This is a genomic window from Streptomyces sp. NPDC055099 (genome assembly GCF_053607685.1).
In genome coordinates this window covers 90,059-130,497 of record NZ_JBSGUA010000019.1, presented here as the reverse complement: position 1 = coordinate 130,497, position 40,439 = coordinate 90,059, and the positions used below count along the sequence as shown (strand labels likewise).

34 protein-coding genes are annotated in these 40,439 nt (G+C 71.7%); 15 read left to right on the top strand and 19 right to left on the bottom strand.

All coding sequences use genetic code 11. The annotated features are described in order from the left end of the window. Positions 1-143: 143 nt before the first annotated feature. The 7 genes from ACWFRU_RS35710 to ACWFRU_RS35680 form a co-directional block, all read right to left on the bottom strand. Positions 144-1,103 (bottom strand): cation diffusion facilitator family transporter, encoded by a 960-nt coding sequence (locus ACWFRU_RS35710; RefSeq protein ID WP_453692251.1) that lies wholly within the window; start codon positions 1,101-1,103, stop codon positions 144-146. Positions 1,104-1,219: 116 nt separating this feature from the next. Then, entirely contained in the window at positions 1,220-2,374 is a 1,155-nt protein-coding gene (gene manA / locus ACWFRU_RS35705; protein ID WP_453692250.1) for a mannose-6-phosphate isomerase, class I, read from the bottom strand. Between the two features lie 90 nt (positions 2,375-2,464). After that, positions 2,465-3,667 carry an SIS domain-containing protein gene (locus tag ACWFRU_RS35700; protein WP_453692249.1) on the bottom strand — a complete coding sequence of 401 codons (1,203 nt, stop codon included), beginning with the start codon at positions 3,665-3,667 and terminating at the stop codon, positions 2,465-2,467. A gap of 122 nt (positions 3,668-3,789) precedes the next feature. Further along, positions 3,790-3,966, bottom strand: coding sequence for a Trm112 family protein (locus ACWFRU_RS35695; protein WP_363211587.1), 177 nt, complete (start codon positions 3,964-3,966; stop codon positions 3,790-3,792). A gap of 204 nt (positions 3,967-4,170) precedes the next feature. Continuing rightward, the gene (locus ACWFRU_RS35690) at positions 4,171-5,535 is read right to left on the bottom strand and encodes a phosphomannomutase/phosphoglucomutase (protein ID WP_453692248.1); all 1,365 of its coding nucleotides are present in this window, start codon (positions 5,533-5,535) and stop codon (positions 4,171-4,173) included. A gap of 147 nt (positions 5,536-5,682) precedes the next feature. After that, on the bottom strand, positions 5,683-7,299 hold the full coding sequence (locus ACWFRU_RS35685; RefSeq protein ID WP_453692247.1) for an L-lactate permease: 1,617 nt from the start codon (positions 7,297-7,299) through the stop codon (positions 5,683-5,685). A gap of 188 nt (positions 7,300-7,487) precedes the next feature. Next, entirely contained in the window at positions 7,488-7,961 is a 474-nt protein-coding gene (locus ACWFRU_RS35680) for a DUF3499 domain-containing protein (protein ID WP_453692246.1), read from the bottom strand. Between the two features lie 299 nt (positions 7,962-8,260). Here ACWFRU_RS35680 and ACWFRU_RS35675 point away from each other — a divergent pair, with 299 nt between their 5' ends. Beyond that, the gene (locus tag ACWFRU_RS35675) at positions 8,261-8,725 is read left to right on the top strand and encodes a metallopeptidase family protein (RefSeq protein WP_453692245.1); all 465 of its coding nucleotides are present in this window, start codon (positions 8,261-8,263) and stop codon (positions 8,723-8,725) included. A gap of 44 nt (positions 8,726-8,769) precedes the next feature. Here ACWFRU_RS35675 and ACWFRU_RS35670 read toward each other — a convergent pair whose 3' ends face one another. The 3 genes from ACWFRU_RS35670 to ACWFRU_RS35660 form a co-directional block, all read right to left on the bottom strand. Then, positions 8,770-10,278 (bottom strand): DUF5719 family protein, encoded by a 1,509-nt coding sequence (locus ACWFRU_RS35670; protein ID WP_453692244.1) that lies wholly within the window; start codon positions 10,276-10,278, stop codon positions 8,770-8,772. Continuing rightward, positions 10,275-13,958 carry a glycosyltransferase family 2 protein gene (locus tag ACWFRU_RS35665; protein WP_453692243.1) on the bottom strand — a complete coding sequence of 1,228 codons (3,684 nt, stop codon included), beginning with the start codon at positions 13,956-13,958 and terminating at the stop codon, positions 10,275-10,277. The genes ACWFRU_RS35670 and ACWFRU_RS35665 overlap by 4 nt, the downstream gene beginning before the upstream one ends. Positions 13,959-14,150: 192 nt before the next feature. After that, positions 14,151-14,414 (bottom strand): WhiB family transcriptional regulator, encoded by a 264-nt coding sequence (locus tag ACWFRU_RS35660; RefSeq protein ID WP_016642094.1) that lies wholly within the window; start codon positions 14,412-14,414, stop codon positions 14,151-14,153. A 709-nt stretch (positions 14,415-15,123) separates the two neighbouring features. Here ACWFRU_RS35660 and ACWFRU_RS35655 point away from each other — a divergent pair. Genes ACWFRU_RS35655 through ACWFRU_RS35645 form a run of 3 tightly spaced genes read left to right on the top strand, consistent with a single transcriptional unit; the run spans position 15,124 to position 17,964 of the window. Beyond that, entirely contained in the window at positions 15,124-15,639 is a 516-nt protein-coding gene (locus ACWFRU_RS35655; protein WP_453692242.1) for a cysteine dioxygenase, read from the top strand. Between the two features lie 34 nt (positions 15,640-15,673). After that, entirely contained in the window at positions 15,674-16,630 is a 957-nt protein-coding gene (gene cofD / locus ACWFRU_RS35650) for a 2-phospho-L-lactate transferase (RefSeq protein WP_453692241.1), read from the top strand. Further along, a complete protein-coding gene (locus ACWFRU_RS35645; RefSeq protein WP_453692240.1) occupies positions 16,627-17,964 on the top strand; it encodes a coenzyme F420-0:L-glutamate ligase in 1,338 nt (445 codons plus the stop codon). The genes cofD and ACWFRU_RS35645 overlap by 4 nt, the downstream gene beginning before the upstream one ends. A 181-nt stretch (positions 17,965-18,145) precedes the next feature. Here ACWFRU_RS35645 and ACWFRU_RS35640 read toward each other — a convergent pair whose 3' ends face one another. The 3 genes from ACWFRU_RS35640 to ACWFRU_RS35630 form a co-directional block, all read right to left on the bottom strand. Further along, entirely contained in the window at positions 18,146-19,165 is a 1,020-nt protein-coding gene (locus tag ACWFRU_RS35640; protein WP_453692239.1) for a DNA-3-methyladenine glycosylase family protein, read from the bottom strand. A 129-nt stretch (positions 19,166-19,294) separates the two neighbouring features. Then, entirely contained in the window at positions 19,295-20,377 is a 1,083-nt protein-coding gene (locus tag ACWFRU_RS35635; RefSeq protein WP_453692238.1) for a sugar phosphate nucleotidyltransferase, read from the bottom strand. Positions 20,378-20,508: 131 nt separating this feature from the next. Then, positions 20,509-21,885: a peptidoglycan recognition protein family protein gene (locus ACWFRU_RS35630; protein WP_453692237.1), complete on the bottom strand. Its 1,377-nt coding sequence runs from the start codon at positions 21,883-21,885 to the stop codon at positions 20,509-20,511. Positions 21,886-22,023: 138 nt separating this feature from the next. Here ACWFRU_RS35630 and ACWFRU_RS35625 point away from each other — a divergent pair, with 138 nt between their 5' ends. The 4 genes from ACWFRU_RS35625 to ACWFRU_RS35610 all read left to right on the top strand — a co-directional run bounded on the left by ACWFRU_RS35625 (position 22,024) and on the right by ACWFRU_RS35610 (position 27,834). Continuing rightward, complete coding sequence (locus ACWFRU_RS35625; RefSeq protein ID WP_453692236.1) at positions 22,024-22,779, top strand: TIGR03089 family protein; 756 nt, start codon at positions 22,024-22,026, stop codon at positions 22,777-22,779. Positions 22,780-22,917: 138 nt separating this feature from the next. Continuing rightward, positions 22,918-24,150: an LCP family protein gene (locus tag ACWFRU_RS35620; RefSeq protein WP_453692235.1), complete on the top strand. Its 1,233-nt coding sequence runs from the start codon at positions 22,918-22,920 to the stop codon at positions 24,148-24,150. Between the two features lie 226 nt (positions 24,151-24,376). After that, on the top strand, positions 24,377-26,107 hold the full coding sequence (locus ACWFRU_RS35615; protein ID WP_453692234.1) for an LCP family protein: 1,731 nt from the start codon (positions 24,377-24,379) through the stop codon (positions 26,105-26,107). Positions 26,108-26,181: 74 nt separating this feature from the next. Beyond that, a complete protein-coding gene (locus ACWFRU_RS35610; protein WP_453692233.1) occupies positions 26,182-27,834 on the top strand; it encodes an LCP family protein in 1,653 nt (550 codons plus the stop codon). Positions 27,835-27,873: 39 nt separating this feature from the next. Here the strand turns inward: ACWFRU_RS35610 and ACWFRU_RS35605 are convergent, their stop codons facing one another. Further along, positions 27,874-28,914 (bottom strand): glycosyltransferase family 2 protein, encoded by a 1,041-nt coding sequence (locus tag ACWFRU_RS35605; RefSeq protein WP_453692232.1) that lies wholly within the window; start codon positions 28,912-28,914, stop codon positions 27,874-27,876. Positions 28,915-29,078: 164 nt separating this feature from the next. Between ACWFRU_RS35605 and ACWFRU_RS35600 the strand changes: the two genes are divergently transcribed. Next, positions 29,079-30,581, top strand: a complete 1,503-nt coding sequence (locus ACWFRU_RS35600) for an LCP family protein (protein WP_453692231.1) — start codon at positions 29,079-29,081, stop codon at positions 30,579-30,581. Positions 30,582-30,620: 39 nt separating this feature from the next. Here ACWFRU_RS35600 and ACWFRU_RS35595 read toward each other — a convergent pair whose 3' ends face one another. Beyond that, on the bottom strand, positions 30,621-31,169 hold the full coding sequence (locus ACWFRU_RS35595) for an acyl-CoA thioesterase (protein ID WP_453692230.1): 549 nt from the start codon (positions 31,167-31,169) through the stop codon (positions 30,621-30,623). Positions 31,170-31,298: 129 nt separating this feature from the next. Between ACWFRU_RS35595 and ACWFRU_RS35590 the strand changes: the two genes are divergently transcribed. Both ACWFRU_RS35590 and ACWFRU_RS35585 read left to right on the top strand, forming a co-directional pair. Further along, positions 31,299-32,627: an LCP family protein gene (locus tag ACWFRU_RS35590; protein WP_453692229.1), complete on the top strand. Its 1,329-nt coding sequence runs from the start codon at positions 31,299-31,301 to the stop codon at positions 32,625-32,627. 160 nt (positions 32,628-32,787) lie between these two features. Then, the gene (locus ACWFRU_RS35585) at positions 32,788-33,942 is read left to right on the top strand and encodes a dipeptidase (protein WP_453692228.1); all 1,155 of its coding nucleotides are present in this window, start codon (positions 32,788-32,790) and stop codon (positions 33,940-33,942) included. Positions 33,943-33,962: 20 nt separating this feature from the next. Here the strand turns inward: ACWFRU_RS35585 and ACWFRU_RS35580 are convergent, their stop codons facing one another. Then, positions 33,963-34,364: a VOC family protein gene (locus tag ACWFRU_RS35580; RefSeq protein WP_453692227.1), complete on the bottom strand. Its 402-nt coding sequence runs from the start codon at positions 34,362-34,364 to the stop codon at positions 33,963-33,965. Positions 34,365-34,387: 23 nt separating this feature from the next. Continuing rightward, on the bottom strand, positions 34,388-34,756 hold the full coding sequence (locus tag ACWFRU_RS35575) for a VOC family protein (RefSeq protein ID WP_453692226.1): 369 nt from the start codon (positions 34,754-34,756) through the stop codon (positions 34,388-34,390). A gap of 87 nt (positions 34,757-34,843) precedes the next feature. On the opposite strand from ACWFRU_RS35575, the gene ACWFRU_RS35570 reads away from it, so the two are divergent. Further along, a complete protein-coding gene (locus ACWFRU_RS35570; RefSeq protein ID WP_453692225.1) occupies positions 34,844-35,368 on the top strand; it encodes a CGNR zinc finger domain-containing protein in 525 nt (174 codons plus the stop codon). A gap of 124 nt (positions 35,369-35,492) precedes the next feature. Here ACWFRU_RS35570 and ACWFRU_RS35565 read toward each other — a convergent pair whose 3' ends face one another. Beyond that, positions 35,493-36,836, bottom strand: coding sequence for a UDP-glucose dehydrogenase family protein (locus tag ACWFRU_RS35565; protein WP_453692224.1), 1,344 nt, complete (start codon positions 36,834-36,836; stop codon positions 35,493-35,495). Positions 36,837-37,025: 189 nt separating this feature from the next. Between ACWFRU_RS35565 and ACWFRU_RS35560 the strand changes: the two genes are divergently transcribed. Next, positions 37,026-38,183: an acyl-CoA dehydrogenase gene (locus tag ACWFRU_RS35560; protein WP_453692223.1), complete on the top strand. Its 1,158-nt coding sequence runs from the start codon at positions 37,026-37,028 to the stop codon at positions 38,181-38,183. 100 nt (positions 38,184-38,283) lie between these two features. Here ACWFRU_RS35560 and ACWFRU_RS35555 read toward each other — a convergent pair whose 3' ends face one another. Continuing rightward, the gene (locus tag ACWFRU_RS35555) at positions 38,284-38,736 is read right to left on the bottom strand and encodes a MarR family winged helix-turn-helix transcriptional regulator (protein ID WP_453692222.1); all 453 of its coding nucleotides are present in this window, start codon (positions 38,734-38,736) and stop codon (positions 38,284-38,286) included. A gap of 140 nt (positions 38,737-38,876) precedes the next feature. On the opposite strand from ACWFRU_RS35555, the gene ACWFRU_RS35550 reads away from it, so the two are divergent. Further along, positions 38,877-39,434, top strand: coding sequence for a quercetin 2,3-dioxygenase (locus tag ACWFRU_RS35550; RefSeq protein ID WP_453692221.1), 558 nt, complete (start codon positions 38,877-38,879; stop codon positions 39,432-39,434). Next, a complete protein-coding gene (locus ACWFRU_RS35545) occupies positions 39,431-40,303 on the top strand; it encodes an alpha/beta hydrolase fold domain-containing protein (protein ID WP_453692220.1) in 873 nt (290 codons plus the stop codon). The genes ACWFRU_RS35550 and ACWFRU_RS35545 overlap by 4 nt, the downstream gene beginning before the upstream one ends. The last annotated feature ends 136 nt before the right edge of the window (positions 40,304-40,439 follow it).

Here is a 40,439-nt window from a genome sequence, read left to right as displayed (position 1 = left end):
GGGGCGGGCGCCGGCGCCGGCGGGGGGGTGGCGCGGGGTGGTGTTGCGGGTGGGGGGGCCCCCCGCGGCGGTTCTGGCCCGGGGGGGGGCGCCCCGCACCTGCACGGTGCGGGGCCCCGACTGCGTACGGGAGTGGCGGTAGGTCAGTGGGCACCCGGCGACTTCGCCGGGTTGGTGCCCTCTGCGGCCGCCGTCTCGCTGTAGATGTCCGGCTCCAGGTAGATCACGCGGGCGATCGGGACCGCCGCGCGGATGCGCTCCTCGGCCGCGTTGATGGCGGCGGCCACCTCGGCGGCCGTCTCGTTCTGCTGGACGGCGATCTTGGCGGCGACGAGCAGCTCCTCGGGGCCGAGGTGCAGCGTGCGCATGTGGATGACGCGGGTGACCGTGTCGCCGTCGACCAGGGCCTTCTCGATCTTCTCGACCTCTTCCGTGCCCGCGGCCTCACCCAGGAGCAGGGACTTGGTCTCCGCGGCGAGGATGATCGCGATCAGGATGAGCAGGACGCCGATGCAGAGCGTGCCGATGCCGTCCCAGACGCCGTCGCCCGTCGCGAGCGCGAGGCTGACGCCGACCAGCGCCAGGATCAGACCGACCAGGGCTCCGAGGTCCTCCAGGAGCACGACCGGCAGCTCGGGGGCCTTCGCGCGGCGCACGAACTGCGTCCACGTGAGGTTGCCGCGGGTGAGGTTCGACTCCTTGATCGCCGTACGGAACGAGAAGGCCTCGGCGATGATCGCGAACACCAGGACGCCGACCGGCCAGTACCAGTGCTCGATCTCGTGCGGGTGCTTGATCTTCTCGTAGCCCTCGTAGATCGCGAACATGCCGCCGACCGAGAAGAGCACGATGGAGACCAGGAACGCGTAGATGTAGCGCTCGCGCCCGTACCCGAAGGGGTGTTGGGGGGTCGCTTCACGTTGTGCCTTCTTGCCGCCGAGGAGCAGCAGCCCCTGGTTGCCCGAGTCCGCGAGCGAGTGCACGCTCTCGGCCAGCATCGACGACGAACCACTGAAGATGAACGCGACGAACTTCGCCACCGCGATCGCGAGGTTCGCGGCGAGTGCCGCGACAATCGCCTTTGTTCCGCCTGACGCGCTCATGTGTGCCCGTTGTCCCTTCGCCTGCGTACGTTTCGCCTGCGTACGTTCTTGTCCACTGCCGCTTTGCCCGGCCTTTGCGGTGGGTCATTGTTGCAGCACGAGGCGCTGGTGGTGAGTCAGGCCACCACAGTGGCACGGAAGACCGTGCCCACTCCGGACACTTCGGCCTTTTCGTCCGCGGGTACGAACACGGACTGGCCGGGCGTGAGTTCGCCGGCGTCGCCCACGCTCACGGAGCCCGCGACGCAGAGCAGGATCTGCGGGGTGGCGGCGGTGAGGTCGTGCGGCGCTCCGCCCTCGGGCAGGACGAAGCGGGAGAGGCGGAACTCGTCGATCGGGGTTTCGTAGACCTCCTCGCCGTCGGGCGACGCCTCGGGGCGCAGGATGCCCGGAGCGGTCGGCTCGAAGCGGACGATACGCAGGAGTTCGGGGACGTCGACGTGCTTGGGGGTCAGGCCGCAGCGCAGCACGTTGTCCGAGTTGGCCATGATCTCGACGCCGAGTCCGTCGAGGTAGGCGTGCGGGACTCCGGCGCCGAGGAACAGGGCCTCGCCGGGCTGCAGTCGGACGTGGTTGAGGAGCATCGCCGCGATGACGCCGGGGTCGCCGGGGTAGTGCCGGGCGATGCCCGCGTACGGGGCGTAGGCGCCGCCGAGCCGCTGGGCCGCGTCGGTGACCTCGGTGACGGTCGCCGCCATCTCGTCGGGGTCCGCGGTCAGGACGGCCGTCAGGACCTCGCGCAGCGCGCCGTCCTCGGGCTTGGCGTGCAGCAGGTCGACGTACGGCTTCAGGGAGTCGACGCCCAGACCGGCCAGCAGGTCGGCGGCCTCGACGGGGTCGCGGAAGCCGCAGAGGCCGTCGAACTCCGTGAGGGCGCAGATCAGTTCGGGCTTGTGGTTGGCGTCCTTGTAGTTGCGGTGCGGGGCGTCGATCGGGACGCCCCGCTCCTCCTCGTCCTCGTAGCCCTCCCTCGCCTGCTCCAGGTCGGGGTGGACCTGGAGGGAGAGCGGGGCGCCCGCGGCGAGGAGCTTGAGGAGGAAGGGCAGGCGCGGGCCGAACCTGGCGACGGCCGCCCGGCCGAGCTCCTGCCCCGGGTTCTCGTCGATCACCTCGTCGAGCGGACCGCGCCCGGTGCGCGAGGGCGCGCCGGGGTGGGCGCCCATCCACATCTCGGCCTGCGGTTCACCGGTCGGCTCGACGCCGAGGAGCTCCGCGATGGCGGTGGTGGAACCCCAGGCGTAGGGGCGGATGGTGTTGGTGAGGCGGTCCACGGAGGGGTTCTCCCTTACGTACGTACGCGGTGCGGGCGAGGCGGGGCCATGCGGGGCGGTGCTGCGTGCCAGGTCATGACCGGGCCGTGGTCATGATCGGTCCCTCGGGGCGAGCGCCAGGTAAACGGCGGCGAAATCCGTGACGGCGATCAGCTCCGCGAGCATCTCCAGGTCGTCGCCGTCCTCCGGTTCGAGCTCGCTGATCGCGATGTCGTGGCCGTGGGCGAGCTCGCGGGCCGTGGGCGCCGCGGTGAGGCCTCCGGCGTCCACCGGGCGGTCGCGGAGCAGGACGACGCGGGCCCGCAGGCGCTGGGCTTCCTCGACGCGGTCGCGGAAGAAGTCGTCGCCGTCGTCCTCGCCGCCCGACGCGAGGTTGCCCGAGAGCAGGGCGCCGTGCGCGGGCAGGGACTCCGGCAGCTCGCCCGCGACCGCGGGGTGCCCGGCGAGCTCGGCGAGGCCCGCGGCGAAACGGCGGCCCACGGGGCCCGCGAGCCCGCCCTCGGTCCAGATCACCGGGAGGGTCTCGTCGAGCTCCGCTGCGAGCGTCTTGGCGGGGTTGCCGTATGTCGCGACGACCGGGCCGCAGCGTTCGGCGACGTGGTCGAGGCGGTCGGCGATCTTCTCCAGGGTCTCGGCCGGCGCGGTGATCAGGCCGGTGCGGTCCAGGAGGATGAGGAGCGGGGTGAGCAGGGCCCAGAGGGTGGCGGGGGCGGAGGCCGCGGCCTCGTCGTCCACGCGGCGTGCCTCGTACGCCTCGGAGGCGCGCTCGCCGTCGTGCGGGGTCTCGTACTCCCCGTACGGGGAGGTGGCCATCGGGACCGTGAGGCCGTGCGAGCCCTCCACGCCCTCCGCGAGCGGGGAGCGGGCGGGGGCGACGGCCACGACGGTGCAGCCGCGGCGGTAGGCCTGGCCCGCGAGGAGTTCGAGGCCCGGTTCCGTGCCGTCCGGAGTGGCGACGAGCAGCAGGTCCAGGGGGCCCGCCCAGCCGGGGAGCGCCCAGCGCAGGGCGCCCGCGGCGGGGGCCACGCCGGTGGGGGCGAGGCGGATCACGGGGCAGCCGGCGCCCGCGAGGGTGCCGAGCAGATCGGCCACGCAGGTGGCGGCCGTGCCGGGGCCCGCGATCAGGATGGCGCGGGGGCGGCCGTCCGGCTTGAGCTGGGTGAGCCCGGCCTCCGTCGCGTGCCGCACCGCCGTGCGGACGCGGGCACCTGCCTCCGCGGCGCCGCGGAGGAGGCCGCGGCGGTCGGCCACGGCGAGGGCCTCGGGCGCGTCAAGGAGCGATTCGTCCAGCATGGGGTCGGGCCTCCGATTCGCCGGGCGACGGGGCGGGGGCGCCGCCGCTCGCACTGCTTGTCGTTACGCGGGGCCTGGCGGGGCGTTGCGGGGCCGCTGCCCCGGAACGGCCTTGCGGGGCCTTACGCGGGGCGGCGGGCCTCGTCGACGAGGAGTACGGGGATGCCGTCGCGGACGGGGTAGGCGAGGCCGCAGTCCTTCGCGGGCGCCGTGCAGACCAGCTCCGTGTCCGCCTCCTTGAGGGGGGCGTGGCAGGCCGGGCAGGCGAGGATCTCCAGGAGGCCGGCTTCGAGCGGCATGGGGTGGGTCCCTTCGAGCGGTGGGGCGAGGAATGTCGCCTGGTCAGCCTACCGCTGGCCCCTGGGCCTTGCGTGTGTGCCGCCGGGGCTTCGCCCCAGGCCCCCTGGGTGGGGCTTCCGTCGCTTCCGCCCTGCGGAACGCCTGCCCACAAACGGGGGGCGCCGGGGGGAAACGGCACGGGAACGCCTCCCCCCTCTACGTCCTCAGCCCCGGATGATTGCCAAAGCCTCGTCGCGGGTTCGGGTCATCGTCGCCTCGTCGCGGGCCTCCACGTTCAGGCGCAGGAGCGGCTCCGTGTTGGAGGCGCGGACGTTGAACCACCAGTCCGTGGACGTCACCGTGAGGCCGTCCAGCTCGTCGAGGGTGACGCCCTCCTGGCCGGCGTACCTCTCCTTGATGGCGGCGAGGCGGGCCGTCTGGTCGTCGACCGTGGAGTTGATCTCGCCGGAGCCCGCATAGCGGTCGTACTGCGCGACGAGCGCCGACAGGGGGCCTTCCTGGCCGCCGAGCGCCGCGAGGACGTGGAGCGCGGCCAGCATGCCCGTGTCCGCGTTCCAGAAGTCGCGGAAGTAGTAGTGCGCCGAGTGCTCGCCGCCGAAGATGGCGCCCGTCTTGGCCATCTCCTCCTTGATGAAGGAGTGGCCCACGCGGGTGCGGACCGGCGTGCCGCCGTTCTCCTTGACGACCTCGGGGACCGACCAGGAGGTGATGAGGTTGTGGATGACCGTGCCCTTGCCGCCGTTGCGCGCGAGCTCGCGCGAGGCGACCAGGGCGGTGATCGCCGACGGGGAGACCGGGGCGCCGTCCTGGTCGACGACGAAGCAGCGGTCCGCGTCGCCGTCGAAGGCGATGCCGAGGTCGGCGCCCTCCTCGCGCACCCGCTGCTGCAGGTCCACGATGTTCTTCGGGTCGAGGGGGTTGGCCTCGTGGTTCGGGAAGGTGCCGTCCAGCTCGAAGTACATCGGTACGAGGGTGAGGGGCAGGCCCTCGAAGACCGTGGGGACGGTGTGCCCGCCCATGCCGTTGCCCGCGTCGACGACGACCTTCAGGGGGCGGATGGACGTCAGGTCCACCAGGCCGCGCAGGTGCGCCGCGTAGTCCTTGAGGGTGTCCCGCTGGGTGAGCGTGCCGGGCGTGGCCGCCGGCTCCGGGGCGCCGGTCTCCGACCAGTCCTCCACGAGGGCGCGGATGTCGGCGAGGCCGGTGTCCTGGCCGACCGGTGCGGCGCCCGCACGGCACATCTTGATGCCGTTGTACTGCGCGGGGTTGTGCGAGGCCGTGAACATCGCGCCCGGCAGGTTCAGCGCGCCCGACGCGTAGTAGAGCTGATCCGTCGAGCAGAGGCCGATCTCCGTGACGTCGACGCCGAGCGCCGCGGCGCCGCGCGCGAAGGCGTGGGAGAGGCCGGGCGACGACGGCCGCATGTCGTGCCCGGTCACGATCGCGTCCGCGCCCGTCACCTTCGCGAAGGCGGCGCCGAACAGCTCGGCGAGCGACTCGTCCCACTGGTCCGGGACCACCCCGCGCACGTCGTACGCCTTGACGATCTGGGACAGATCAGCAGTCACGGCCAACCCTCTCTGCAGGTTCTGCGAGTTCAGCGGTTTCGGAAAGCACTCGGGCGAGTGCTCGCCGGTCACCCCAAACTACCCGCATCAACCGACAACCGGCTGTGAGCGGCGTCAAGGCTCCGTCAGCCGGACGTCAGGCTCTCGTCACGGCAGCATCCAGCCGAGGACCACCGTGCTCTGTCCCACGACGATCAGACACATCACCAGGAGCAGGGCGAGGCTCCAGGGCAGCACCTTGCGCAGCAGATCGCCCTCCTTGCCCGCGAGTCCGACCGCCGCGCACGCGATCGTCAGATTCTGCGGGGAGATCATCTTGCCGAGCACGCCGCCGGAACTGTTGGCGGCCGCGAGCAGTTCGGGCGAGAGCCCGGACTGCTGAGCCGCCGTCACCTGGAGCGCGCCGAAGAGCGCGTTGGCCGAGGTATCCGAGCCGGAGACCGCGACGCCGAACCAGCCGAGCACCGGCGAGAGGAAGGCGAGCCCCGCGCCCGCCGCCGCCACGAAGTGGCCGATGGTGGCGGCCTGCCCGGACAGGTTCATCACGTACGCGAGGGCGAGCACGGACGTCACCGTAAGGATCGCGAACCGCAGTTCGTGCACGGTCGCGAGCCACTCCCGCGCCGCCACGCGCGCGTGCACCCCGAGGACGGCGGCCGTGCCCACTCCGGCAAGCAGCACGAGCGTCCCGCCCGTCGCCACGAGCGGCAGCGAGAAGAGGTTGCCGCTCACCGGGTCCCCGTCGGGTCCTGCGACGTTCAGGAAGGGCCAGTCGAAGGTCTGCGTCGCCTTGGCGAGCAGGTCCTTGACCGGCGGGATCTGGGCGACCGAGAAGATGGCGACGATCAGGGCGTACGGGGCGTAGGCGCGCAGGATCTCGGGGCGCGGGTCGTCCTGGTCCAGGTCCTCGCTGCGTGCCCCGGTCAGGACGGCGACGCGTACGGGCTCCGCGGCGGGCTTGCGCGCGCCGGGCACCGCCATCAGGGCGCCCGCGCCGGCCAGTGCCGCCCCGATGTCGGCCAGTTGGGCCGAGACGTAGTTGGACGCGGCGAACTGCGCGGCGGCGAAGGCGAATCCGCACACCAGGGCGGGCACCCAGGTCTCGCGCAGCCCGCGCCGCCCGTCCACCAGGAAGACCAGGAGCAGCGGGACGACGAGGGCGAGCAGCGGCGTCTGGCGGCCGACGACCGTGGCGACGGTGTCCAACGGAAGCCCGGTGACCTGCGCGAGCGTCACCACGGGGGTGCCCATGGCGCCGAAGGCGACGGGCGCGGTGTTGGCCACGAGGGCGACGACGGCGGCCTTGACCGGGTCGAAGCCGAGCGCCACCAGCATCACCGCGGAGATCGCGACGGGCGCCCCGAAGCCGGCGAGCGCCTCAAGGAGCGCCCCGAAGCAGAAGGCCACGACGAGCGCCTGGATGCGCGGATCGTCCGAGAGCCGTCCGAAGGAGCGGCGCAGGATGTCGAAGTGCCGGGTGCGGACGGTCATCCGGTACACCCACAGGGCGTTGACGACGATCCACAGGATGGGGAAAAGCCCGAAGAGGGCACCCTGCGCGGCGCCGGACGCGGTCTGGCCGAGCGGCATCCCGTACGCGGTCCAGGCGACGAGGGCGGCGACGCCGAGGCCGATGAGGCCCGCGTGGTGGGCCTTCATGCGGACGGCGCCGAGCAGGACGAGGACGGTCAGGAGGGGCAGGGTCGCGACGAGGGCGGACAGGCCGAGCGAATCGGCCACGGGCTCCAGCTGCTGCACGTACACGGGCGGCTCCCCGGTTCCATTTCCGTATTCCGCGATGCGGAACGTGATCTCTCACGGCTGGGGGAATGGTCGAGTCGCCGACATGGGCACGTCAATGGGTCGCACAGGAGAACTTGTTCATCGATGAACGACAGGGGTCTCCGGAGAGGGGCCGTTCCCATAGGGGGGGCAGCAAGAAGAGGGGCGGTTCAGGAATCCGGTGAGCGCAGCACCCGCAGATGGCCGCGGCGCGCGACCTCCATCGGGTCCGCCCTGCGCGCGCCGCCACCGGCCTCCGCTGCACGCTCCTGCGGGCGGGCCGCCTCGCGCACCGCGTTGGCGAGCGCTTCGAGGTCGTCACCGCTGGGGCGGGCCGGACCGGAGGAGTCGGCGAGCCGGACGACCTCCCAGCCGCGGGGCGCTGTGAGGCGCTCGGAGTGCTCGGCACAGAGGTCGTAGCAGTGGGGTTCGGCGTAGGTGGCGAGGGGGCCGAGGACCGCGGTCGAGTCGGCGTAGACGTACGTCAGCGTCGCGACGGCGGGACGGCCGCAAGCGGTGCGCGAACAGCGACGTACAGGGCTCACGATGTTGGACGGTACCGCACTCTTGAGCGGGCCGCGACGACTCTCCGCGAGGTCACCCCACCGTGTCGTGCCGTGATCCCCACCACGGCACGCTCCCACGGCGCATCGCTGACCTGCGGTGACACAAGGGGCCCGAGTGGCCGGTGGTGTCGAATCCGGTCACTGCTTGGCGCAAATACCGTCATTCATCGCGAGGTCGGCGGTCCCGGAGAGATACGAAATCGGGCCCAACCCTGGCCGGAATGGTCATCGGGCGACATGCCGCGCGCCGGACGGAAGCAGTACGGACGCCGTGCGAAAGCAGTGCGAAAGCAGCGCGGAAGCAGTCCGGACGCCGTACGGAAGCCCGGTGGAAGCTGTGCGGAAACGCCGATTCCGAGGACTACTCTTCGTCAGTGATGGACGACCCCGTACAGCCCCGCGCCGCAGACCCGAGGCCCCGCCGCCGCGACCGCCACGGCAGGGGCATGCGCGGCCCCGTGGCGCCGCCCCAGGTGCCGCTGTCCGCCAGCCGCGCCGAGGTCTTCACCGACCTGGTGCAGGACTCCGTGGAACGCCTCGAACGGCGATGGCCGCAGCTGAGCGAGATCGACTTCCTGGTGCTCGAGGTTCCGGCGCTGGGGCGGGGCGGGGGCGCGGGCGAGGACGACTGGAGCGATGACGTGGTGCCGTTGGGCGGCACGATCGAGGCCTCCGGCGACCGTCCCGCCCGGGTGGTCATCTACCGGCGTCCGGTGGAGATCCGCACCAAGGGGCGGGACGAGCGGGCCGCGCTCGTCCACGAAGTGGTGGTCGAGCAGGTCGCCGAGCTCCTCGGACTGTCACCCGAGTCGGTCGACCCGCGCTACGGGGAAGACTCCTGAGGGGCTGAGGGACTCCCCCACCCCGGTCGACGGGCCGCCGAGGCCTACTTCTGCAGCACCTTCAGATCCTGTTCCGCGTGCGGCACCGACACCATGCCCCTGTCGTCCGGCAGGGTCTGGACGGTGAACATCGGGACGCCGTCCTCCGGGTCCTCCAGCATCCGGGAGGCATGGACGTCACCGCCCGACACCGGCTCCACCGTGAGCGCGTACGTGCCCCTGAGGCCGCTCGGGACGGGCGCCTTGACCCCCAGGGTCGTGCCGCCCTTGACCGTGTACGTCTTGGTCGTCGGCGAGCCGCCTTCGCTGCCCTCCGACGCCGTGACCTTCACCTTGCCGGTCTCACCGGGGGCCACGAGCGACAGCGTCGAGCCCTTGGCCCGGTTGTCGGCCACCGTCGCGCGCGCGGCGATCGCGTTCGTCGCGGGGATGAACGCCGTCTCCTGGTCGGCGCCCTTGCCCCGGGTGACGCGCAGCGCCGCCACCACGGGCGTCGCCTCCTCCGTCGGCGTCAGGATCAGTGAGCCCGCCTCGCCCTTGGTGACGTCGCCGAGGTCCACGGCAGTCGTCATGCCGGACTTCACGTGCAGGTTCGCGTGTCCGGCCGGGCTGATCGAACCGGTCGGCGAGGCCAACTGCACCTTCAGGTCGGCGTCGTCGGCTCCGGGGGTGAAGGCGACCAGGCGTACCGAGGTCGCGTCCTTGGGGATGCCGGGCAGGACCAGGCGGCTCGCGGGGTCGGCGGACGCGGGGAGCCAGTCGCCGCCGAGCTTGTCGTCCGACGACTGCACGGCGGCCGCGACCCGGCCGCTGCGCGCGGTCACGTGCATCGTGAGGTTGGTCTGCTCCTGGGCCGCGAGCGTGGACAGCAGGATGGGGACGCTGGAGTGGGCCTGGACCTGGATCGACTCGCCCACCTCGGTCTTGAGGGCGCCGTCCTTGCCGTACAGCTCGATGTCGACGACGGCCGCCGAGTCGTCCGGGTTGGTCAGGTGGACGTAGTCACTGCGGTCCTTGGCGGTGCTCGCGCCCGGGAACCAGAAGTCCGTGTCGGGCGCCGTGCAGTTGGTGCCCTGGAGGCCGCGGCCACTGCCCACCGCGTACTTGGTGGTCTGCTGAACGGTCCAGCCGGGGGCGAGCCGGCCGTCCGCGGTGCCCAGGAGCGAGGGCGACTCGGCCCCGGACTCCTCGCCGGTGACCGGCTTGCCCGGCGTCTTCGCGGTCAGGAAGGGCTTGTCGTCCTTCTTCGTTTCCTTTCCGGCCTCGTCCTCAGGGGTGACCTTCAACGCCCTGGTGGCGGGCATCAGTTCCGCCTTGCCCGTCTTGCCGGAGCCCGAGCCCTCGCCCTTGGGCGTGAACGCCGTGTACGAGGTCTCGGCGAGGTCGGAGACGCTGGGCACCGGGCAGAGCAGGCTGGTGCGCTCCACGGGCAGCCGCGCGGCGGCCTTCGCGCCGTCGTCTTTGCCGCCGTCGGGCGCGTTGGCCACGGCGAACCCGGTGACCGCGGCGAGCGCGGCCGCGGCGGCGATCAGGGACTGGGTCGTGCGGTTCACTGCTGGCTCCCGTCGGGGCGCTCACTGTCGGTGCCGTGCGGCGGCTGCGGGGGCTGGGGCGGCATCGGGGGCTGCTGCCCGTACGTGGCGTCGAACGCCTGGCCGTACTGCTCGGCGCCGCCCGGCCCGCCCTGTGCGCCTCCGTAGGCGTACGGGTCGTACTGGCCGCCCTGGTAGGGGTCCTGGTACGCGGGCTGGTCGTACGAACCGGCGGGGTACTGGGCGTCCTGGTACTGCTGCTCGCCCTGGTACGTGCCGTAGTCGGCGCCCGCGTGGGCGGGGGCCTGCCACTCGTCGTGCGACGGCGACTGCTGCTGGGGCACCGCGGCGTAGGCACCTTCCTCCTCCGGAGGAGGAGGCGGAGTACCGGCGTCGTCCTGCCCGGCGCCTCCTTGCGCGGCGTCCTGCTCGGCCTGCGCGGCCCGCAGCCTGCGGGCCCTGCGCCCCTCGCCCTCGACGGGCTCCGCCGGGATGACGGCCTCCTCGGGGAGGTCGTCGTCCACGTCGCGGCGGCGGCCGGGAAGGGCGAGGACCACCAGGACCACGGCGAGCGCGCCCTGGGCCCACAGCCAGCCGGTGTGCCCCACGGGAGTCGTGTGCGTGACGTCCAGGCGGCCGCCCGAGGCAGGCAGTTCGAAGCCCTGCGCCCAGCCGTCCAGCGTGGTCGGGGTCAGCGTGCGGCCGTCCAGGGTCGCGGTCCAGCCCTCGTCGACGGCGTCGGCGAGCCGCAGGGTGCGGCCCTCGTCGCCTGCCGGGATGTTCGTGTGCAGCTCCACGGGGCCCGCGGCCACCGGCAGCGGGTCGCCCGTCTCGGGGACGATCGCGGCGCGCGAGACCTGCCGGTCCACGCGCCACAGCGCGCTGCCGTCCTCCTGGCTGAGCCGGGTCAGGCCGGGGGTGGCGTCCAGGGTGCGGCTCATCTGGCGGGGCGCGCCGTCGCGTACGAGGACGTAGCGCACGGCGAAGCCGCCGAGCTGGTCGGCCTGGTCGGCGCCGGAGCCCGCGAGCAGCCGGGCGACGATCTTCTCCAGGTGCCCGTTCGAGCCGCCCGCGGCGGCGAGTTCGGCGTCACCGAGGCGGGCGCCCGAGCCGCGGACGAGGGTGTACGACACCTGGGCGGCCGACTCGCTGTCCAGGACGAGCGTGCGGGCCTGGTCCTGCGTACCGCTCTCCTCGGCGACGAACGCGGGCACCTGGACCGGGTCGCGCCGCTCCAGGGGGCCGTCGGCACCGCGGATCATCCACCCGGCGGCGACGAGCAGCGGCCCGGCGGCGGCCGCGAAGGCGATGAGGACGGCGACCGGCTGGCGCCAGCCGAAGCTCTGCTCGGCGACACGCGTGCGTGCGCCGTCGGCGCCGAGCGCGGCGGCGGCCAGGAGCGCGAGGCCGTACCCGAGGGTCGCGGGGCCCGCCCACGCCGAGCTGTTCGAGAGCGCGGCGAAGACCAGGGAGACCAGCGCGGCGATCCAGGCGGTGCGGACGGCGAGCTGCCGCTCCGTACGCAGGAGCGCGGCCAGGGCGGCGAGCACGATGCCGATGAGCAGCAGCCCGTCCACGGTGCCGGGGCCGCCGGGGCTGCCTCCGAGCAGGTCGAGCCCGGTCGCGGAGCCGGTGCCGAAGTCGAGTCCCGCCTCACCGAAGAAGCCGAAGGGCAGCAGCGAGAGCGACCAGGGCGCGAGGATCAGGAGCGGGGTGCCGAGCGCGGCGAGGAAGCGCAGGCCGTACGCGGTGATGTCGCCCCTGCGCACCACGAGGAGCGCGAGGCCGAGCACCAGGGCGATCGGCCACACGATGGGCGTGAAGGCGGTGGTGAGCGTCAGGAGCAGGGCGAACGCCCACGCGGCGCGCCAGCTTCCGCGGGTGCCCTCCGGAGAGGTCAGTCCGCTCGCCGCGATGCCCGCGCGCGCCATGAGCGGCAGCAGGATCGCCAGGACGGCGGTGCCGATGCGCCCGCCCGCGAGCGCGCCCGTGGCGGCCGGCAGGAAGGCGTACGCGACCGAGGCCCAGGCGCGCAGCAGGCGCGACTCGACGAGCGGCCGTGAGGCGAAGTAGGCGGCGAAGCCGGCCAGTGGCACCGAGCCCACCAGGAGCAGCGTGACCGCGAGCCCGGTGGACCCGAACAGCAGGCTGCTGAGCCCCGCGACGAGCGCGAGGTAGGGCGGTGCCGACTGCGTGCCGCCGGTGCCGACCGGGTGCCAGGCGTCGAGATAACGGGCCCAGAGGGCGGAGGAGTCGCCGGGGGCGGGCAGCAGCGCGCCGCCCGCGAGGGCGCCGCTGCCGAGGAGTTCGCGGCAGGCGATGAGCGAGGCGAACAGGAGCACCACGAAGAGCATCGGTCCCGGCTTGCGGGCCAGGCGCTTGAGCCGTGCGAACTGCTCGACCTGGAGGTAGTCCGCGTCGTCCCCGCCGGGTCCGGTCTCGACGGCCCCGTGCCGCCCCGCGCCGGTGACGGCCTCGGGGTCGGAGCGGCCGACGATGCTGCCCGCCACCTGTTCGACGGTGGCGCGCACGGTGGCGCCCGGCGGCGGGAAGAGCGGCCGCATCTCCGACGGTTCGAGGGCCGGCTTGCCGCGCTCCTTGCGGGCGCTGACGATCCGTCCGGGCCGCAGGAGTGTCCCCAGGAGGCCGGCGACCTCGTCGACCGCCTGGCCCGGGACCTTGCCGACCAGATACGCGACGGTGCGCAGCAGCGTGCCGAAGACGAGCCGGAAGAGCACCCAGGGCAGCACGGCCGTACGGGCGTTGACGAGCAGGGTGTAGGCGGCGCCCGCCTTGTCCACGCGGTGCGGCGACGTCGACGTACGCCCGACGCAGTCGACGGTGCGGCGCTCGCGCGAGGAGGCCTCGGCGTGCCGGACGACGGCTTCGGGGGCGATGAGTACGCGGTGGCCCGCGTTCTGGGCGCGCCAGCACAGGTCGACGTCGTCCCGCATGAGCGGCAGGCGCCGGTCGAACCCGCCGAGTTCGTCGAAGACGTCCCGGCGGATCAGCATGCCCGCGGTGGACACCGAGAGCACGGGCCGTACGTGGTCGTGCTGGCCCTGGTCCTGCTCGCGCCGGTCGATGCCGGTCCAGCGGCGGCCGCTGTTGGCGATGGAGACGCCGACCTCGAGGAGCTGGCGGCGGTCGTACCAGCCGCGCAGCTTGGGGCCGACGATCGCGACGTCCTTGCCGACCTCGCGTTCGTTCTCCACGACGCGGAGCAGTTCGGCGAGGGCGCCTGGCTCGGGCGCGCAGTCGTCGTGCAGCAGCCACAGCCACTGTTCGGGCTCGCCGTGGGGCAGTTCGGGAAGGTCGTAGGCGTCGTCGCGCCAGGTCCGGCTGACCGGGTCCCAGCCGCTGGGGCGCTTCAGGTACGGCAGCTCTTCGGGGGTCAGCACGCCGGCGGTGCGGTTCGCCTCGTCGACGGCGGTGCCGAAGCCGGAGCGCCGGGCCAGGTGCAGGACGCGGTCGGGGCCGAGTGCCTCGGTGACCAGGCGGGCGGAGTCGTCCGCGCTGCCGGTGTCCGCGGCCACGGCGTTCTGCACCGGGCGCTCCTGGCCGAGCAGGCCGGCAAGGGCGTCGGGCAGCCAGCGTGCGCCGTCGTGGGAGACGATCACGGCGGTGACTACGTGCCGCGGGAACTCAGGAGCGGCAGCGGCGTCTTGGGGACTGGCTGCCGAATGGCTGTGCACGGACATCGAGGTACGGGCCCCGGTTCGATGGACTGCGGTGGACGCCTGCGCTTCATGGGGGCGCCGGGGCGTCTCGGACGGGGCCCCACACTAACGGCTGGCATCACAACAGCCCGCCGCCTGTGGATAACCCACGGGCGACGGGCTGTTCCTTACGTAGGGGTGTGTGCCGTTTGGTCGGGCGGATCCAGCTGGTGTTCAGACGGCGGCCTTCTTCAGACGGCGGCGTTCCCGCTCCGAAAGGCCGCCCCAGATTCCGAACCGCTCGTCGTTCGCCAGTGCGTACTCAAGGCATTCCGAGCGAACCTCACAGGCGAGGCAGACCTTCTTGGCCTCTCGCGTGGAGCCGCCCTTCTCGGGGAAGAAGGACTCGGGATCGGTCTGGGCGCACAGCGCGCGCTCCTGCCAGCCGAGTTCCTCGTCCGCGTCCTCGACCAGCAGTTCCTGAACCAGCTCGGTCATGTGCGCCCCTCGTCTGTCTGTGCGTCCCCGTGGTGCTTGCCGTTACCGATTTCGGCTGAACGACACGAGTGAAATTACAAGTGTGCCGATCCGGGCCAGTCAAGCCGAGATCTGCTATTGGGCCCCTTATTCACCCTGCGGAACCAAGGTAATGCGGAAAGTGTTCAAATCGGCATAAACCCCGTCACTTGCCGGTGGCCCATCCCGAGGCACCCCGCGACCGCCTTCACCAGGGAAGGACGTCACGGGGAACGATCCCGTTGCGACCGGTCCACCGAAGCGAAGGGGATCACATTCGGGTCACGGGAGCGCGCCGGGGTTTACGCGCCGGTTGAAGCGCGATGTGACCCTGGGTGTCCCGTGAACCCCATGCACAAACCTTTCACCTGACAGAACAACCGGATGAGGTGAAACATATCCCACATAACGGACATAGAGTTGACAGAGAAGGTGTGAGCCGCTGTCCTAGTGGGCATGCTCGCAAACTTGGCACTCCCGACGACCCGCACCCGCGGGCTCCTCGGCGCTGCCCACGCGCGCTGTCTCTGTTCCTGTTCCAGCTGTTGAGCCATCCCGCTTCCAGCTGTTGAGCCCGCTCCGGCACTTCACCGCCCGAGCCGCTTTTCCCTTCTTTGCCTGTAGCCCCTTCTGTTCCCTCGCATCAGCTCCCTAGCGACTCCTGGCACTCACGTTGAGGAACCACCGCACCATGAACAGCGACAGCGACCTCCAGATCGCCGGCGACATCCTCGAAGTCACCCACCTCCTGCAGCCCGCCCGCGAGCACCCGGCCACCGTGGCCGAGTTCGTCGGCCTGGCCCGCACCATCGCGGCCGACCGCGCCCAGTGGTCCCACCTCGTCGAGTACGACGCGACGAGCCGCTGGTACCACCGCCTGCGCACAGGGCCGGGATACGAGGTCTGGCTGCTCTCCTGGGTGCCCGGCCAGGGCAGCGGGACGCACGACCACGGCCGCTCCTCCGGCGTACTGACGGTCCTGGAGGGCGAACTGACGGAGCGTACGGAACGCGGCCAGCGCGCGCTCGGCGCCGGGGCCCAACGCGTGTTCGCGCCGGGGTACGTCCACGACGTCGTCAACGACTCCCTGGAACCTGCCGTCAGCCTGCACATCTACTACCCCGGCCTGACCGACATGCCGATGCACGCGGCGCAGTGCGGCGTGCGGGCCACCGCTCCGGCGGCCGGAGATGTCGTAACCGCCTGACACGCTGTCGTACCTGCCTGACATGCTTGGTCCCATGCGCATTGTGGTCCTGGCCGGCGGTATCGGCGGCGCCCGTTTCCTCCGCGGGCTCAAGAAAGCCGCGCCTGACGCGGACATCACGGTCATCGGCAACACCGGTGACGACATCCACCTGTTCGGGCTGAAGGTCTGCCCCGACCTCGACACCGTGATGTACACGCTCGGCGGCGGCATCAACGAAGAACAGGGCTGGGGACGTACGGACGAGACGTTCAAGGTCAAGGAAGAGCTCGCGGCGTACGGGGTCGGGCCCGAGTGGTTCGGGCTCGGCGACCGGGACTTCGCCACCCACATCGTGCGGACGCAGATGCTGGCCGCCGGATTCCCCCTCAGCGCGGTGACCGAAGCGCTGTGCGAGCGGTGGCAGCCCGGCGTGCGGCTCATCCCCATGTCGGACGACCGCGTCGAGACGCATGTCGCCGTCACGGTCGACGGCGAGCAGAAGGCCATCCACTTCCAGGAGTACTGGGTGCGCCTTCGGGCGTCCGTGGACGCGCACGCCGTGGTGCCGGTCGGCGCGGACCAGGCCAAGCCCGCGCCCGGTGTCCTGGAGGCGATCGCCGAGGCTGACGTCGTGCTCTTCCCGCCGTCCAACCCCGTGGTGAGCGTCGGGACGATCCTCGCCGTGCCGGGCATCCGCGAGGCCATCGCCGACGCGGGCGTGCCCGTCGTCGGGCTCTCCCCCATCGTCGGGGACGCTCCCGTACGCGGCATGGCCGACAAGGTGCTCGCCGCGGTGGGCGTGGAGTCGAGCGCCGCCGCGGTCGCCGAGCACTACGGAAGCGGGATGCTCGACGGCTGGCTCGTCGACACCGTGGACGCCGGGGTCGTGGAACGGGTCGAGTCGGCGGGCATCCGGTGCCGGGCGATCCCGCTGATGATGAGCGACGACGTCGCGACCGCCGAGATGGCGCGTGCGGCGCTCGCCCTCGCGGAGGAGGTGCGGGCGTGAGCTCCTCCGAGGCCGGAGCCGGGGCCGGGGCCCCGCCGTCGTTCCGGGTCTGGGCCGTGCCCGGGCTGCCCGAGGTGCGGCAGGGGGACGACCTCGCCAAGCTGATCGCCGCCGCCGAACCGGGGCTCGCCGACGGGGACGTGCTCCTCGTCACCTCGAAGATCGTCAGCAAGGCCGAGGGGCGGATCGTCGCGGCGAGCGACCGCGAGGCCGCCATCGACTCCGAGACCGTACGGGTCGTGGCGCGGCGCGGGACCCTGCGCATCGTCGAGAACCGGCAGGGCCTGGTGATGGCCGCCGCCGGTGTCGACGCCTCCAACACGCCCGCCGGGACCGTCCTGTTGCTTCCCGAGGACGCCGACGCGTCCGCGCGTGCGGTGCGAGAAGGACTGCGGGACGCGCTGGGCGTGGACGTCGGCGTCGTGGTCACCGACACCTTCGGGCGCCCCTGGCGCACCGGCCTGACGGACGTCGCCATCGGGGCGGCGGGCGTGCGGGTCCTCGACGACCTGCGGGGCGGCGTCGACGCGTACGGCAATCCGCTGAGCGCGACGGTCGTCGCCACCGCGGACGAGCTGGCCGCCGCGGGCGACCTCGTCAAGGGGAAGGCCGGCGGGCTGCCGGTCGCGGTGGTCCGCGGGCTGCCGCACGTCGTCGGTGAGGCAGGCGGGGCCGACGAGGGTGCTCGCGTCATGGTGCGGAGCTCGCGTGACGACATGTTCCGGCTCGGGACGTCCGAGGCCGTGCGGGAAGCGGTGACGCAGCGGCGGACCGTGCGGGAGTTCACCGACGAGCCGGTCGACCCCGGGGCCGTGCGGCGGGCCGTGGCCGCCGCGGTGACCGCGCCCGCACCGCATCACACGACGCCGTGGCGGTTCGTCCTCCTTGAGTCCGAGGACTCAAGGGTGCGGCTGCTCGACGCGATGCGGGACGCGTGGGTCGCCGATCTGGAGCGGGACGGCAAGTCCGCCGAGTCCATCGCGAAGCGCGTACGCCGGGGAGATGTCCTGCGCAAGGCTCCCTATCTGGTGGTGCCCTGCCTCGTCATGGACGGCTCGCACACGTACGGGGACGAGCGGCGGGACGCGGCCGAGCGGGAGATGTTCGTCGTCGCGGCCGGTGCCGGGGTGCAGAACTTCCTCGTGGCCCTCGCCGGGGAGCGCCTCGGGTCCGCGTGGGTCTCGTCGACGATGTTCTGCCGGGATGTCGTACGGGACGTTCTCGGGCTTCCGGAGTCGTGGGACCCGATGGGAGCGGTGGCCGTGGGGCATCCGGCGGGGGAGCCTGCGGCTCGGGCTGCGCGGGATGCGGGGGACTTCGTCCGGGTTCTTTAGCGGTCCTGGCCTGCGGCCTCGGCTCTTGACTGCGCCTGGCCTGGCTGCGCCTTCGCTGCGGGTCGTGGGGGCTTGTCGCGCAGTTCCCCGCGCCCCTGAAACGGCCGTTCGTCGCCTGCGGGTCTGACGTGGTTGCTCGCGCCGTTCCCCGCGCCCCTTACGGGGCCCGTCTGCGGGGCGGTCAGATCTTGGCGATGTCGAACTTTGGCATGCCCGGTTTTCTGCGGGACGGTGTGCGGCCGCTCAGGAGGATGAGGCGGGCCGCTCGGTGGCGTTGGCCCTCGTAGGGGGCCAGGAGGCGCAGCATTTCCTCGTCGTCCGCCTCGCGGTTGTCCGCCAGGGCGTGGCCGACGATGCCCGGCAGGTGGAGGTCGCCGACCGTGACCGCGTCCGGGGCGCCGTTGCTTCGCTGCACGGTCTCCGCCGAGGTCCACGGGCCGATGCCCGGGATCAGTTCCAGGCGGGCCTGGGCCTTGAGCGGTTCCATCGCCGCCGCCTCCTCCAGGCGCGCGGCCACCCGCGCCGCGCGCAGGATCGTCGACGCGCGCTTGTTGTCCACGCCCGCCTTGTGCCACTCCCAGGACGGGATCAGGGTCCACGTCCTCGGGTCCGGCATGACGTACATACGGAGCTGTTCGGGGACCGGGCCGGGTGCCGGTTCGCCGTACTTGCGGACCAGGAGGCGCCAGGCGCGGTACGCCTCGTCCGTCGTGACCTTTTGTTCCAGGATCGACGGGATCAGGGACTCCATGACCAGCCCCGTGCGGATCAGGCGGAGGCCGGGGCGGCGATGCGCTGTCACCGCGAGGAGGCGGTGGCGGGGGACGAAGGCCTCCGGGGCGTCCGACTCGCCCAGGAGGTGCGGGAGTTGGTCCAGGAGCCAGGTCGCTCCAGGGCCCCAGGCCTCCGCCTCCACCGAGTCGCCGCGCAGGGCCACGCGAAGCGTGCCGGGTCCCTCCGGGGTGCGGCTCGCCCGCCAGGCCGAGCCGTCGGGGGTCACGCGGAACGTGGGGTCCGCGGGGCCCCTTCGCAGGGGGCCCACGGTCAGGCCCAGGTTCAGGGGGTAGGGCGGGGTCCAGGTGCGGGTTCCGGCCGTGGTGGCCTGGCGGGGCATGCCCGCCTGGCCCACCGCCCGGGGGATCGCCGTTTCGCCGCCGCGCACTGTGGTGCGGGTGGGGCGCGGAGCGAAACGGGATGACATCTGTACGAGGGTAAGGGCTTCTTTGGCCCCCGCCCCGCCCCTTCCTGAAAACCTGCTCCGGCGCAGGAGCCTGGTGACCGCATCACCGGCTCCGCCGAGTTCGTCCTCAAACGCTGGACGGGCTGACGATCACTGGTCCGACGAGAATCTGACCGAGCCCGCCGGCAGTCCCGCCCCGCACCACACCCGTACCCCGTCACGCAGTTCGTTGTCGGCGCCTACGTCCGCGCCGTCGCCGATCACCGCGCCCGCGAGGACCGTGCGTGCGCCCACCCTCGCGCCCGCGCCGATCAGCGAGTCCGTGACGACCGCGTTCGGTTCGATGATCGCGCCCGCGAGGACCGTGCTGCCGTCCACCCGCGCTCCCTCGCCGATCACCGCGTGCTCGCCGACCACGGTGCCGCCGGTGAGCTTCGCGTCCGGGGCGACCGTGGCGGTCGGCAGGACCAGGCGGTCGCCGCAGCGGCCCGGGATCGCCGGGGACGGGGCGCGGCCGAGCACCAGGTCGGCCGAGCCGCGTACGAAGGCCTGGGGGGTGCCCAGGTCGAGCCAGTACGTCGAGTCGACCATGCCCTGGAGGTGGGCCCCGGAGGCGAGCAGGTCGGGGAACGTCTCGCGCTCGACCGAGACGGGGCGGCCCACCGGGATGCTGTCGATGACCGAGCGGCGGAACACGTACGCGCCCGCGTTGATCTGGTCGGTGACGATCTCCTCGGGCGTCTGCGGCTTCTCCAGGAAGGCCTGCACCCTGCCCGTCCCGTCCGTCGGCACAAGGCCGTACGCGCGCGGGTCCGTGACCTTCGTGAGGTGCAGGGAGACGTCCGCCCCCGACTCCTCGTGCGTGGTGACGAGGGCGCGGATGTCCAGGCCCGTGAGGATGTCGCCGTTGAAGATCAGGACCGGCTCGTCGGGTCCCGAGCGCAGACGCGACGCCACGTTGCGGATCGCGCCGCCCGTGCCGAGCGGCTCGGTCTCCGTGACGTACTCGATGTGGAGGCCGAGGGCCGAGCCGTCGCCGAAGTACGGCTCGAAGACCTCGGCGAGGTACGAGGTCGCCAGGACGATGTGCTCCACGCCCGCCGCGCGGGCCCGCGCCAGCTGGTGGGTGAGGAACGGTACGCCCGCCGCCGGGACCATCGGTTTGGGCGTGTGCACCGTGAGCGGACGAAGCCGGGTGCCCTTGCCGCCGACCAGGAGGATCGCTTCTGTCACCTGTCGTCTCTGCTTCCTGCTGGGGCCGGCCGAACTTGAGTCGCGGCCGGCCAGTGTATGCAGATGGCTTTGCAGATCGTGCAGTGCGCTGTGCGGGTCGTGCGGTGTGCTTCGTGGTAGGGGGAGCGGACTCAGCGGCCCTGGTAGCGGGCCGAGGCGGAACGGGCCTTGCCCAGCTTCTGATACAGGCGACTTCCGGGGCATTCCGTGGCGAAACCGTCACGGTGCCCGGAGATCACATGGAGCCGGACGTTGCGGCCCTTCTTGTACAGATTCCCTCCCCCGGACCTCAGGTATGTCTTCGCGCGCGGGTTGGCGCCGTACAGGCCGAGCTTCCACGCGGTCAGCCGGGCGATGGCGTTCACCGAGGCCGCGGGCGGACGCGATGACCCGAAGCTGCCGATGACGGCGATGCCCATGCTCTTGGTGTTGAAACCGAGAGTGTGGGCCCCGAGGACGGGCTTGGCCACACCTCCGGCACGTCCTTCGTAGATGTTTCCGCACTTGTCGACCGCGAAGTTGTAGCCGATGTCACGCCAGCCACTGCTCTTGACGTGGTAGCGGTAGATGCTGCGCAGCACCGATCCGGTCTGTGAGCAGCGGTAGTTGTTGCCGGACGCGCTGTGGTGCACGAAGGCGGCCTTGACGGTCTTGGTGTACGCGAAGTTCTTCTCGCGGAGCCTCTCGTCCGCGCCCCAGCCCTTGCGCGTGGTGATCCGCGGCCGGGGCCCCACGTAGGGCCTGGCCCGGCCCGCGGCCTCCTCCGGGCCGCCGCGGGCCGCGATGAGGTCGGACTCCGTCTCCTTCTTGCCGAGCGCCGGGATGACGTCGGCGCCGAGCGGGGCGAGGTCGGCGTTGACCGCGGAGGCGGCGGCGGTCTCGGCGGTCAGGGCCGTGGAGCCGGTGCCCTTGGGCGCCGGGCCCTGCGGCGGCGGCTCGGCTCCGGGGTCGACGAGTTCGAGTCGCAGGCCCGCCGGCAGGGCCTGTCCCCCGGAGGGCCGTGCGGCGCCGCGGTCCTCGGCCGCCTCGCCCCGCACCCGGATCTCGACCCCGTCCGAGTCGCCGACCCACAGCGGTGCCGTGGAGCCGCGGACCCGGCCCGAGGCCCGCTCCGGGTCGTCCGGGTCGGCCGCGTGCTCGTGGTTGTGCGTCTCCACGGGCTGCCAGCCGGACCAGTTGCCGGTGCCGCTGGCCCGGGTGCGGACCTGGACGCTGCCGTGCAGTTCGTCGTCCGGGTCGTCCCAGATGACGCCCACCAGGGAGAAGGGGCGGACCTCGCGCTGCAGCAGGCCCTGTTCGACGGATGCTCCGCCGCCCGCCGAGCGGTCGGAGCCGAGTGGGGTGAGCGGGAGTGACTGGGTGCTGCCCGGCACCGATTCCGCGGAGGGCCCGGCGGGCGACTCAGCGGCCGGGGTCGCGGCGCGGGCGCCGGACGACGGCAGGGTCAGAGGGAGGGCCAGGGCGGCCGCGCACGTGACGCCGATCGAGGAAGCTAGAAATCCACGCATACGACTGATAGTTGACACAAAGGGGCAGATCTGTCCATTGCGGAATTGACGGTCCGTCTGTTCATGTCCGCCGAACCGGTGGCCGCCGCTCCCCCGCCGCGCCCCGGGGCGCACGGGCACGCGCGTACCCTTGCGCCCGTGAACGCCACCGACCGCACCCCTGCCGACCTGCTGCGATCCGCGCTCGCCGCGGACCCGGGCCGCCCGCTCATCACCTTCTACGACGACGCCACGGGCGAGCGCGTCGAATTGTCCGTGGCCACCTTCGCCAATTGGGTGGCCAAGACCGCCAATCTGCTCCAGGACGATCTCGCCGCGCAGCCCGGCGACCGGCTCGCCCTGCTGCTTCCCGCGCACTGGCAGACGGCGGTCTGGCTGCTCGCCTGCTCGTCCGTCGGCGTCGTCGCCGACGTGGGCGGCGACCCCGCCGGGGCCGATCTCGTCGTCAGCGGGCCCGACTCGCTGGATGTGGCGCGCACCTGCTCCGGGGAGCGGGTCGCGCTCGCGCTCCGGCCGCTCGGCGGCCGCTTCCCGCAGACCCCCGAGGGCTTCGTGGACTACGCCGTCGAGGTGCCGAGCCAGGGCGACCGCTTCGTGCCGTACGCGCCCGTGGACCCGGCGGAGCCCGCCCTCGCCGTCGGCGGAGCCGGTGAGCTGACGGGTGCGGAGCTGGTGGAGCGGGCCCGTGCCGACGCCGAGGCGCTGGGGCTCACGCCCGGCTCGCGGCTCCTGTCCGGGCTGTCGTACGCCACCTGGGAGGGCCTCAGCTCCGGTCTGTACGCCCCGCTGGCGGCGGGCGGCTCCGTGGTGCTCTGCCGCCACCTCGACCAGCTCGCGGAGGCGGGTCTGGCGAAGCGGATCGAGGACGAGCGGGTCACGGCCACCGCCAAGTAGCCCGCCCCGCCGGGCGCCCCCTCCGCTCCCCCGTTCGGCCCACCAGCGGCCCTGGCCCGCAGGCCACCGGCGTCACGTCGGTCCATGGTCATAAGAGCGCACCATGCACCGACGTCGCGATGAGGGGTGGCCGTACACGTGTCCGACACCGCAGGCATGCCCGCCGGACCGGAGCGCCCGGACGCGGACGGCGGCCCGCCTGAGCCTGCGGCCACGTACGCACCCGGAGCGGGCTCCAGCCCGACGGGTGAGGGAGTCGCCCGGCGCAGGCGGCGCTGGCTGCGCTGGACGGCCGTGGGGGCCGCCGGGGTGATCCTGGCGGCCGGGGGCGCGGGATGGGCGGTCTACAAGAAGCTCGACGGCAACATCACCAAGGACACCGACGCCGCCGCGGAGCTCGCCCGCTACGAGAAGGAGCGCCCGACGGCGCTGGTGAACGGCGCGCAGAACATTCTCCTGATCGGCTCGGACACCCGCTCCGGACGCGGCAACAAGAAGTACGGCCGCGACCCGGGCACCCAGCGCTCGGACACCACGATCCTGCTGCACCTCGCGGCCGACCGGCGCAGCGCGACCGCGGTGTCGATCCCGCGGGACGTGATGGTGGACATACCCCGCTGCCGCAAGAGCGACGGTTCGCGGACGCGGGCGCAGTTCGCGCAGTTCAACTGGGCCTTCCAGTTCGGCGGGACGGCCTGCACCATTCGTACGGTCGAGAAGATGACGAAGATCCGCGTCGACCATCACATGGTGGTGGACTTCGCCGGGTTCAAGGACATGGTCGACGCGGTCGACGGCGTACAGGTCTGCCTCAAGGCGCCGATCAACGACCGCGACGCCCGTCTGAAGATCGCCGCCGGAATGCAGACCCTCGACGGCGAGCAGGCGCTCGGCTACGTGCGGGCCCGCAAGAGCATCGGAAACGGCAGCGACACCGACCGGATGGACCGCCAGCAGCAGTTCCTCGCGGCACTCGTCAACAAGGTGCAGAGCAATGACGTCCTGCTCAATCCGGCGAAGCTCTATCCGGTCCTCGACGCGGCCACTTCTTCGCTGACGACGGACCCGGGACTTGCGAGTTTGCGTGGTTTGTACGAACTGGTGCGCGGCATGCGCAACATCCCCACAGAACAGGTGCAGTTCCTCACGGTGCCCCGGCGGTCGTATGTCTACGACGCCAATCGGGATGAACTCGTCGAGCCTGCGGCGGACGAACTCTTCACCCGACTCCGAACGGACGCACCCCTCCAAGTGACGCGCGAGGAGCCGGAGACCGACCCCCGCGACGAGCAGGCGGCCGACCCTTCCGCGACTCCGAGCCCCGACCCCACTTTCCGCGGCAACACGGCAGCCGGGACGACCTGCGAGTAAACACATCCTCAAGCGCAAGACCGCCCGCACAAAGAAATGGGGCGGATTGCCCAGTTGTAGGGGAGTGGAATTTGTCACCGGCGTCGTTCGACGCTGAACTGGCCGGATAGTGTGAGCGATCCGGTGCGCCTGGCCCCTCGTGGCCCGCACCGCTGGATGACTGACCGAGCGCCTTTCTTGAGGGGGGAATGGCGCCGCGTGGCCCCGACGGAGGACGCAGACAACCGTGGACGCGCAAGGCCGTGGGCGGGCGGAGAACATCGACCCCGCAGACCAGTGGGTGCTCAACCCGAACACCGGCGATTACGAACTGCGACTGAGCCCTTCCGCTGGGCAGTCGCCAGTGCCCGGACCGCGCAGATCACCGCGGTCCGCGCCCCGCCAGGGAACGCGCGGCCGCGATGGCCGACGCGACGAGCGTCGTGACGAGCAGCGCGACGTACCGCCGCAGCGCAGAAGGCGGGCGCCGCAGCCGGAGGCCGCGGGCGGGCGGCGCAAGCAGAAGCCGAAGAAGTCCAAGGGCAAGAAGGCCCTGATGTGGACGGGCGGCTCGCTCGCCTTCGTCCTGGTCGCGGTGGGCGTCGGCGGTTACGTCTACTACCAGCACCTCAACGACAACATCAGCTCGATAAACGACGACGGCGCGAGCACCGGCGGCTTCAGCAAGGACCGCGCCATCAACATCCTGGTGATGGGCACGGACAAGCGCAGCGGCGAGGGCAACGAGAAGTACGGCGACAAGGGAAGCGTCGGCCACGCCGACACGACGATCCTGCTGCACGTCTCCAAGGACCGCACGAACGCCACCGCGTTGAGCATCCCGCGCGACATGATCACGGACATTCCGGACTGCCCGACCACGATGGAGGACGGCAGCAAGAAGACGATCCGGGGATCGCAGGGGGCCCGCTTCAACGAGAGCCTCGGTCAGAGCGAGCGCACGCCGAGCTGCACCATGCGTACGGTCACGAAGATCACCGGGATCGTGCCGGACCACTTCATGGTGGCCGACTTCAACGCGGTCAAGACGCTCTCCAGCGCGGTCGGCGGTGTCGACGTATGCCTGGCCAAGGACATCGACGACCCGGACTCGCATCTGAAGCTGCCCGCGGGCAAGCACACGATCGAGGGCGAGGAGGCGCTGGCGTTCGTCCGCACGCGCCACTCCGTGGGCACCGGCGGCGACTTGAGCCGCATCGAGCTGCAGCAGCAGTTCCTCAGCTCGCTGATGCGCAAGCTCAAGTCGAACGACACGCTGACCAGCCCGTCCAAGATGATAAAGCTGGCCGAGGCGGGCACCGAGGCGCTCACCGTCGACTCCAAGATCGCGGACATCATGAAACTCCGTGACCTGGGCATGGAGCTCGGCAAGCTCGACATGAAGAACCTCAGCTTCGCGACCGTGCCCGTGATCGACAACCCGGCGGAGAAGGTCCACACGACGGTCGTCGTGAACAAGGCCAAGGCCGACCCGCTGTTCGCCATGATGCGCGCGGACGAGTCGCTGACCGCGGTGAAGAAGAAGGAGAAGAAGGAGAAGGCAGCGGTCGCCGCCCGGCTCAAGGGCAGCAAGTCCGCCGCCTCGGATGTGCGGGTCAACATCTACAACGGCAGCGGGAAGACCGGCGCCGCTCAGGCAACTCTCACGTACTTGCAGAACACTGAGGGCATGTCCAAGGCCAGCCAGCTCGGCAACGCGCCGTCCGACCTCAAGAAGACGACGCTGGAGTACGCGCCCGACCAGGCCGATCAGGCCCGGCGGCTCGCCGACGTCATGGGGCTTTCCGGCTCCGCGATGAAGCCCGGGAAGAGCGAGAAGAACTCGCAGGGGCTCCCGGCCATCAAGCTGACGCTCGGCAGCGACTTCAAGGGGGCGGGAGTGCCGATCAGTGCCCCGTCGAAGGCGCCGGAGGGCATCCAGAAGGTCGAAGCGGACAAGACTGTGTGCGCCAAGTGACCTGAAGCGGCCGTTCTGCGTCTCACAAGACGCAGGATGGCCGTATTTCGGGGTAGCGCGGGGAGGGACAGGGGATGGGGAAAAGCAGCGTGCGTGGGGAGGGGGCGCCTCAACGCGCCCCGCACGCCAGTGATCATGGCCTGGAAGGAGGCCCGCCGCACGAGGGAGGGGAGCCCTCGGCGGACGGCGGGCACCGCGGGCGCGGCCGTGGGGGCAGCCGTGGAGGTGGTGGCGGCCGGGCTCCGCGCCCGAGACGCCGGATACTCCGCTGGTCGGCGACGATCCTTTCGGTGCTGATCCTCGGCACGGCCGGCGCCGGATACCTCTGGTACCAGCACCTGAACAACAACCTGGAGACCGACGACCTGAACCTCGGCGAGCACCGGGCTCCCGAGCCCACGCCGAACGCGGCCGGTCAGACCCCGCTGAACATCCTGCTGATCGGTTCGGACGCGCGGGACTCCAAGGAGAACCAGAAGCTCGGCGGAGCCAAGGAGACGTTCGGCGGCACCCCGCTCGCCGACGTCCAGATGCTCCTTCACCTGTCGGCCGACCGCACGAACATGTCGGTCATCAGCATGCCGCGCGACACGCTCCTGGACATCCCCAAGTGCACCGACCCGGACGACGGCAAGGTCTACGAGGCGTCGACGCAGCGGACGATGACGAACCAGACGCTCGGCCGCGGCGGGCCCGGCTGCACGGTCGCCACCTGGGAGAAGCTCACCAACATCCACATCGACCACTTCATGGAGGTCGACTTCGCGGGCGTGGTCTCCATGGCCGACGCCATCGGCGGCGTACCGGTCTGTGTGGACGCCAACATCCACTCGCGCGACAGCCAGGGCCACGGCTCCGGCCTGAAGCTGCGGAAGGGCACCACCGCCGTCAAGGGCGAGCAGGCCCTGCAGTGGCTGCGCACCCGCTACGGCTTCGACGGCGGCACCGACATCAGCCGTGCCAAGGCCCAGCACATGTACATGAACTCGCTGGTGCGCGAGTTGCGGGACAACGCCAATCTGAGCAGCCCCAACAAGCTGCGCAGGCTCGCCGAGACGGCCACCAGCGCGCTGAAGGTCGACGACGGCCTCGGCACCGTGAAGAAGCTCTACGACCTGAGCAACGAGCTCAAGAAGGTCTCGCCGGAGCGCACCACGATGACGACCATGCCGTTCGAGTACGTGGGCGCGCGCGTCATCCCCAAGCCGGGCGACGCCGAGCAGCTCTTCCGCCTCGTGCGCGACGACATCGCGCTGGACGGCAAGGGCAAGAAGAAGCCCGCCGAGGAGAAGCTGTCGGACGACCCGGCGGCGGCGGACGACGAGATCGCCGTGCAGGTGCAGAACGGCACCCGCACGGACGTCGAGCCGCCGGTCAGCGGGCGGGCCAACGCGGTGCTGCAGATCCTCGCCGGCAAGGGCTTCACCAGGGCGGCGGCCGACACGACGACGGTGCTCGCCCAGGAGAAGACCGTCGTCAAGTTCCCCAGCGCCGAGCTGGAGGGCGACGCCCAGCGGATCGCCAAGTCCCTCGGGATGAAGCTGAGTTCGGTGAAGAAGTCGACGGACGTCTCCGGGGTCACCCTGGTCGTCGGCGCCGACTGGCGGGAGGGGAACAAGCCCCCCAAGGCGAAGCAGGACGACAAGACGCCGGAGTCGGCCGACGCGCTCAACGGCTCCGACAAGAAGGCGTGCATGCACGTGGACCCGGACTTCACCTGGAAGTGAGACGCGATCCGGCCCACCGTCGGTGGGCCGGATCCGCCCTCAGGCCTCGGTGAGGACCGCCGGGCGCCGGGAGGCGATGACCTTCTTGGCGAGGGAGCGCGGGCTGGTCAGGAAGCCCCAGCCCCACGACATGTGCATGGTCGCGAGGGCCACCGGGATCTGCAGGCGCGCCTTCAGCGGCAGGCCCTTGCCGGCGGGCAGTGAGCCTGCCGTGATCGCCGCGAGGTAGCCCGCGGGGACGACGAAGCCCCAGGGCGTGACCAGGGCGCCCACCACGACGCCTGCCGCGATCGCGCAGACCGCGGTCGGCGGGGCGAGGTACCGCAGGTTGATGGAGCCCTCGTGGTACCGGGCGACGACGTGCCGCCAGCGGCCGTAGTCCTTGTACTGCTTGGCGAGCGCCTTCACGCTCGGCCGCGGGCGGTACTGCACCTTCAGCTCGGGCGAGAACCAGATGAGGCCGCCGGCCTCACGGATGCGGAAGTTCAGCTCCCAGTCCTGGGCGCGGATGAACTCCTCGTTGTAGCCGCCCTGCTGTTCCAGGGCCTCGCGGCGGAAGACCCCGAGGTAGACGGTCTCGGCCTGCTGGGCCGCACCGCCGGTGTGGAAGGCCGCGTTGCCCACGCCGATCTTCGACGTCATGGCGGCGGCGACCGCGTGCTCCCAGTCGTTCTCGCCCTCGGCGTGCATGATGCCGCCGACGTTCTGCGCGCCGGTCTCCTCCAGGAGGCGTACGGCCGTCGCGATGTAACCGGGCGAGAGGATGCCGTGGCCGTCCACGCGCACCACGACCGGGTGGCTGGAGGCCTTGATGGCGGCGTTCAGGGCCGCGGGTGTGCGTCCCGTGGGGTTCGGGACGGTCTGCACCTTCGCGCGGCTGCCCGCGGTCTCGGCGACCAGTTCGGCGGCGATCTCGTCCGTGCGGTCCGTGGAGGGACCGAGCGCGACGACGACCTCCATCTCACCGTCGTAGTCCTGCTCAAGGATCGCGGTGACGGCAGCACGCAGATGCCGTTCCTCGTTGAGCACCGGCATGATCACGGATACGGCAGGCAGCTGCTCGTCGGGCGTCGCGTTCATCGGCGCCACGTTACCGCGAATGGGGGACACGGGCGCGCGCCGCCCGGCCTGCTGCCCCGGGTCGCAGATCGTATGGGCCTACGGTTCTCGCATTCCCCGGCCCCTCACGAGTCCCTCCACCTACCCGTCCGGACCGGCCCGTCACCGCGGAGGTGTCCCCCCACGTGCCCACACCGCCCCGCCGCTACCCCACCCCGCCGCCGCGTGGCCAGCGTCCGCCCCGTGCGAGGCAGCCGGCGCAGCAGCCCGTGGGGCGGCCGGTCAAGCAGCGCAGGCGGCCGCGGTGGGTCATGAGGGTGGCGACGGGGTTCTCCGTAACGGTGCTCGCGGCGGCCGGGATCGGGCACGGCGTCGTCACCAGCCTCGACACCGAGATCGCCCGGGTCGACGCCTTCAAGGACATGAAGAACCGTCCCAAGGGCGGCAACGGCATGAACGTCCTGCTCGTCGGCACCGACGGCCGGGACAAGATCACCGATGTGGAGAAGGAGAAGTACCGCCTCGGCGGAGCGCCCTGCCACTGCACGGACACCGTCATGATCGTGCACATCTCGGAGGACCGGAACCGCGCCAGCGTGGTGAGCCTGCCCCGGGACAGTTACGCCGAGATGCCCGAGCACGTCGACCGGAACTCCGGCGACCGGCACAAGGCGCATCCGGTCAAGCTGAACGCGGCGTACGCGGAGGGCGGCCCCAACCTCACCGTGCGGACCGTCGAGAACATGACGAAGGTCAAGATCGACCACTATCTGGAGATCGACTTCACCAGCTTCATGAAGACCGTGGACGTGCTCGGCGGCGTCGACATCTGCACGACCCGCCCCCTGAAGGACTCCTACACCGGGCTCAACCTGCCCGTAGGCACCCACACGCTGAACGGCGGCGCGGCACTCCAGTACGTCCGCACACGGCACGTCGACGGCACGTCCGACCTGGGGCGGATGCAGCGCCAGCAGCGGTTCCTCGCCGCGCTGATCTCGAAGGCGACCGGCAGCGGTGTGCTGCTCAACCCGCTGAAGTTCCGGGACGTGTCCAGGACGCTGCTCGGCTCGGTCCGGGCCGACAAGGGCTTCGGCACGAACGAGATGCTCGCCCTGGGACGGGCGATGCGCGGCTTCTCGCCGAAGTCGTCGGAGTTCACCACCGTGCCGCTGCGCAGCAAGGGCGTGCTGGTGCCCGGCATCGGGTCGACGCTGAAGTGGGACCCGGTCCGGTCCGCGAAGCTCTTCCAGGCGCTGCGCGACGACCGTCCCCTCGCCCCGCACAACCTCGGGCGCAAGGCCATCGTCGACGTGTCGCCGCAGCAGATCCGGGTGCAGGTCGACAACGCCACGGGCATTCCGGGCCTGGGCAAGCGGGTCGACAACGGGCTGCGGGCCACCGGCTTCCGTACGACGCGGACCCCCGGCAACGTGGCGCCCAATGTGCCCGGCATGCCGCTGAAGCGCACGATCGTCGCGTACGACCCCCGCTGGGACCGCTCGGCGAAGTCCCTGGCCACGGCGTTGCCCGGCTGCCAGATGAAGGCGATCAACGGGCAGGGCGCGACCCTGAAGGTGCTCGCGGGCCAGGACTTCAAGATGGTCAGGCCGGTGCGGGCGGAGGACGCCTACCAGGGCGAGTTCGGCGCCGTGACCGGTGACCAGGTGGTGTGCCAGAAGAACTGACGGCCCGCGGGCCGTCCGCGCGGCGCCCGCGCCCGGCGCTCAGTCGTCCAGGCCCTCAGCGGCGCGCGAGCGGCGCAGCTCCTTGATGGCCCGGCGGCGCGCGAGGCGGTGCGTGCGCCGGATCTGCGCCTCCTGATACCGGCGGCGGTCCCGCTCGGTCTCCGGGAGCACCGGCGGCACGCCCCGCGGCTTGCCGTCCGCGTCGACGGCGGCGAAGACGAGGTAGGCCGAGCCGACCTGCTGGGCGGGCGTCGACTCGTTCCAGCGCTCGGCAAGGACCCGGACGCCGACCTCCATGGAGCTGCGGCCCGTCCAGTTCACCTGCGCCTTCACGTGGACGAGGTCACCGACCCGCACCGGCTCCAGGAAGGCCATCTCGTCCATGGACGCGGTGACCGCGGGCCCGCCCGAGTGCCGTCCCGCGACCGCCCCCGCGGCGTCGTCCACCAGTTTCATGATCACACCGCCGTGCACCGTGCCGAGGAGGTTGGTGTCGTTGTGGGTCATGATGTGGCTGAGAGTCGTGCGGGACGCCGAGGTCGGCTTGCCCGGAATCTCCGATTCCGTGCCGGGGGCCAGGTCTGTCATGGGCTCCACCCTATGTCTGACGTATGCCGGACCCGCGCCGGGCCGCTTTGCATCAGCTCTGCAACAGCCCTGAACCGAAATCACGCCTGCCCTGTGAGGCACGTGGGCGGAGACGGCACACTAAGCCACATGAGCGATTGGCCTGACGACCAGGGCAACGGCCGCGCGTACGGCCGTGGCAGCGGGAACATGCAGCCTGAGGGCGCCCGCAGGATGCGGCATGTCCAGCGCGGCGGCCCGTCCGGCCGACCGGGCCAGCAGCAGGCGGCGGGCGTGCCGCAGCAGCAGCCGTACGACGACGGGTACGGCCGGCCGTACGGCGACGCGCGCGACGAGATGTTCGAGCCCCGCAGCCCCCGCCAGGAGGGCTACGACAGCGGCTACAACACCGGCCAGGTCTACGGCTCCCCGAACGGGCAGGGCCAGGGCGGCCGGGGCGGCGACGACGGGTACGGCACCCGCGCGCCCCGTCCCGCCCCGAACTGGCGGCGCCGCATCAAGATCGGCTCGATCACCCTCGTCGTGGTGCTGCTCGCCGTCTCGATCGGCACGTACTTCTGGGCCGACTCCAAGCTCAAGCGCGAGGTCGACCTCTCCAAGGTCATCGAGCGGCCGGACGGCGGTGCCGGCACGAACTACCTGATCGTCGGCTCCGACAGCCGCGAGGGCATGTCCGACCAGGACAAGAAGGACCTCCACACGGGCTCGGCCGCGGGCAAGCGCACGGACTCGATGATGATCCTGCACGTCGCGGACGACGGCGGGAACACGATGATCTCGCTGCCCCGCGACTCGAACGTGACGATCCCCTCGTTCAAGGGCGCCGAGTCCGGCAAGCTCTACCCGAACCAGGGCCGCCAGACGAAGCTCAACGCGGCGTACGCGGAGGACGGCCCCGAGCTGCTCGTCCGCACCGTCGAGTACAACACCGGCCTGAGGATCGACCACTACGCCGAGATCGGCTTCGGCGGCTTCGCCAAGATCGTGGACGCGGTCGGCGGCGTCGAGATGGACATCCCCAAGGGCTTCAAGGACGAGAAGTCCGGCGCCGACTTCGAGGCGGGCAAGCAGACCCTCGACGGCAAGCAGGCCCTGGCCTTCGTCCGTACGCGCTACGCCCTGCCGGGCAGCGACCTGGACCGCACGAAGAACCAGCAGAAGTTCCTCGCGGCCCTGGCCAACCAGGCGGCGACGCCGGGCACGGTCATGAACCCCTTCAAGCTCTACCCCACGATGAGCGCGGGCCTGGACACGCTGATCGTCGACAAGGACATGGGCCTGTTCGACGTGGCCTCCATGTTCTGGGCGATGAAGGGCGTGACCGGCGGCGACGGCAAGTCCATGAACATGCCGCTCGCGGGCTCCACCGGGGGCAACCTCCTGTGGGACAAGGCCAAGGTCAAGCAGATGGTCGAGCAGCTAAACAACGACGAGAAGGTCACCGTCTCGGGCGGCTGAGCCGTCTGCCGGACACGACGCAGGGGCCCCGCCGGACGATCGGCGGGGCCCCTTCGCGTGCCGTCGCCGCCCCCTCGTACCCCGAACGCTTCGCCCGCCGCGAAGCCGCGGCTGAGGCGTGTCACGGTGGACCGGACCCCCCTGAAGCCGGAGCACCGCCATGGCAGATTTGCAGGTCGAATTCGACACCACCGCCGAAGCCGGAGAGCTTGACCGGCCCGTCGAGCGACGACCCCCCGCACCCCCGTCCATATCCGACCCCGGACCGGAGCCGCCCGCCTCGGAAGCACCCGTCTCGGAACAACCCGTACCGGAACCACCCGCGCCCGACCCGCTGCGGCGGGCCCGCGCGCTGCTCGCCGCGCATCCTGTCGCCGACGGCTACAGCGGACTGCCCTGGGCACTGCGTGGACTGCCCTGGTACGACCTGGAGCTGGGCGACAGCGCCGTGGACGCCGACGTGCCGCGGCTGCGGGCGGGCGGCGTCGGGGCGCAGTTCTGGTCGCTGCACGTCCCGGAGAGCATCACCGGTGAGCGTGTCCTCGGCGCGACCCTCGAACAACTCGACCTCGTCAAGCACGTCGTCGGCCGCCACTCCGAGGGGCTGCGCCTGGCCCACACCGCGTCCGAGGTGGCCGACGCCCGGCACTGCGGGCGCATCGCCGCCCTGATCGGCCCGGCACGCGCCGAGGCGATCGGTGACTCGCTCGCCACCCTGCGCGCCCTGCACACCCTCGGCCTGTGCTCGCTCACGCTCTCCGGCACGTCATGGGCGGGCCCCGAGGGGCTCACCCCGTTCGGCGAGGAAGTGGTGCGCGAGCTCAACAGGCTCGGCGTCCTCACCGAACTGACCGGCGCCTCCGAGGCCACCGCGCACCGGGTGCTCGCCATCTCCACGGCGCCCGTCCTGTTCACCCGCTCGGGAGCCCGCGCGCTTCGGGACGCCCCGGCGAACCTCCCGGACGACCTGCTGGCCGCGCTCGGCGCCGCCAAGGGCCTGTGCCTGGTGCCCCTGGCGGCCGAGCAGACGGGCAGCTCGATCAGCGAGGTCGCGGACCACCTCGACCACGTACGCCGCGTCGCGGGCCCGGAGTGCGTGGGCCTCTCGGGGACGTACGACACTCCGGCCGCGCACCCCGAGGGCCTTGCCGACACCTCGCGCTATCCGCATCTCGTCGCCGAGCTCATGGAGCGCGACTGGTCCGACGAGGACCTCGCGCGCCTGACGTGGGGCAACGTCCAACGGGTGCTGCGCGGCGTGGACTTCGCGGCACGCGCGGCGCGCGAGAGACGCCGCCGGCAAGCGGTCGACTGAGACCGCCCGGCCCGCTCAGCTCACGGGGCCACGGGGATCCGGCAGAGGCAGAAGGGATGCCCTGCCGGATCGGCGTAGACGCGGAAGTCCCTCTTGCCGTTGTCGTCATCGACGTCGAGCGGCTTGGCCCCCAGGGCGAGTACGCGCTCCTCCGCCCGCTCGACGTCCTGGACCGCCGGGCCCACGTCGATGTCGAGGTGGGCCTGCTGGGAGCCGGCGTCCGGCCAGTTCGGCGGGCGGTGGCCGGGGGCTTCCTGGAAGCAGAGACGCAGGCCGCCGGGGGTGTCGAGAGTGACCCAGTCGTCCCCCTCCTCGGCGTCGGCCTCGATCTCGCCGCCGATCAAGTGGACGTAGAACTGGGCGAGTTGGTGTGGGTCCGGGCAGTCGAGCACGACGTTGCGCAGGCGTCCGACGGGTGCCATGGGTGTTCCTTTCCCGGCTGGGTTCAGCAGGCGCAGAGACAGAACGGGTGCCCGGCCGGGTCGGCGTACACGCGGAAGCTGCGCTCGCGGTCCTCCGTGTCGAGCGCGGTGACGCCGAGCGCGAGCACCTCCTTCTCGACGGCGTCCAACTGGGCCCGCTCCACTTCGAGGTCAAGGTGGAACTGCTGCGAGCGCGTGGCCTCGGGCCACTGCGGCGGTACGTGACCGGGGGCGGCCTGGAAGGCGAGCGGTGTGCCGCCGGGGACTTCGAGGCTGACCCAGCCGCCGCCGTCGTCCTTGGGGGTGCCGCCGAGCACGGCCGCGTAGAAACCGGCGAGCGCGAGGGGGTCGGGGCAGTCGAGTACGACGACGCCGAGTTTGGCGAGGGGCATGGTGGTCTCCTCGGATCGGTTACCGGTAGGTGAGTTCTAGGAGTAACGGTTACTGCATGGTGCCCCACTGGAGGTAACGTCGCAAGCATGAATGACAGAGCACCCGCTCCCGGGGGTCTCGCGCTGATCCAGGCGCTGGTGAACACCCTGGACGTGGAGTCGGGCGCGGACGCGCTGGACACGGCTCAGGGGCGCGCACCCTTCGGTCTCGCGCCGGGCGCGGAGGTGGTGGCGGCACGGGAGCTGCGGGAGTCGCTGCGCGTTGCGTGCCTCGCCCACGCGGGGCACGGGCCGCACGCGGTCGTACCGCCGCTGGGTCAACTCCTTGCGGGCGCACCGCTGTTGGTGACCGTCTCGGCCGCTGACGGGTCGGCTTCGCTCGTCCCGGCCGATCCGTCACCGCTGGTGTCACGGGTGGCGGCAGCGATCGCCGAGGGGGCGGCCGACGGTACGTGGAACCGCCTCAAGGCGTGCGAGGCCGCGGACTGCCTCTGGGCGTACTACGACCGGAGCCCGGCCGGGCGGAGCCGGTGGTGCGACATGGGGGTGTGCGGGGCCCGCGCGAAGATGCGGGCCTATCGGGCGCGGAAAGCCCCGCGGGGCGGGGTCTGAGGTTGGGCCCCCCGCACCCGCCTCGCGCCGAACAGGCTTTCCCGCCCAGCCGCCCGCTTGCCCCGCAGCCGAATTGCCCCGCAGCACCATCGAACCCGACGGACCAGAACCGCGCCGGCGAACCTCAGGCCGAAGGACGTCCCATCGCCCGGTAGGTCCACCCGGCCGCCCGCCACACCGCCGGGTCCAGTGCGTTGCGGCCGTCCAGGATCAGCCGTTCCGCGGCCACCTCGCCCAGCGCCGCCGGGTCCAGCTCGCGGAACTCGCGCCACTCCGTGAGGTGCAGGACCACGTCCGCGCCCCGTACCGCCTCCACGGCCGACTCCGCGTACGCCAGCGTCGGGAAGAGCCTGCCCGCGTTGTCCATCCCCTTGGGGTCGTACACGGTGACCTGGCCGCCCTGGAGGTGGATCTGCCCGGCGACGTTCAGCGCGGGCGAGTCACGTACGTCGTCCGAGTCCGGCTTGAACGTGGCGCCGAGGACCGCGACCCGCTTGCCGAGGAAGGACCCGCCGCCCAGCGCCTCGCGCGCCATCTCCACCATCTGCCCGCGCCGGCGCATGTTGATGGAGTCGATCTCGCGGAGGAAGGTCAGGGCCTGGTCCGCGCCCAGCTCCCCCGCCCGTGCCATGAACGCCCGGATGTCCTTGGGCAGGCAGCCGCCGCCGAAGCCGATCCCGGCCCGCAGGAACTTCTTGCCGATCCGGTCGTCGTACCCGAGCGCCTCCGCCAGCTTCACGACGTCGCCGCCCGCGGCCTCGCACACCTCGGCCATCGCGTTGATGAACGAGATCTTCGTGGCGAGGAAGGAGTTGGCCGCGGTCTTCACCAGTTCGGCGGTCGGGAAGTCCGTCACGACGAAGGGCGAGCCCTCGCCGATCGGCCCCGCGTACACCTCGCGGAGGAGCTTCTCGGCGTGCGCGCTGCGGACGCCGACGACGATGCGGTCGGGGTGGAGGGTGTCCTTGACCGCGAAGCCCTCGCGGAGGAACTCCGGGTTCCAGGCAAGCTCGGCCTCCGCGCCCGCGGGAGCGTTCGCCGCCAGCTCGCGCGCGAGGCGGTCCGCCGAGCCGACCGGCACGGTGGACTTGCCGACGACCAGCGCGGGCTTGGTCAGATGCGGGGCGAGCTGCGCGAAGGCGCTGTCGACGTAGCTCATGTCACAGGCGTACTCGCCGTGCTTCTGCGGGGTGTTCACGCAGACGAAGTGGACGTCACCGAAGGCCGCGACCTCCGCGAAGTCCATGGTGAAGCGCAGCCGCCCGCTGGAGCCCTCGATCCCGGCGACGTGCTTGCGCAGCAGCTCCTCGAGACCGGGCTCGTACATCGGGACCTCGCCCCGCTGGAGCATCTCGATCTTCTCGGGCACGACGTCGAGGCCGAGCACCTCGAAACCGAGCTCGGCCATGGCCGCGGCGTGCGTCGCACCGAGGTAGCCGGTGCCGATCACGGTGATCTTGAGGGCCATGCGGTGCTCCAGGGGTCTACGGCCGTCAGTGCGGTGCCCGAGCATAGTCGGGCCCTTGACCGGGCACGTTTCCGCCATCGCCACCCGCCGGCAGTCCGTTGTCGGCAAGCTCACGTATCCCTCGCGTGGGCCGCCCTCTAAAATTTGGGTTACTTAACGGTAATTAGCGTCCTTGGAGCGTGAGAGACCTTGGCCGGATCGGCTGATTTCGACCTGTACCGCCCGTCCGAGGAGCACGACATGCTCCGCGACGCGATCCGTTCGCTCTCCGAGGCGAAGATCGCGCCCTTCGCCGCGGCGGTGGACGAGGAGGCCCGCTTCCCGCAGGAGGCGCTCGACGCCCTCGTCGCCTCCGACCTGCACGCGGTGCACGTACCGGAGAGCTACGGCGGCACGGGCGCCGACGCGCTCGCCACGGTCATCGTGATCGAGGAGGTGGCGCGCGTCTGCGCCTCGTCCTCGCTCATCCCGGCCGTGAACAAGCTGGGCTCGCTCCCCGTGATCCTCTCCGGGTCCGAGGAGCTGAAGAAGAAGTACATGACGCCGCTCGCCAAGGGCGACGGCATGTTCTCGTACTGCCTCTCCGAGCCGGACGCCGGTTCGGACGCGGCGGGCATGAAGACGCGGGCCGTCCGTGACGGTGACTCCTGGGTCCTCAACGGCGTGAAGCGCTGGATCACGAACGCGGGCGTCTCCGAGTACTACACGGTGATGGCCGTGACCGACCCGACCAAGCGCTCGAAGGGCATCTCCGCCTTCGTCGTCGAGAAGTCGGACGAGGGCGTCTCCTTCGGCGCCCCGGAGAAGAAGCTCGGCATCAAGGGTTCGCCCACCCGCGAGGTCTACTTCGACAACGTTCGCATCCCCGCCGACCGCATGATCGGCGAGGAGGGCACGGGCTTCGCCACGGCGATGAAGACCCTGGACCACACCCGCATCACCATCGCGGCCCAGGCGCTCGGCATCGCACAGGGCGCCCTGGACTACGCCAAGGGGTACGTCCAGGAGCGCAAGCAGTTCGGGAAGCCGATCGGCGACTTCCAGGGCGTGCAGTTCATGCTCGCGGACATGGCCATGAAGATCGAGGCCGCGCGTCAGCTGACGTACGCCGCCGCGGCCAAGTCGGAGCGCGGCGACGCGGACCTCACCTTCCAGGGCGCGGCCGCCAAGTGCTTCGCCTCGGACGTGGCGATGGAGGTCACCACGGACGCCGTCCAGCTCCTCGGCGGCTACGGCTACACCCGTGACTACCCCGTCGAGCGGATGATGCGCGACGCGAAGATCACGCAGATCTACGAGGGCACGAACCAGGTCCAGCGGATCGTGATGGCCCGCAACCTGCCGTAACCCGGAGCAGCATTCCGGATCTGCATTCCGGATCTGCATCCCGGAGCAGCATTCGCCGCCCTTCCCCTGCCACAGGGGGAGGGCGGCTGTGTTTTTCGGGTCAGCCCTTGTCCGGGGCGAGTACCGGCGGGGTGCCCCAAGGGAGTTCGAGCGCCGTCCGCAGCGTGCGTACCGACTGCTCGCCGATCCGGGCGGCCAGTTCCTGCTCCGCGCGGCGCAGGACCAGCTCGGCCCTGCGGTGTGTGCGCTCGCCCTCCGCCGTGCGCCGGATGAGCCGCTGCCGCCCCGACGTGGGGTCGGGGACCTGTTCCAGGAGGCCCGCCGCTACCAGGCCGTGCACCGCCTGGTGTGCGGTCTGCCGGGTGACGCCCATGCGGCGGGCCAGCTCGGACACCGTCGTGCCCTCCTCGTCGAGTACGGCGAAGAGGCCCGCCTGGGTCGGCGAGACGTGGATCTCCCCCGCCTCCTCCAGGGACGCGAGGAGCGCGTCCTCGAACCAGCGCCGGGCGTCGCCGAGGAGCTGGGGGAGGTTACGGCCGGTGGTGGCATGCATGGCGTGAGCCTATGGGTTCGAGGAGGCTTCGAGAGGTCTTCGAGGGGGCTTGGAGGGGGCTCCCTTGCCCGCATCGGATTTCATATGTCAGGCTACCTGACATTCCTCTCGTCCCTCAGTCCCTCAGCCCCGGAGAGCTCATGACGATCGAGTACGCCACCCGCCACCGGCCCTCCTCACGCATCCCCGCCGAACCGGGCAAGCCCTACGTCATCGAGAAGGGCGAGGGCGACCGCGCCCACCTGTTCGGCGACCTGATCACCATCTACGCGGGCGGCGAGCAGACCGAGAACGGCTTCAACTTCTTCACCGTCGAGGGCCCCAGGGGCAACGTCATCCCGGCCCACCTGCACCCCGACACGTACGAGGTCTTCTACGTCACCCAGGGCGCCGTCCGCCTCTTCGTCGAGGACCTGGAGGGCGAGCAGCTGGAGAAGCTCCTCACCCCCGGCGACTTCGGCTTCGTGCCCAAGAACTGTCCGCACGCCTACCGCATGGAGCGCCACCACAGCCAGGTCGTCGGCGTCGCCGCGGGGCCCGGAGGCACCTTCGAGCGGTTCTTCGAGACCCTCGGGGCGCCCGCCGAGGGCCTCGGCCTGCCGCGCGAGCCCGTCGTGCCCACGCCCGACAAGTTCGCCACCGTGCCCGAGCGGTACGACGTGCGTTTCCTGCCCGAGCACCAGTGGCGCACCCGGTGAGCCCGACAGGCGCTACGGCCCTCCGGGAACTGATCGCCGCGCCCCATCCGGACGTCGCGCCCCTTCCGGCGCCGCACCCGCGGGTCCTGCGCGGCGTCCCGTACGGCGAGGTCGAGGGCGGCCGTCCGCTGGAGCTCGACCTCTGGCTGCCAAAGGACGCCGGGAGTGGGCCCGCGCCTCTCGTGCTCTACGTGCACGGCGGCGCCTGGCGTCGGGGGCGCCGTGACGACATGGGGCCGCGCACCCGGGACTGGAATCCGGGGCCGCTCGCGCGCATCGCCGCCGCGGGCTTCGCGGTGGCCTGCGCCGACTACCGGCTGAGCGGCGAGGCCACCTTCCCCGCGCCGCTCGACGACCTGCGGGCCGCGCTGCGCTGGCTGGGGCTGCGGGCACCGGAGCTCGGCGTCGACACCGCGAGGACCGTGGTGTGGGGCGAGTCCGCGGGCGGGCACCTGGCCTCGCTCCTGGCGCTCGACCCCGCGGTCGCGGCCTCCGGCGCCGTGATCTGGTACGCCCCGAGCGACCTCACCGTCCCCCGCGGCCCGTTCGACCCGCACAGCGCCACGACCCCGGAGGCCTTGCTGCTCGGCGCCGCCCCGGCGGCCCTACCGGAACTGGCCCGCGAGGCGAGCCCCGTCACGCGGGTCCACCGCGCCGCCCCGCCCTTCCTCCTGGTCCACGGCGAGCGCGACTCGATGGTCCCGGCGACGCACAGCGAGGCGCTCGCGGCCCGGCTGCGGGAGGCGGGCGCCCGCGTGGAACTGCGTACGGTGCCGGGCGCCGACCACGGCTGGCACGGAGCGCCCGACGACACGGTGGAGGACGTCTTCGCCCGCTCGCTGCGGTTCGCACGGGACATGGTGGGCTGAGACACGCGTAGGGCGGGGGGGGGGGGGGGGGCGCCCCCCCCCCCCCCCCCCCCGAAAACCCCCCCCCCCCCCCCCCCCCCCCCCCCCGGTGGGTATGACCGCCCCCGGCAGCGAGGGGCCCGCGCCCGCCACGCGC

What these genes read in the sequence shown, in the direction of transcription:
- ACWFRU_RS35700 (WP_453692249.1), bottom strand. Translation starts at nt 3,667, where the DNA reads ATGCTGGACGAATCGCTCCTTGACGCGCCCGAGGCCCTCGCCGTGGCC.
- ACWFRU_RS35710 (WP_453692251.1), bottom strand. Translation starts at nt 1,103, where the DNA reads ATGAGCGCGTCAGGCGGAACAAAGGCGATTGTCGCGGCACTCGCCGCG.
- ACWFRU_RS35590 (WP_453692229.1), top strand. Translation starts at nt 31,299, where the DNA reads ATGAGCGATTGGCCTGACGACCAGGGCAACGGCCGCGCGTACGGCCGT.
- cofD (WP_453692241.1), top strand. Translation starts at nt 15,674, where the DNA reads ATGCGCATTGTGGTCCTGGCCGGCGGTATCGGCGGCGCCCGTTTCCTC.
- ACWFRU_RS35605 (WP_453692232.1), bottom strand. Translation starts at nt 28,914, where the DNA reads ATGAACGCGACGCCCGACGAGCAGCTGCCTGCCGTATCCGTGATCATG.
- ACWFRU_RS35665 (WP_453692243.1), bottom strand. Translation starts at nt 13,958, where the DNA reads ATGTCCGTGCACAGCCATTCGGCAGCCAGTCCCCAAGACGCCGCTGCC.
- ACWFRU_RS35640 (WP_453692239.1), bottom strand. Translation starts at nt 19,165, where the DNA reads ATGTCATCCCGTTTCGCTCCGCGCCCCACCCGCACCACAGTGCGCGGC.
- ACWFRU_RS35655 (WP_453692242.1), top strand. Translation starts at nt 15,124, where the DNA reads ATGAACAGCGACAGCGACCTCCAGATCGCCGGCGACATCCTCGAAGTC.
- ACWFRU_RS35675 (WP_453692245.1), top strand. Translation starts at nt 8,261, where the DNA reads ATGGACGACCCCGTACAGCCCCGCGCCGCAGACCCGAGGCCCCGCCGC.
- ACWFRU_RS35695 (WP_363211587.1), bottom strand. Translation starts at nt 3,966, where the DNA reads ATGCCGCTCGAAGCCGGCCTCCTGGAGATCCTCGCCTGCCCGGCCTGC.
- ACWFRU_RS35570 (WP_453692225.1), top strand. Translation starts at nt 34,844, where the DNA reads ATGAATGACAGAGCACCCGCTCCCGGGGGTCTCGCGCTGATCCAGGCG.
- ACWFRU_RS35550 (WP_453692221.1), top strand. Translation starts at nt 38,877, where the DNA reads ATGACGATCGAGTACGCCACCCGCCACCGGCCCTCCTCACGCATCCCC.
- ACWFRU_RS35585 (WP_453692228.1), top strand. Translation starts at nt 32,788, where the DNA reads ATGGCAGATTTGCAGGTCGAATTCGACACCACCGCCGAAGCCGGAGAG.
- ACWFRU_RS35630 (WP_453692237.1), bottom strand. Translation starts at nt 21,885, where the DNA reads ATGCGTGGATTTCTAGCTTCCTCGATCGGCGTCACGTGCGCGGCCGCC.
- ACWFRU_RS35575 (WP_453692226.1), bottom strand. Translation starts at nt 34,756, where the DNA reads ATGCCCCTCGCCAAACTCGGCGTCGTCGTACTCGACTGCCCCGACCCC.
- ACWFRU_RS35595 (WP_453692230.1), bottom strand. Translation starts at nt 31,169, where the DNA reads ATGACAGACCTGGCCCCCGGCACGGAATCGGAGATTCCGGGCAAGCCG.
- ACWFRU_RS35610 (WP_453692233.1), top strand. Translation starts at nt 26,182, where the DNA reads ATGGGGAAAAGCAGCGTGCGTGGGGAGGGGGCGCCTCAACGCGCCCCG.
- ACWFRU_RS35565 (WP_453692224.1), bottom strand. Translation starts at nt 36,836, where the DNA reads ATGGCCCTCAAGATCACCGTGATCGGCACCGGCTACCTCGGTGCGACG.
- ACWFRU_RS35580 (WP_453692227.1), bottom strand. Translation starts at nt 34,364, where the DNA reads ATGGCACCCGTCGGACGCCTGCGCAACGTCGTGCTCGACTGCCCGGAC.
- ACWFRU_RS35660 (WP_016642094.1), bottom strand. Translation starts at nt 14,414, where the DNA reads ATGACCGAGCTGGTTCAGGAACTGCTGGTCGAGGACGCGGACGAGGAA.
- ACWFRU_RS35555 (WP_453692222.1), bottom strand. Translation starts at nt 38,736, where the DNA reads ATGCATGCCACCACCGGCCGTAACCTCCCCCAGCTCCTCGGCGACGCC.